Genomic DNA, 57,671 nt, shown 5'->3' on the forward strand with positions numbered 1-57,671 from the left:
CACTCTTTAAACTTATGGATCTTTGGTATCATAAAGCACCTTAACATAACAATACCAGAGGATATGTCTAAAGACTCAATTCAATCTGAACTTAAATACGAAAGTGCACAATTATCTTGACACTACTGATACTAAATATGCCTTGACTATTAAATAAATTTTTGTTATACTTTTTAAAAAGAGTTTTTAAACTATGAGATATAAAGGAGGCAAGGCATGACGGTTAGGCAGACATTATTCAGGGATCAGGTTCTTTCAGACAGGGAAAGGAAGAATCTTGCCATACTTGATGTGATAAGAAAAAGCGGGCCTGTAACCAGAACAGAGATATCAAAGGTAACAAAGCTCAATATTGTTACGGTTTCTAATTATGTGAATAGTTATGTTGATAAAAACCTTGTTGTAGAGAAAGGTTTTGACGTGTCTTCAGGCGGCAGGAAACCCACTTTGGTTGAGCTTAATGCCAAAATGGGTAATGTTATCGGTGTTGATATAGGCCCGGTCAATATGGTAGCAGTTATTACGGACCTTGCCAACGGCGTTATCGGCAAGGTAAAGAGGCCCAGGCCCAGGGGCCCTATGAATGAAGTAATAACAAGTTCTATTGAAATAATTTATGAAATTATGGAGAAAACAAAGATTGATAAAAACAAGGTAAAGGGAGTTGGTTTAGGCATATCAGGTGTAATAGATGCTTTAGCAGGCACTGTAAGGGATACAGATTCGTTAAGGGGCCGGACAACAGGCAGTTACGCCTCTGTAAAGGCCCTTGTGCAGAAAGAGTTTAGCATACCGACATTTGTTGGTAATGACGCTACCGTGGCTGCTTTCGGAGAAAAAAGGCTTGGTTTGGAACAAGAGATAGATGATATGCTTTATGTCTATTCCGATGTAGGATGCGGTATTATCATCAAAGGTGAAATATATTGTGGCGCGGGAGGAAGCGCCGGCGAGATACAGTTAATGGTTGATAATCCCGGATCTCCTTTACAAGGCAAAGACCTGTCTTATTTAAGGCCTTGGGGCGTTGACTTAGGCATAACCCAGGCCGCTAAGTCCATACTTTTAAAGGAGCGGCCCGATTCAAAAATGCTTGAAATTGCCGGCGGAGATATTGAAAATATAACACCCGAAATCGTAATAGAGGCGGCAAAGGCTAAAGATAAAATAGCTATTGAGATAATAGAAAATGCCGGTTTAAACTTAGGTGTGCGCATAGCATATCTTATTAATCTGTTTAATCCCGAAGTTGTGGTTATAGGCGGCGGCATAGAGCAGGCAGGAGAGATATTACTTGGCCCCGTAAGGACGGCTGTAAGGAGCCTTGCTTTTGAAGAGCCGGCAAATACAGTAAAAATCGTGCCGTCAAGGCTTGGTGACAGCGCGGTTGCTCTTGGCGCGGCGGCGCTTGTAATGAGAGAAATATTCGCCCAGATTTGATATTTACAGGTATAGGAAACCGGAGGTTTGCCTGAATTTGGTTTTTTAAAATATATGTGTTTTTGATAAATATTTTTTCCTTTTTAGCCGTATGTATTGACATTAACCGTATCATATGTTAAATTTAACTCATATGATACGGTTTTTGTTAATTATATTAATGTAAAGGGAATTGGAATGAAGCGGTGGGTGGTTTACTTTGTATTTCATTTAGTATTTATTTTTGTAATATATAATAATGTAATGGCCGACGCATCTGATGCCGCCTCACCATACGTATTATCAGACCTTCAATATGAAACCGATGATAATTTTTCACGTATTGTCTTTTCCGCGAATAATGGGATCGGTTTTACTCACTACGAATTACAAGAACCCTATAGGATTGTCGTAGACCTTTTGGGGGTGTCTTTTTGTGAATTACAGGAACATGTTGAATATGATCAGGGTCTTGTCAGGTCAATAGACATAGTAGAAACGCCTTACGCGCAGAAGCCGCAGGGCCTTGATGAATATTTTTACGCGGTGGATTATATTATTATTACCCCGCGTGAAAAACTTCCATATTCCGTGGATTCCTTTGACCATGGCAAGGTTATAGCCGTGGATATTGGAGCAGGTTTGCCTGCCGGTGCAGACATTGCGGTACCGTTAACACAACAAGAGGATGCCCGCATTATAACAGAAAATATGCCGTCAGAAAAAGCCCCGGGTTATGCGCAATTTTTGCCTAAAAGCCCCTTGCCTGTTTCGGCAGATTACGGACAGGAGCCGGAGGTAACCGGTAATTTGCTTGATGTTATCAATGTTGAAGATGCTGACGGTTCTATCCTGATTATTTTGTCAACAATGAATACTGCCTTATTTGAGGTGCAGAAAGTATCCGGGCCTGATTACAGTATAATGGTCACGCCAAAGGCTCCTGTTTTTACGAAGATAGAGGGTTTGCTAAAATTTAATTCAGGCCCCATACGGTCAATCAGGATCATAAAAGATAATTCTATTCCCCTGCCGGAATCGCTTGATAAAAGTTATTATCCTATTAAATATATCGCGTTAAATGTTGACGACGGTTTAGTTCTTTCCGCTTATTCTAATGATGATGATACGGTCTTGATATTGGAGCTGTTCGCGCCGGTTGATGACACGGCGTTATATGAGGCCGGCAGTCAGAGTCAGAGGCCGCAGGATATGGCAGACAAACCGGAAGAGGTTGTTGTTGAACAGCGCCGCACGGAAGCGGATTTTACGCCTGCCGGAACATCCGAAATTGGTGCCGCAGGTAAAACCACGCAAGCACAGCCTGAAGCTGCTGTCCGGACTGAACAAGAACAATTAAAAGATCTCGCGCGCAAAGAATTTCTTACCATGTTCAGAGACGAAATTAGAGAGGAAAGCCTTATAAAACAAAAAAATATAGACGAGCTTAAAAAGGCGGAACTTGAAAGCAGAAAGCGGCAGGCCTATGAAAAGGCGCAGAGTATAGGAAAAGAGGTATTGAAAGAGCTTTTTGTTGACGGAAAAGGCACTCTTAGCCTTGGCCAGTCGCGCCTGATTGCTCTTGAAAACAATTCCCAGGCAAAGACAGCCAAGGAGGAGATAAAGCTTTCTTTGCTTAAAAAAAGAGATGCCTTCAGGGCGCTTTTCCCAAATGTTAAACTCCAGGCATCGCATACTGTAGGGGATGTCTATGGAGATCAGGGGTTTACTGAAGAAGTCTATGGGGTCGGGGCTGAACATCCTTTGTATCAGGGCGGCAGGCTTATGAACGCGTATAAGCAAAGCAAGGTTAATGTAGATCTCGCGCAGGCCAAATACAAAAAAATAGAACATGAAGTTAATTTTAAGGTTGCCGAGGCCTATCTTAATATAGTTTCCGCGATAATGAATCTTAGGCTCCAGCAGCAGCTTTTAAAAGACGCCGAACCCGTATTAAAGCTTGCCCAGAAAAGGCATGACGCCGGCTTAAGCACAGACCTTGAGATGCTTAATGTGCAGACCCGTTATAATCAGATACAATTTCAGATAGCGACTGCCGAAAGGGACCTGGCTCTTGGCAGGTTTAAGCTTCAGCAGGCCATGGGGCTTGATATGTCCGATAAGGCTGTAGATATAGGGGAAGTTGATCTTGAACTACCGTTTAAGGTCATAGATATAGATCTTTATGAATGTCTTGATATTTCAGCAAAGAACTATCCTGATATCCTTGTCAATAAACTTATAGTGGAATCCAATGAATATGGGGAGAAGATTACAAAAGGCAAAGAAGGTTTCAGGGTGGATCTTACCGGATTTTATGGCGCGGCTGATTCTTATTATAACACGGAATCAAAGAACCTTGAGCCTGACTGGAATATAGGAGTCAAGGTGAGCAAGCCGTTCTGGTTCGCGACGCCTTCATATTCCTTTACAAAAGAAAAAACCAGCAGAAAAGTCGGCCAAACGGACAGGACAGGGACAACCGCGAATGCGGGTGAGATATCCATACTTGATAAGGATTCATTGTCGTTAAAATCGGAAATAGAAGAGTCAAGAATATCTAAGCAGAAGTCGGAAAATGATCTTATTGAAACAAGACGGCAATCAGCCTTGTCTGTAAAAGAGGCCTATTATAGTTACCAGGAAGCTGTTTTGCAGGTAAAGAACGCGCTTGAGAAAGTCAATTTTCATGAAGAAGCCGTGAAAGCGGCAAGGGCCCAGGCCGAACTAAATGAAGCCATGCAATCGCAGCTTTTAGACTCTCTAATACAGCTTGCCGACGAAAAATCGGTGTATATTAAAGCGGTATCTGATTATAATCTGGCTGTTGTAAAATTGAATAATGCGATAGGTATCAGTGATTATTTTAAGGCGGAATAATGTTTTCCGCGGTTTTTTAGTTTTGTTTTAATATATCGGTAAAACGGTTATGGGTTTCTTCCCGGTATTTTAAAAAGTATGCAAAATAAGGAGTGCGAAAAATGGGTGTTTTCCGATTGAATTTTGGCAGAAAAAAATCTGCCGAAACCTCCAAGTCCGCAGCTCAAACCGTATCCCGCAAGGCTGTTAACAATACGCCTGAAGATGGCACGGTTCGGGACGGTGATAAACAGACAGAGTCTGCCATGTCCGGACGGATGAAAGACGTTATTAATAATGCCCCCAAAAAAGACAAGCCCGGCTATGCCCGGCATTTCCCAAGATTTCTTATATGGCTTCTTATCGCCATTGTTTTTATAGCCGCCATTTTTTTTATAACCGCGCGGGCGGGTAAATCAGGTTTATCCGTAGCAGGCCTGATTGATAAGGTCAGACAGATTTTACCGTTTTCTAAAAAAGCGCCTGAAGGGCTTCTTATTACACCGGAAGAAGAAGCTGTAGAGGAGCTTGTTACTGTCAGGACATACCGTGTTGTCCGGGGAGATTTTACGGACATGCTTTCAGGCATGGGCACAATTAGAGGCGACAGGGAAATTGAATTGAGGTTTGAATCAAGCGGTATAGTAGAGTCTATGAATTTTTTTGAAGGTGATATGGTCAGGAGAGGAGACATTGTAGCAACGCTTGCCCAAAAGGACGCCTTGTTAAAATTGGAGTATGCCAAGGAGAAGCTCAAGACCCAGGAACTGGCGGAGGAAGGTGTAAAGAAGAAGGTTGAAATTCATCAGCGTCTTTTTGATGACGGGATAATTATAAAGTCCAAGCTGGAAGAGATCCAGCTTGAGTATGAAACTGCCCACGCCCAGTCCCAGATGGCCAAAAAGGAGATAGAGTTTGCCCTCTCCGAGCTTGACAAGACGTATCGGTATTCTCCAATAGACGGCGTTATGGGAACCAGAGACATTGATATAGGAGAATACGTCACGCCCAGCATAAAAATAGGTTCATTATATGACACATCCGTTGTTATCGCGGAGATGGGTATTATTGAAAAGGATATCAACAGGATCGCGTTAGGCCAAAAGGCTAAGGTTGTGGTTGACACATACCCCGGCGTGGAATTTGAAGGTATTATTGAGAATATAGCTCCGATAGTTGAAGGCAAATCAAGAACATTGACAGCCAAGGTCCGAATCAAGAATACTAACCCTAAAGGCACATTGCTTCCGGGTATGTTTGCCAGAATTTGGGTATTTGTCTATGAAAAAAAGAACGCGATAAAACTGCCTTCCGCGTGCCTTTATGATCTTGATAACAATAATGAATTTGACTCCGTGTATGTTGTTTCTTCCGATAATATAGCCAAGGCTGTCCCTGTTTCAATAGGCTATGTGTCAACGGATTATGTTGAGATTGTGGACGGGCTCCGTGAAGGCGAACAGGTAGTGTCTGAATCCATGTCCGAACTTAGCGACAACGCGAAGGTGGATGTTATAGAGATACAAGAACCTATGCTTTGAGCTGACAGCCATCTTGAAATCAGGCTGTAATCCTGACAGGTGTTTTTTAAAGGCCCATGGCTGATTTCTTTGTATTGCTGCAGTGCGTTAAAAATATGGAAAGAACTATAAATGTCATTATCAAGTTTGTCAATGAAAAAGCCGGTAACAGTTATTATGGTTTTTCTGGGCGTAACCTTGTTCGGCCTTATATCGTGGACGAGATTACGGCAAGAGCTTTACCCTCCGATAGTTTACCCGCAGCTTAGCATTATTACATCTTACAAAGACGCCGCCCCTGAAGAGATGGAGATACTTGTGACCAAGCCTATTGAAGAGGCTGTCGGAACAGTAGGAGGCGTTCGCAAGATCAGCTCCATATCAAAAGAAGAGACCTCACTTGTAATAGCGGAATTTAACTGGGGCACGAACATGAGTTTTGCGGCGCTGGGTGTTCGTGAAAAAATAGATCTTATCAAAGAAAGCCTGCCGCGCGGTTCGGAAGACCCTGTCGTAATGAAATTCAATCCTTTTGAAATGCCCCTCATGGTTTTAAATATTACCTCGGAAACCATAAGCCCCGCCGAACTTCGCCGAATAACGGATAAGATTATTAAAAATGAGATTGAGAAGGCGGACGGTGTTGCTGCCGCCAATATAACGGGCGGAAGGATCCCGGAGATTATTATTGAAATTGACCAGGATAAGCTGATGTCAAAAGGGCTTGCCCTGAATAAGGTGGTTGAATTTATAGCCAAGTCAAACTTGAATTATCCGGCAGGGACCATTGAAGAAAGTTTTTATGAATACCTTGTCAGGACTATCGGCGAATTCAAGATGGTTGACGATATTTCCGGGCTTGTAATAGACGTTGACGATAGAAAACGGGAAAGCGAATTTATCGGGTTTGACGCCGGCGCGCGGCAGGCGGAAGACGATAAGCCGGTTTACCGCACACACCTGGTCACCCTCAAAGACATAGCGTCGGTAAAAGAAGTGCTTAAGGAAAAGACGTCAGTTTCAAGATTTAATAATCGCGATAATGTGTCGCTGTCAATACAAAAACAGGCGGACGCGAATACACTCCAGGTCGCGAATAGTATCAAGGAAATATTAAAAAAGATCAAAGACATCATTCCCGAAGGTATTAATATCAGTATGGTTGCCGACCAGTCTCTTGCTGTCAGCAGTAATATAAAAGGTGTCGCGGATGCCGCTTTCCAGGGAGGGTTTCTCGCGTTTTTGGTATTATTGTTTTTTTTGCGCAACATAAAAAGCGCGCTGATAGTGGCTCTCAATATACCTGTTTCTATAATGGTGGTATTCGCTCTCATGTTTCTATGCGGGATAACGATTAATATGATATCTCTTGGCGGCCTGGCGCTTGGAGTGGGTATGCTTGTTGATAACGGCATAGTAGTGATTGAAAATATTTACAGGCATAGGCAGGAAGAGAAAAAAGACATAATAGAGGCAAGCGCTTTTGGGGCATCAGAGGTAAGCGGGGCTATAGCGGGGTCAACATTAACTACCATAGCGGTTTTCCTGCCGATGGTATTTGTGATAGGCGTTGCCGGCCAGATATGCAAAGACTTGGCTTTTACGGTCACCTTCTCATTGTTAGGCTCTATTGCTACCGCTCTTGCGCTTATGCCTGTTTTATGTTCCACAGTTAAGGATATCCCTGTTGTTGATTCTGAAGACGACTCTGATCTTAATCATACTTTTATGACTCCGTTCCAGTCGGGGTTAAAAAAAGCGCTTTGTTTTTTTATAAAAAGAAAGGCTTTTTGCCTTGCGGCCCTTTTGATTGTTTTTTTGTTCTGCTGTATGCTTTTGCCTTTTCTGGATACCGAACTTCTTCCCAAGGTTGATCAGGGCCAGTTTACGATAAAACTCAACTTACCCCCGGGAACCAGGCTGGACCATACCGATACAGTGGCGCGAAAGATAGAGTCATATTTATTTGCCGTGCCGGAAATAGACAGCGTGACAACAAATATAGGCTCTACGAAAGAAAAGAAAGGGACAGCTCTTTTAGAGACCATGGGGCCTCATCAGGCGCAGATTATCGTTAACCTTAAACCAAAAGCGGGTTTTGGAAAGTCGGGCCCTCAATACCGCTTGGATGGCACATCGGTTGTTTTGAGCAAGCTTAAAGACCAGATAGGCCCTAAAGAATTGTCAGGGGCCTCAATTGAATATATATTGCAGGAATCCGTGTTTCAATCAGCGTTTCAAACAGAGGCCCCTATCGTAATTGAGATAAGAGGCAAAGAACTTGGCACAATGCGCAATATTACCGCTATTGTTGAAGAAGAGATTAAAAAAATTTCCGGTATATATAGCGTAAGAAACACTCTTGTCGCCCCGGCACCGGAAATAAAGGTGAATGTTTTTAAGGATAAAGCGGCAACATACAATCTTACTGCCAGTGATATCGCGCTTACGGCTCAAACGGCAATAAAGGGGCATGTAGCGACAAAATTAAAGAGAGAAGGCGAAGAGATAGACATCAGGGTCCGGCTCAAGCCCTCTGACAGGGACAATATGGAAAAGATAAGGCGTTTGCAGTTTCATACTCCATTGGGCGTTGATGTCCCGCTTTCGGAATTAGCTTACCTAAGTATGGGCAAAGGCCCGAGTGAAATAAAACGTCAGGACCAGGAAAGGACTATTATCGTAAGCGCTTCAATATTTAAGAATTCGTTTAAGAATGTGGCGCAGGCTGTTTCAGAGGCCATTTCAAGGGTGCAAATGCCTTCAACAGCTTATTCGGCCAAGCTTGCCGGCGAAAGCGAACAGATAAAAGAATCGTTCAGGAGCCTGCGAATGGCCCTTGTCTTATCTGTCTTGCTCGTATATATGATTATGGCTTCGCAATTTGAATCTTTTTGGCAGCCGTTTGTCATATTATTTACCATACCGCTTTCAATTATCGGTATTATCTTGATGCTTCTTTTTACCAGGACACCTTTAAGTATTATGGTTATTTTAGGCGTGATTATTTGCGGCGGTATTGTCGTAAATAACGGTATCGTGCTTATTGATTATGTTAATATATTGCGAGAGCGCGGAATGAGCGCTTATGATGCTGTTATGGTTTCAAGCAGAAGGCGCCTAAGGCCAATACTGATGACGGCATTGACCACTGTTTTGGGCCTGTTTCCGCTCGCGTTTGCTTTAAATCACGGTTCTGAATTACAGCAACCTATGGCAATAGCTATTATCGGTGGATTGATTGCTTCAACATTTCTTTCGCTTGTTGTTGTTCCGGTTATATATCTTGGTTTTAACGATATTATTACGTCTATTAAAGCTTTTTCTCCGCGGTTAAAAAATGACGACAAGCTCAAGTTTGCGCCTTTGGCAGACGCGGGCGAGCAAGGTCATGACGCTGTTAAAGCTCAAAAACCTCCGCTTGCGCCTGTGATTGAACTTTCATATGATAAATCAGGCTCCGGAGGCGGCATAGCACCCGCGGCAAACGATTTCTCGGCCACGGATGAAAAAAAGGGCCGCATACCCGCGGGAGGGGATACCCCGCCGCTTTTTCCTTTAAAAACTGAAGAAGGCCTTACAGCCTCTCAAGATAACCGTGATATCTGGCAGGGAGGTTTCAATGAAAGGCAGAAGGCTCTTATCGCCTATCTAAAGGAAAACGGCCGCATTTCAAGGAAAGAATATTCAGAAAAATTTAATATATCTATTCCGACCGCTGCCAGGGACCTGAAACATCTTTTAAAGTCAGGCGTTATTGTTTTTAAGGGGCCTGCTGCCATCGGAAGATATTACACGTTAAAATAAGATTATCCATAATAAATCGGCGGCCGAAAAAATATTCAATTTTTTGCGGCCGCGATACAGCCGGCACAAAACCATGGGTCTACCAAATTTTTCAGTTAAAAAACCTATAACGGTATTTATGATCTTTTCATGCGTAATGCTTATGGGCATTATTTCTTTATTGCGCCTTCCCGTTGAGCTTTTACCTAATTATAGTTTCGGCGATATCTCAATATTCGTCAATATACGCGGCGGGATTCCGCCTGAAGAAGTTGAACAGCTTGTTACAAAGCCTACCGAAGACGCCATTAGCTCCGTTTCTTACCTGCGCGGCCTTACATCCATATCCGAAGAAGGGCGTTCTCATGTGGTGATGCGTTTTGAGCCCGGTATAGACATGGATTATGCCCTGCTTGAAGTCAGAGAAAAATTTTCAAGAATAAGATCTAAACTGCCCGCGCAAATTGAAAAACCTGTAATAGCAAAATTTGAACAACAGGACAGGCCTGTTATGATCATAGCGGCCACGGGGCCCGGTTATTCGCCCGAGGCACTGCGAAAAATAATGGACGGTATTGTAAAAGACAGAATATTAAGAGTTGATGGAGTTGCTAATGTGGATATTGCCGGCGGGCGGGAACGGAAGATTCTTGTTGAATTGGATCAGAGAAAATTACAGGCTTATAATATATCCATAGGCCAGGTTATCAGTGTTTTGAATTCAAATAACATAGATTTGTTGTTAGGGGCCTATGATAAAAACAGGCAGAAACATCTTATAAGGATTGCAGGCGGTTTTAAGGCAATATCTGATATAGAAAATATAGGTGTTATATCCACAAAGAGCAGGTCTATTATTAAAGTTAAAGATATAGCTGAAGTAAAAGATTCGTATCTTGAAGCGCAGAGTTATGCCAGGGTCAATATTTTACCCGTTGTTTCGCTGTATATTCAAAAAGAAAGCGGAGCAAATACGGTTGAGGTCACTACCGCTATTGGAAAATCGTTGGAGGAATTAGAAAAAACAGGCGTATTAGACAAAAGAATCCGTCTTATAGAAACCTATAATCAGGCGGCAAGCATAAGGCAGGCCATCAACGGTGTTAAAAACGCCCTTTTTTTAGGGGCATTGTTCGCTATGCTTGTCTTGTGGTTGTTTTTAAGGGACGCGCGTTCTATGCTGATAATAGCCGTGTCAATACCGGTGTCTATTATTACCACTTTTATTTTTATGTATTTTTTAAAAGTTACCCTGAATATAATGACATTAAGCGGGCTTGCTATCGGGGTGGGCATGCTTGTGGATAATTCCATCGTTGTGCTTGAAAATATCCACAGTATGGCAAAAAGAGGTTTATCGCAATTCAAGGCTGTTATAAAAGGGACCCAGGAGATGGCCCTTGCTATATTATCAGGCACGATTACCACCATCGTAGTATTTCTGCCTATTATGTTTATAAGCAAAGATATCAGGATACTCTATATGGGTTTGGCTCTTACCGTGACGCTTTCTCTTGTAGCGTCTCTAATTGTCGCTCTTTCTCTTGTTCCGATGCTTTCCGTGTATCTGCCCGGCATGGATTGGAGCGGGATTTTTAAACACAGAAACCTTTCTTCACAGAAAATCCGGCCTATGGTAAGAAATAGAAAAACTTTTGTGGATATGGTCAAACAATTTTATAAACGTTTGTTGATAAAGAGCCTGCGCTGGAGATACTTTATGGTGTTAGTGGCGGCGGTTTTATTCTGCGCGGCGCTATGCCTGCTTGTGTTTGGTATTGAAAAAGAATTTATCGGGACTGCCGATCAACAGGATTTTACAATCTATGTAGAATTACCCACAGGCGCCAAGCTTAACGTCTCTGACAGTGCGGTTGCGGCGATAGAAAAAATCTTAGAAACCGTCCCGGAGATCAAACAGTTTTCTTCCAGGATAGAGAAATGGTCGTCCAAAATATATGTTAAGCTTACCCCTTTGGGGCAGAGGACACGGTCAACCAACGAGGTGGTAGATGACCTTAGGACGAGGGTTGAGGATGTGGAAAGGAGATACCGTGAGGCGTTTATATATTTTGAAGAAACAGAACAGACGGAGACAAACGAAATCGTAGTTGATATATTTGGTTATGATTATAATACGCTTAATGAGGTCGCCTCTTCAATGCTTACAAGAATGCAGGCGATACCCGGTCTTATGGATCTTAAAATGAGATGGAGAAAAGGCAGGCCCGAATGGAGCCTGAAAGTCAACCGCGCCAAGGCGTCTATATATGGTCTTACGGTTAACGATATCGCTGATTCTATTCATGCCCAGATGAGAGGCTTGCGGGCGACCCTGTATCATGCCGATGCCAAAGAGGTAGAGGTAATAGCCAGATTACAGGAAAAAGACAGGCGTAGCCTTGACCAGTTAAGAAAACTTAGCTTGATTACGCCTGACGGGAATAATGTTTATCTTGAACAGGTTGTGGATTTTGAGCCCGGGATAGGCCCTAGCAAAATATGGCGCAAAAATAAAAACCGCATGATACAGATAAGCGCTAATCGCGGCAAGTATACTTTCGGCACAGCGGCTGATAAGATACAGCAGGCGCTTAAAGGTTTAAAATTTCCTAATGATTATTATTACAGCCTTGGCGAAAATTATTGGAGGATGATAAGAAACCAGAAGGAATTTATGGCGGTCTGGCCGCCAGGTATATTATGGATAGTAATAATATTAATATATTTAGTGCTTGCGGGGCTTTTTGAGTCCTATGCCCAGCCTTTTATTATAATGATTACGGTTCCATTGGCTGCTATAGGTGTGGCCGCCGCTTTATGGGCTACTAAGCAGGCCATGAATATCAGCGTTCTCATGGGAGCTATTATGCTCGGGGGCATTGTAGTTAATAATGCCATCATATTAATTGATTATACTAATAGGTTAGTAAAATCGGGTTTTAGGGCCAAGAGGGCTGTTGTTAAGGCCAGTATAGACAGGTTAAGGCCTATAATGATGACGACATGCACCACTCTTTTGGGGCTTCTCCCAATGGCTATTGATAAAACAGAACAGGCAAGCTTGTGGTGCCCTCTGGCTATAACAGTCATAGGGGGGCTTATTAGCTCTACCATATTGACTCTATTTATTGTTCCCGGGATGTTTATTATATTCCAGGATATATGGCGCCGGTTTTGTAACAGCATTGCGTAGAAAGGATTTTTTATTAATATCTTAAAAAAATGCGCGCATTTTATTTTTTTACTTGACAAAATATTGACTTATGCTATACTTACTATATAAATTAAAAAAGTTTTAAAATATATGAAATAAAGTATGAAAAATACCAACCGCATTTATAGCTTATTACTCTTGACATTTTATCCAAATAGCAATACGGATATTAACAGCAGACATTCGTTTTCTTAACGGGAGTTGATATTTGAAATTTCTCTAAAGCAGGAGGCCCATTCATGTTTTCCACTAAAACTAAAGTAAAATTTATATTCAAATCTATAAGCATTATTGTTGTTCTTTGTTTCTTTACCCAGGATATAGCCTGGGCGGTCAATGGCTCTTCGCTGTGGTCGGTCATAAACGGCAACCGTGTTTTAGACGCCAATGCCCGGGATTTTACCAACCTTGCCAAGATACGCATACCGGATGATTATGGAATCGTAAAAGAGATACATAATACCGGCAGCGGCAAGGTTATAATTAATATACAGGATACTCATGCCAATCTTAACGCGCAGGAATCAATAAGCAAACTGCTGGAGACGCTTGAAAACGAATACAATCTCAAATTAGTGTCTCTGGAAGGCGCTCTTGGGCCTGTGGACACGTCTTTATTCCAATCCCATCCTGATAAACAGCCAAGAAAAGATATTGCCTATTATTTTATGCAGCGCGGCAAAATAAATGCCGCCGAATATTATAAAATCAGCCAGGATTCCGCTATAAACTTGTTTGGGGCCGAAAATGATTCTTTGTATAGGGCCAATGTTAAAAGTTACATAGAATCATTAAACGGCAAAGGCCATGTCCATAAAGCTGTTATGGAACTTAAAAAGGCCGTGTCTAATCTGAAGCAGAGAATCTATTCAAAAACCTTAAAACAACTTGATGGAAAAAAACTTCAATATAGAACAGACGCCATATCGTTTAAAGAATACTGGAAGTATCTGGGAGGCCTTGCCCGTTCTTGCAGGATTAATATAAACGATTATGCTAATGTTAAAGCTATACTTGAAGCATCGGATATTGAGGAAAGGACGGATTTTTCAGCTGCTGAAAAGGAGCGTCAGGCGCTGATAGAGCTTTTGGCAAAGACCCTGCCAAAAGAAGACGCGCAAACACTGCTGGCTGAAAGCATGTCCTTTAAACTGGGCAGGACGGAGCCGGCGGTTTTTCACAATCACCTTCGCCAGCTGGCTGTTACATCAGGTATTGATATGGGCCTTTATCCCAACCTTTCTTTATATACCGATTATATCAGCCGCCACAGTGATGTTGTTATTGACGATCTTTTTGTGGAACTGGACGAGCTTGTGCTCGCGATCCAGGAAAAATATTTTGCTAATGACGATGAAAGGCTTCTTGCCGACCTGTCAAGAAGGCTTGATATTATTGTTGATTTGCTTGATGCCAAGATAGTCAATAGCGACCTTGACTATTATAACTCCCGTAAGGAGGATTTCTACCCCGCGAGTATATATAAAGACATATCGCGTTTGATGTCAAAATATGATATTAATGACAACCTGTCGGAGCCGGTTGAGGCCATAGCGCGGGCCCTGCCTAATGTTGAGACATTTTATGCCATCGCTCATAAGCGAGACTCTGCTATGATTGATAATACCCTAGCAAAGATGGAGTCAGACGGCCGGCAATTAGCTGTTATGGTAACTGGCGGTTTTCATACAAAGGGCATAGCCCGTATATTAAAAGAGCGCGGTATTTCATATATGGTAATACTGCCGAAGTTTTCAAAGGCCCCGCTTGAGCGCCCATATGATGATATTATACTAAATAAGAGAGAGCCGTTTGAGGATATACTGTCAAAAGGAGATTATTACCTCCAGGCCCCAAGTGTGTTTTCAGGATTCCAGCCCGCGGATGAACTAAAAATTGCTTTTCTCACCTTTTGCCTTTTAGCCGCTACCGTGGAACAAGAAGGCCGTTTTGCCGTGAATCTTCTCGGAGACCAGTTTATTATCTATAAAGAAAAAGATACAATTGATATCAAGTGCGTGGATACCGAAGCCGGTAATATTCCGGATAAGACACAAGCAACAGCGTTAAAACTTAAAGAGGTGTTAAATAACTGGAGAAATGAATCAAGGACCAGTGAAATCATAACACTAAATGACCTCCAGCAGTTGATAGAACATATAAGCCGCTCGGTCGATGGCCTTTCCAATATACCCATTAGCGCTCAATGGCAGGCTCTGCAAAATTATAGAAACATATTACAGTCACAGGCGGGACCGCCGCCTACTGTCAAAGGAGCTGCCCAGGCGGTAGAGGTACAACAGTTTAAGAGGCTTATTTCCGATTACCTTAACGAAAAAGACCCGGAGGTTGCTAAGAGCAGGTTAGGTTTCCTGATAGATAAATTTGGCAAACACAGGGTTTTGTATGAGCTAAACGAGAGAAAGAAGGTGCTTGCGCTGGAAAGTCAGGCTTGCAAGGATCCCCTTACAGGCGCCCCTAATAAAAGATATCTTGATATGGAATTGCAAAAATTAGTAGCCAGATCCAAGCGTCTTGGCATGCCTTTTGCGTATGCGATGCTTGATGTGGACCGCTTTAAAAATGTAAATGATAATTATGGCCATCAAGCAGGCGATTTTGTGTTAAAGGAATTGGCCAGGATTATAATGGCCAATAAAAGTTCTGAAGATATATTCGCAAGAACAGGCGGGGAAGAATTTGTTATTTTATGTCCGCAGTTTAGCGCTAACAAAGCCTACAGCCTAACTGCTGAACACTTGCGCAGTATTATTGAAAATCATAAATTTGTATTTAAAGGAGAAACTATTCCTATAACCGTTAGTTTCGGGGTTACCGATTTTAGGCCTGGACATGATTCTGTTGAGGAAATGGTGGGCCGCGCAGACAGGGCTCTTTACCTGGCCAAGCTACAAGGAAGAAACCAATCCGTTGTTATCAGTAGTGGTCAGGTTGTGGCCACCAGTTCTTTTTCTTTGGTGGATGGAAAATCTCACTCTGCCGGAGTATCGCCGCAGTTGACAGCCGAGCAAGAAAAACAAATCAAAGATATTCAGGACAAGCTTAATGAAATAAGATTGAAAATAGATGATGCTCTGGCGGTCATAGATATTGAAATAGTCAAGCTTGACAAGTTGATAACTGATTTTGGTGGCCAGATTGACACCAAGCTGGACGAGATAGAAAAAACACTGGGTCAAAATCGCGAAGACGTTTTGAAAGTGAAGAAAAAGGCAATTGATTCAACTGCTAAAGCGAAGGGCTTGAGGCTTGTTAAACCCCAGTCAGATTTTGATAATAATCTGGCGGATTTAAACAAAGGTACGCGAGAGGTTGAAACACAACTTGAAAAAATTGAGCAGTCAAATAAACTTATAACGAATGAAATAGACTGGAGAAACGATCTTTATGCTATTTTAGACATACAGCTTATCACGAATATTAATATGCCTTTTAGGTTGAGCCTGCTTCGTTATAATGCCGACACGCTAACCCATAGGGCCATTGTGCTAAGCCGTTTGCATCCTGGTGAAGAGATAACCCCGCAATTGTTTGGAAGCTATAACAAGATAGACCAGGAATCAATTAAATGGGCCGAATCACAATCTTCCGTAATATGGACGCCTCACCCCAAAGGGGTTATAGATATCTTTGGCAACAAAAATATTGGTGATAAATACTGGTGGGAACTGGATACAAAATTTCTTGCTGAAAATTTAACTGAAAATCAATTGTACAATCTTGGTTATCAAACAGCAAGGGAAACGTATTTCACCATAAAAGAGTTACAAAGGGTTTTGAAATATATAGAAATAGTAAGGGCAAGAGAAGGCGATGAAAGAGCGGATGAGATAAGAGTTTGGGTTGAAGGAAGAATTCTTTGGCCAAATTCCGAAGAAGCCAGAGAACAGATACAGACATTGCTTGGTAAAGAAACCGGTACACCAATCCCCGGAATAATTGAAGCAGGTCAGGATACGGGTGAGACGGAGATTCAACCTGCAGAGCCCGCGGATCAGGCGCAAGCGCTCGAGGAGCAGGTTAAAGCAGTCTTTCAGGCTTTGTTGGATTCAAACTTTGATATCGTGGATTTTTTAAAACGGGATCCAAGTGGTAATGATATCACGAAGTTCTTGAAAAACGAAATAGAAATTTTAGTGAAACGCGAAATAAACCAGGATGATATTGTATCCAAATTGAAAGTGCAGATACCCGCGGCCATATTTATGGCCAAAGGCTTAATGCATATTATCCCGACAGGTTTTGGCAAAAGTCTTGTTCTAAGGCTTTCAGCTTTGATACTCGCATGCCATGGTTATAATTTAAGAAACAACCGGGGAGTGATTGTAACTACAACATCAGATGATCTTGCCAAAAGAGATGCGGAAAACGCAGGCAGGATATTATCAAACCTTGGTATTAGTGTCGGATTATTAGGCCAAGATAACGAAGGCCAGCGCGTATGGAAGGTTTATGATGCCAAGACGGATACTCTGGTTGAGGCCAAAGGCCCATCGGATATAACTTATGGCACTATAGACAAATTTGTGCATACCCTTGAATTTGAAGAGCTTGCTTTTGGTGACTCGGAAAAGGTTTTGTCACCTGACAACAGGAAGTATTTCTTGCTCCTTGACGAGGCGGATGTGGCTCTCATAGAGCAGGTGAGGACGCCTTTTATATTATCAGGCGAAGAAAAAGAAAATGCCGAAAAAATAAAACAGAGATATATTTACGCCCGCCAGATAGCCCTTAAACTTATTGGTAACAAGCAAATGGATCAAGTCGCCCAGGAAGGTTTGGTAGACATATCGCAAGAGGCTATTAAAAAGATAACTCTTACGAACGCCGGCCGCGAAAATTTAAAAACCTTATTATCTCAAAATGACTATAAGGATATAGGCGATAGCACGCTAATTGAGAGTTCTGATATCAGGTCGTGGACGGCGCTTATTGAACAGGCCTTAAGTGTTGAGTTTACTTACAAAAAAGGCACGCACTATACAATTGACGGCAACAAAATAGTATTGATAGATGAATACAGCGGGCAATTAATGCCCGGCAGAAGGCTTCAGGCAGGATATCATTCCGCTCTTGAGGCAAAACACAAGGGCGATGGAGTTAATATTGAAGCTGAGCACCCGATCATAAATACTATGACACTTAATGAGTTTTTGAAAAAGTCTATTATAGAAGGTTATGCCGGGTGCAGCGGAACCATGGACAAGGATTTCATAGAAAAGGTGTATAACAAAAATATAAGGGAGCCAAAGATTGGCGAAAGTGGAAGGGAAGAACAAATTAACGTATTTGCAACCGAAGCGGAGAAATGGGAGAAGTGTTTTGAGAGTGTAGTTGAAAAGATAGAGATAGGCTTGCCTGTTTTGATAAATGCCAAAGAAGGCATGGCGGAGTTCATTACACAAGGTATACGTGAAGCCTATGACGCAAGAAACAAAGTAGGAGCGTTTGACGCAATAGTGCTCAAGAGGTCTATAAATATAAATGTATTTGACGCGTCTTCTGAAATTGATATTAAAGATATAGAGGAAAAAGCCGGCGAAACAGGCGCTATTACCATTGTTACGAACAGAGGCACAAGAGGCGTTGATATCAAGCATAGCAGGGCCATTGAAAGTAAACTTAATGAGGCATTTGCTATATTGGATGAAAAGGGCGTGCAATCTTATTCAATTTATATACATGAACTGCAGGCAACGGATATGCAGTTTAGAGGCAGAATAGCCAGAGCGCCGGGTTCTCACGGGACATGGATGGCTTTTTGGTCAATTGAGGACAGCATTTTTGAAGAATATAAAAAAATCCCCGCTGTTCAAACAGCTCTTAAGAGCATTAGAGAGGAATTAGAAAAGCGCAAAGAGAGTATTGTTGAGGATAGCTCGCATCAGTCCGAGCAGATAGTAAACCTTATTTCTGCCATCAGGACAGCGATACAAGATGCCCGGATAAGCGGATACAAGGACAGTGAAAGATTTGAGAATGAAATAAATGCCACAAAGCAGAAAATTCTGGCTCTCAGAGATTGTATTTTTAAAGGAGAATACGATAATGAAGGATTGAATAAAGTCCTGCCCGGGATAGCCGAAACAGCGAAGCGTGTGCCCGAAAACGAAAAGGAGGTTTTCCGCAAGGGGATTTTGGCTGTTTTCAACAAGGCTTTGTCGGATTATCTTGATATTGTAAGCGATAAGCGTTTCGCGATAATGCAGGAAATAGAGAACGCGAAAGTAATGGCATCAGCAACACAAGCTGATCCGTTCGGGCCTTTTCTTACGGTTTCAAGAGACGCTTATAATAAGGTTATTGATTATATCAAAAGCACGATATTATCCCCCATGCAACAAGAACCTGGTTCAAAAGAAACGTCAAAAAGGGCTCCGCCCATAAGCAGGTTCAAAAAGGCTTTCGGCCTGCTTTTTGGAAGCGGTATAGTCGCCGCCGGATGGATGGGAATAAGTAAAATTATGCCCTTATTCAATATTACCAGGTTTTTATCCGGGGGCAGTTTTCTGTCCGGGGTATTGCCGTTAAACGCTATTACTGGGATATCAGCTTTTTTACCTGCCGCGGCATGGGTTGCGCTGGCAGCTTTTACTCTTGTATCAGGCCTTACGCTTTACTATACCCGCGTTAAACTGTTTAATCAGGTGTATTTAAAGGATGTAAAAACAAGCATGATCAGGGTATTCAGGGGCGCTTTTACTTCTAAGGATCTACTGAAAGCAGTGTCTTCTATTCCTGTGATGCTTTTGTCCATGTTTGCCAGCGCCGGCCCAATGATAACTATCTTTGCTCTTGTATCGGCCTTTGTCTATCCTTCTTCTGCCGTGGTATTGTTGCCGCTGGCAGCCGGTATAGGGCTGGCATCTGTTCTAACAGGCGTATTAATGACGCTTAATCCTTGGGTTGCAAAAAAGCTCAAGACTGAAAAATTAGAAGCGCCAAGCGATGCCCAGAGAGGCATACGTTCTTTTGCGTTTGGTTTAGGTTATATTGCCGCAGTGCTTGGAGCTTTTGTTTTTGCTCCGAGCATTGAAAGTATCGCCTCGGTTTTATTATCGCTGTCTGTGGGCGCTCTTGTTTCCAAATTATCGCTGGGCAAATTTTATGACCAAAACCTTGAAGGCGCGCGGTCGGCAAAAAGATCAAAATTAATAGGCGGTGCCGCATCAATCGTGGGATTTATACTTTTATCAGGCCTGTCTTTTATGATGTCCTTAAGCCCGGTTGTTTTTTCAGCTGTTTCTTTGATTTTTTCAATTCCGCTGGCAATAATAACGGTTTTATGTATTGTGGGCATACCCTATATGTCTTCACGCTTTGGGCGCATAGAGTCCCGGTCTTCTGATACAAGTTATAAAATGGCAACAGCGCAAGAGATGGCCCAACAGGGATTATCAAATATCAGGGGAATCTTTATAGGCCTTATGGCCGCGGCAGGCATTACCGCGGCTGTTGTTACATTGATATCGTCAGCGCCTTTATGGCTTACACTTGTTTCCGGGGCATCTTTAACGGTAGCTTCGGCAATATCTATTGGATTTTTCATCAAATATGGCAATACGCTAAAGGCGCGCGTTGAGAAAGGCGAGAAATTAAAGGGCATAAAAGCTTTGATAGCGTCATTATTTGTTGATCCGAGTAAATTGGTTCAAAATATTATGAATTGCGCTGTTTTGTCCATAGCAGGCTCTTCGCTTGGCGCCGGTTATGTTTTTGAGTCGGTAAGTATTCCAAAAGATGGTGCAAGTTCTGTTAATGAATTTATTAATAAACTGCGCAGTTTTTATGATAGCATAAATAAAACGACAATACTTTTCGGAACAGGATTTGCCAGGGGGATTATAAGAGAACCCTTGGTGGAAATAGAAACCCCTGCTGCAGACCCGGAGGAGATACAGGCTGCTCTAGATGCAGATGCTGCAAGACTGGCCAAACAAGCAGCAGATGAGGCGGCAGCAGCAAAGGAAAAGCTGGATCAAGACGCATTGATTTTAGAAATGGCTCTCTCTCAAATGGGCTCTACAGGCTTTGAACAAAAAGGAGAACAGATCAAAGAGCCGGTCAAAGAGCCGGTCAAAGAGCCGGTCAAAGAACCGGTCATAGAACCAGTCGTAGAACCAGTCGTAGAGCCGGTCATATATACGGTAATTGACGAAACCCCCAAACAACTAGATGTAATCATTAAAACTACTGGGCAAGCAGAGGAAACTTTTGAAAAAACCTCCCCCAAACAACCATCAAAAACAAGGACCGGAGGTTTGTCAGAACCGGGGACAGAAACACCGTTCATAGAACCAGTCGTAAAACCAGTCACTGAGGAAACAGACGAAGCAGAAGCGGCAAGACTGGCCCAACAAGCAGCAGATGAGGCGGCAAGACTGGCCAAACAAGCAGCAGTAATTGTTGAAACCCCCGAAAAACCAGCAGTAATTGTTGAAACCCCCGAACAACCATCAAAAACAAAGTCCGGAGGTCTGCCAGAACTAGGGACAGAAACACCAGTCGTAGAACCGGTCGTCGTAGAACCAGTCGTCGTAGAACCAGTCGTCGTAGAACCAGTTGTTGAACAAGTCAAGATCCCCCAACTATCAAAAACAAAGCCCGGAGGTTTAGAACTAGAGGAAGAAATTGAACAAGGAAGCGCGCGGACTGTCAGCACTCAAAAGACGCAACCTGCTACACAAACCGCTGTAATTATTCCTGAAAACATGAAGGATGTGCTAACTTTACCGGCTACCACCAGCACGGGGAAAATTACTTCAGAGGCAACGACTACTGGAGTTATTCCTGAAAACACGGGGGATGTGCTAACTTTACCGGCTACCATCAGCACGGGGGAAATTACTTCACCGGCAACGTCTGCTGTAGATACTCCTAAAAGCTCGGAGGATGTGATAACTTCAGCGCCTGCCAGCACGCCTTCGGTTACAACGACGCCGGCCGTTACTTTATCGGCAGAGTCTGACCTTACAGATGCTGAAAAAAAAGAAATTCATGCTGCCGCGTTCACTTATTATTTACGTGGAGACTATGATAGGGCTGAGCGTGAATTTAAAAAGCTTCCTCAAGATGTCACGATACTTACATATCTTGCAAACATTCAAGCGATAAAAGCCGCAAATGGCACCACCTTATCGGCAACAAGTACTACGCAACCCGTTGTAGATACTCCTGCAAGCACGAAGACTGTGTTAACTCCATCGGCTACCAGCACGGGAGATGTGCTAACTTTAACGGCTACCGGCACGGGGGCAATTACTTCACCGGCAACGCCCGCTGCCACGAAACAGGTATCGCAGACCCCAGGACAGATAATAGATACAGTAGAGGCTCTTTATAGTGAAGGTCTTGATTATTATAATAAAAGGAACTATGATTTGGCCTTGGAAAAATTTAATGAAGTACTTAAAATTGTCCCGTCAGGATTCCAAAGCACCGTTTATTATATAGAACAAATCACAAATAAAACACAATTACCTGTTCTTACGGCCGCAACAACATCGTTACCCGGAACTGTAACAACTATTCCCCGGATTGCCGATGCAATCTCAATACCTGCCGCACCCGAAAGCGCTTTGACCGCTATCTCTCAAGGGCACGGTCCGGTTATTTTGCCCGCAAGCTCTGACACTACAATATCGGTGCCGGGCCAATCTAGATTTCTGCCAGGGCTCGGATTGGCGCTAAACGAACATCTTATAGACACTGCTTTAAGAATAAAAAAACAAAGTCTCGGGATTTATTTACAAGGGATGACAGATGACTACGATGGTATTAGGAAAGAAACCATAAAAACTATGGGGTCTTATTTAGAAAAGCTGGGAGGGACGCAGGAGCAACTTAAAACCGAGATATCCCAGTATACGCTTGCAATACAATATAAAACAGCTCTGAACGAGTTTGATGAATTATCTCTTGAGCAAAAAGAGTTGCTGGGCGAAGCAGAACAGATTATTGGTTATATGCATACAAGAAAAGACGCCAGTCTTGTTAAGGCTGTTTATCGTGTAGATATTAATACAAAGAATAGAAACATTAAAAAACTGGAAGAAAAAAAAGGATTATTACAACAGCAGCTGAAAGAATCCAAAACAAACACTAAACGCGCGCAAATTAATAATGATATTTCTGCAATAGATAAGGAGATAGAGCGCCTTAAAGGTGAGATCAAAGATATTGAGGCTAAATTAGGCTCGGATCCTATGCGCTTGGGAGAGAATGCCAATGAGATTGCTCAAGCCGCCGCGGATTGGCGTTATGGACATGTTGACGATGTTATACCCAAGCGGCTGGAAGAGCTACAAGGCACAATAAGTCAGGCGTCAAAATTACCGCAAGATCTTTTAGCCCTTGACCCGGCGAAGCTTCAATCTGAACTTGATTGGCGTTATGGCGCGCTTGGCAGCAATAAAACAGCATTGCCGGGTATAATCGCAGCTATTAAAGCGGATATAATATTCCTTAAGAGCAAAGAGTCGGACTTGGATTTCATAAAAGACCCCGATAGGGCCTTTGCTATATATGGTGATGTTTTATCAAGGATACAGAGATTCTGGTATTCGGTTCCGACCGGCGATGGCTCGGGTGAAGGCAAGACGTGGCAGGAAGCCACGGCTGAAAGGGAACAGTATCTGAAGTTTTTAGAAACTGGCTATGCCCGTATAGGCGACAAGTATATTAATAATAAAAAAGAGCTTGACGGTTATCAGTTAAGGCCTGCTATATTCGTGGACAAGGCTAACAATAATGCCGCTGTTATTGTTACATATGCCAAGGTCGGCGATAAGTGGGAGATGGTGACATATGGAGGCGCAGCTTCCAATGATATTACAGGGTATCTATATGACTTTGATTGGGCTGACCAGGTTGAAAAAGTTTCTTTTATCCCTGCCACAGGCGAAATCACGGCCACATTAGTAAATGCTGTTACCGGCAAAGTTACGCATGGCATCTTTGACAAAGATGGATTTCTTATTGAGAAGCGCCAAGGCATGGATATAGACAATAAACTTACAGACAAGGAAAACGCTTTATGGCTGCCCTCCGAAAGTTTTATCCCGATTGCTACGATTTACGATGTCAATACGGGCACAGCGGACAAAACCTATAGGCTTGAAGCTGATGGGTCACGCGGCAAGCTCTTATACAGCTATAGCGATTATGAATTTAATAAAAATGGAAAAGTCATTTCATATATAAAGACTGGATATGATCCTGATGGTAACATTATATCTGCTGTAAAAATTATAGAGCACGTATCGGACATAACTCCGGTTGCATCAGAACAATCCTCTGCAGCACCAGCTCTGGATTCTGCTGCCGTCACTCCACAGGCAACGTCCGTTGGAGTTACTCCTGCTGCACAGGCTGGCCTTGCAATATTTCAAATAAACAAATTTTATCAGCAGGCGATTAATCTTTATAATGATGCTATGTCTGAATACAAGCCTGGAAAACCGGACAGTGTTAATCGTATAAAACTGGAACAAGCTTTAAATGGATTTTTACAGGTTGGTGAATATGGACAAGCACCCAAAATGGTTAAAAATATTCAAACGATGCTCAACAAGAGCCCTGTTGTAAAAACTCAACCGGAACAAAAATCTGCTGAAAAGCCTGCTCTCCAGTCTACCGGTTTAGATAGGTCTATTTTGTCACAGGCTGATTATGACCGCATAATATTTGAGAATAATCTTATAAATAATGAGTATACGTTAATTACCTACAAAGAATCCGGGGCGAGGGACTTGACGCTTACTTTTGCCAAAAAAGAGGATTATGAAGCAAATAAATTAGCTGAATATATAAGGATAGGCAGAGCGTTTCAGAAAGATCAGACCCCCGAAAATATTATGAAAGCCATGGGAGAAAACATAGCCGCTATACCCGTTCCCATAGGTTATTATTTTCTGGGTTATATGCCCGGATCAAATCAATACGATATAACATATGGTCTTTCCCGGGACTATCAAAACGTGAGAGAAAACGGTTTATCGCCCTTGACGGAAGTCCTGGTGGTAAAAAATTACAGGCTTGACGAGGGTTGGGTCAATTATGAATTTTTTGATATACTCAATGACGGCGTAAACCAAGGGAAAGCGTCAAATGAACAAAACGGCGAGATCAGTTTTAATGTCTACGACGAAGACGGCAAACAGGTGGGGCAGAATACTTATGTTTTTAATTTTGACGCGGAAACAGGGCGCGTTACGACCGGCGAATTAAAACGTTATGCGGACAGCGGAAGGCCGATATTGATAGCTCTTGAATATACCCCGGGCAAAGAAGGAAAATCGCCATCATTTAAAGCCAGGGTTTTTGGTTCGCAACAGGACATGGAAGATGCCCAAGACTTGCTTACAAGCGGCTCCCAGATCGTGCTTGTTTCAAAGGCCGATTCTTTTGTGGTCCATGAGGTCCAAAAGGCCGGCGAAGGATATGTGGCAAGGCTTGACGGTAACGGAGCTCCTGTTGTGTGGATCCATGCGGAATATAATAAAGGCAACCCTGATGTTGAAAGATCAGGTGCTGTTAGCGCAAGCATACAGGACATGCGCCTTATTGCTGATATTCAATCTGTGTCAAAAAAACTCAGATTAAAAGGTCCAGATGGAAATGATATTACCGGTTTAGCCCAAATTACCGATGCTAACAATCTTGAATCTGTCTTGAACAAAGACTTGGGAGAGCCTGTGCAGGTCTCAACAGAACTTCCGGATCATAAATACGTTATTATGGCCTATAACAGCGGCACGAAGCAGGTCCTGCCTTTTTACGGCAAAAGCACGTTTGATGTTTATACGCAGTTTTATAATTCGCCCGAACACGAAAAAGAATTTGAATTGCTCAATCTTTTAAAGATAGGAAACATCATTTATACTGATGATAATTCTTCCTGGCTGGGCGGTTTTGAGCCTCAACGGGGCGGGGTGCGAAGGGCGAAGATTACCATGTTCAATGACAACAAGGGGAATGAATACCCCGTGAAGATAGGCCATGACGCGCAAACAAGAGATGATTTGTATGCCTACGGCGTCCTTGAAATAGATATAAGAGATGATTCTTTTAATCCAACGGGATCATGGGTGTATTATCTTAACAAACAAGGACTTCCAATAGATCGCCTGCCGCATGAAGAGGCTTGTAATTTAAGAAATGTTAGCATAAATTTTAGCGGTAAGAATGAAAACGCGAAGCTTTTGATAAATGATATCGCGTACGGGCAAAATGCCCATGATAAGTTCGGGGCATTTTTACCTTTTGCCGCTGATGTTTATGATGTTTCTGGCGGCGCGCCCCGGCCTGTGGGCATACATATTGATGATAGGGGCAGAAACCGTATTTATTTTGAATTTACATCCCAGGCAACGCAGTCAGCAGACGGCACATGGTCTGTTCCCGCGCTGGCTTTTTGCGATATGTATGACGACCAAAACGTGTATTTAGGTCAATACGCTTTTAATTCTATAGTGAAGTGGACCGAAGGAGAGGACGGAGCCAAGGCATATACATATGAGATAGGAAACGCTCTCTCCTGGGGGGTCGAAGCCCAGTCAGGACCGTACGCGGGCAATAAATTTGTGTATATTTTAGACAGTACCAGGAAAAAAGATGATGGTAGTTATATTATATCTAATGAAATGCTCGGCAAGCTTGGTACCACAGAGCGCGGGTCCCATATTCTTAGCGGTAAAGATTTGGATACTTTAGGCATAGATAAAAACAGCAAAGCCGTGAGCAGGATACTAAGGGCGGCCCAAATATATCAGGCGGGCTTTGAAGCCGGGGACCCAAGCCGTGTTATGCTGTTTGACAGCTCTTATCCGGGAAGGGAAAAAGAAGCGGTCGCTATGTCACAGTACCCTGGCGGTGAATTGGAAATGGTTATTCGCGGCCCGAATAGCAAGGAGATTGCCAGATTTACTTTTGGAGATAGTGACAGCTATGACACCAATAAATTCGGTCTTTACAGAAAAATAGTTGAGGATTTTCAAACAGACCAGTCTGAAAAGATTAAACAGATGGCGTTAAGCGAGGGCATTATTACAATACCTGTTAAATTGGGTAATTATTATATTGGTCACAGATATAATAATGAGACATCATTATATGAGCATGGTATGTTTAAAACGCTTGCAGATCTTGCGAAAGCCGGATATGCAATCTATGATGAAATTACCGCGGCGCAAATATTCAGGCTTGACAGTGACACCCCGGCGAAAATAGAGTTTTTTGCAAACGATGGTTCAAGCCTTGGCAGGGCAATAACAGATCAAAAGCTTAGCTTGTCGGTTTTTGATAAAGGTGGAGAAAAAATAGGCGAAAACGTTTATGAGTTTGTTTTTGACAGGTTGACAGGCAATGTGGTTATAGGCAAATTTTTGTATTTTATTGATACAAAAAAGGCTGAAGAAATGCTTGGTAAAATGCTGGAGGCATTGCGTGAAGACCCTGTCGCGCTTGAAGCATTTAACCTTTTAACAGGCGCGGGCATAAAAGACAGCGGCAAATTAAGCCAGGCGCAACTGGACGTATTGTATACCCTTATATTTAAAAATGATTTGGGAGAATTCCATGAAAATGCCGCGGATACTGAAAAAACGCTTGAAGGCCTAAGACTTGCTTCATCAATGCTTGCAGCTTTAAGGGGTAATCAAGGCGCTTTAGAAGCGTTTAACGCATTGACTAATGCCGGATTTGCTAATGAGGGTTATCTGGCAGACAGCCAATTAGCGGTATTATACGGCATGATATATGATGGTGAGGGCGAAAAACATAAGCATGCAGGAGATCCTAAAACAACAATGGAGGGTATTATATTAGCCAAAAAGGCGCTTGACCAATTGAGGGCCAACCCGTCGGAATTAGCGGCGTTTAACTTAATAGCGGGAGTTAACATCAAGCTTTCCGGGCCGCTAACCGCCGAAGAATTGACCGCTCTATACACACTGGTATATGATTCAGACGGAGATTTTTACAGGGATTCCGCCGGTTATGCATATACCCCTATTGAAAGTATAAAATTTGCCGGGCCCATGCTTAAGGCCCTGCGCCTTGACCTGGAAGCCCTAAAAGCATTTAATCTTTTTACAGGCGTAAATATCCAGCCAACAGGCAAATTAAGCCAGAGTCAGATAAATGCTCTTTATGGGCTTATTTATGGCGCGAATGGAGACTTCCAGCCAAATGCCACAGACCCCATAGCGACCATAGAAGGTTTAAAATTAGCTGTTGCTATGCTGGACAGCCTAAGAAGCAATCCGGAGGCATTGAAGCTGTTTAATCTTTTTACAGGCATTAATATTACTTTACAGGGAGCGTTGAACGGAAAACAAATAGATGCCTTGTATGGGTTGATATATACAAAAGATGCGGATGGTAAAACTATATTAAAAGATAATGCCGATGACCCTGCTTCCGCTATTCAGGATATTATCACCTTCTACAACAATGTAGTCTCATATGTTATAGCCATATCAGCCAATCCCAATGCCATGGCCTTAGCAAACAGCGCTTTTGGTTTAGGCCTTACACCCAATATGACGGCAGGCAATATAACCCAGGCCCAGCTTAAGATATTCTCCAATAGCGACCTTGGCATACTCTATGATGAAGGAGGAGTTTTAAGAGATATTGATACTGTGGTGATGCTTTTTAAAAGGATGGGTGAGATATACGCTAATTGGGATAGCCAGGCGCAGTCTGCCTTGAGGATATTTTCTGGTGTGGACATAGCGCCAGGCCTAGACTCTTTAAACTCTGATCAGATTAAAGCTTTTAACACTTTACTATTTGATAGAAATGGTAATCTTTATCTTACTGATGCTGAATTTGATGCCCAAACAGTAGTAGCTAATTTAAAGAGGGTTATTTACAAAGTAGGAGATACTTATGTTACAGAAAACGGTTTAGCGGCATACAGCCTGAATAGCAATAGCCCGGGGGTAAAACCCCTCCTGCTTGCGCAGGTTACAAAAACCGGTAAACATGATAGGATGTATATAATTGATCCGTCTATACCTAATACTGATAATGTCTATGCCGAGATTCTGGAAGGCGATATTGATCTGGATGCCGGCACTATCAATCTGAAGTTTGTTGTTAATGTAGGGCGTGACAGCGCGGGTAATCGCATATCTTCTGTCACAAACTATGATGGCCGGGAGGTCCAGAGGGGAACACTTGCGGGCTTTATAGACAGTTCCGGCGGTTATATACCGTCAGATGTTTATATAGACGATTTATCTGATATCGCGGCTGTCAGGATGAAAATTACTACATCTTTGTTTGGCCAGCAATGGTATGAGGAATATGATTTTAATGGAAACATTGTCAGAACTATAAAGCCTTATCCTGAAACAGGCCAGGCCGAGGTTGTTAAATACAATGTTAAGGAAAATGGATCATTTCCGGATAGCCGGTCATATTTATATGAATATGATAACAACTTGAACGATATAAAGACTGATAAGCCTGTTATGGATTTGAGGGAATCAAAAATTATCGGCTATACGGATATGAATGACCCTATTGCTTTTGTTCATGATTCAGTTACCGATTCTTATTGGCAGGAAATAATAGACCCTGTTGGCAGGGTAAAAGCGAAAGTAATAGGGGATTATAATGCGGCTGCAGGTATTTTTAGTCCTATTGCCATAGAAATCCCTTCGTATGATGGATATATTGGGGCATCAGCTATCGGCTCCAGCAAGATGTATGAATATTCTAAAGCTAATGGATATAATACCGCCGCGTATGCCGGTTCAAAGGTTCTTATTGAAACAGGCAAAATAGAAATTATAACAATAGACGGCCGCGTTTGTGTAAGAAGCTTTTACTTTAATAATAAGACCAATGTCAGCTGGCAGGAGATAAAAGACGCCAGAGGTAATATTATAGCTAAACTCTACCAGTATCCTGATTCGGGTTCATCCGGTTATCGCGCGTCATTCGTTGAAATTATGCAGTATGAGCCCGGTATAGGTTCAATAGAAGGCATTGCCCAGAGCGGAAAGCTTTATTTATTCACGGGCAGAGAAGACTTGAGAGATTTTAGCATAAGCCAATATGCTGATAAACCTGTCCTGACGGAGAGTTATCTTGTAGATCATTCCGGAAAGGCTATTACTACGGTTGAGGCCCTAAAGATGGACAGCCTTGTTTACCAGTATGAGAACAAGGTCTCAAAATTAGTATGGCAGGAAGAAAGGGACAACCGTGGACGGCTGATAGCAAAGTATACCGGTGTAAGTTCGCGTGATGACCAAGGCAACTTGACAGGTTTTTCAAGAAAGGTTGTTGAGAAGATTACGCCCACAGGCATATTGGGTGTCATGCATATATCCGCTACAAGTAATAGTTATTTATATGAAACCTACCAAGGTGAAAAAGGAAAACATCTTAGTGAATATAGACCCGAATTTGCTTATGTGTCAGCTCAAATTATCAATGATTCCGGCAATGCAGTAGATTCGCTTGCAGGTATTGCGCAAGATAATACAGTTACTTATAGATATGTAAATCACAAAACACATTTAGTGTGGGAAGAGGTGCGAGACGGTTTTGGGCGCATTATAAGACGCTATGACGGTGAAACTTTAGGGGACAAATCAAGCCCATTGACAGAACCCTTTAAACGTGTTCTTGTTACCGATCAATATTATGAAGGTCTCATTGGTGATTTTGGTTTAAGTACCAGCAGTGAAGTTTATTCGCTGGATGAGTCCGGTAAGAAAGTCGGTAATCCGATTGACCAATCAGAACTTTTAAGCAATAAGTTTGAAAAACTTGATTTTGAACAATTGTCCGCAACCGATAGTTTTGGCGCGCTTAAGAGTATTTTTGATGAACAGGGCAGGATATATTATCAAGGCAGCCGTGCTTACAAAAGATCTGATATACGGGGAGAGGGTTTATTAGAATACCGTGAAATAAAAAATAATACGGGATCTATTGAAGAGAGGTTTGAAGGTTACAAGGATCCAAGCGGTAAATTCGTTAGCAATCTAAAAAGATACTTTTTCTACCCGGACAGCGATATCTGGCGTTCATTTAGTATTGCCCAAAAAACAATTCTTACTATATTTGTTGACGGCAAAGAGATTATTTTTTCTGTTGCCAATAGAACAAGTTTTGATGAACAGACAGGGGATATATCTTATAGCTGTAAGAAGGGCAAGGGTATTATTAATTTCCCGCAAATTACATATACCAATCTGGAGCAGAGCCTTGACCTGTTATTTGAAGATGCCAAAGGTTTTGAATATGTGACCTATGCATGGCAAGAAATAAAAAATAATAGAGGATGGCTTGTGCAGACGAGAGAAGGGTTTGGCCTTGATGATAAAAATTTTCCGATGGGCGTTCCCAGATACATTACTTTCTTAAAAGGTTATTCGTTGGATATACCCATTAGTTTAGAGGCTCACATATATAAATATGATGACAATGCCGGTGAGCGTCTTGACGGACAGGTTATCCGGACAAAGCAAACAGAATCAGATTATAGGCACGGTACCAAGGTTGGGTCTCTGCAGGGCCTGCATTTTACAGATAACATAGCTGTATACGATGTTAATGACACCCGTATCAACAGAAAGTCTGTTAATAATAGCGGATACAGAATGGACGGCAGGCTTGCTTGGGAGATTCACGCCGGGAAAATGTTTAGAGATAAGGTTTATTTAACATATTTTAATGAGTTGGAATGCGCTGATTATAGCGCGCGGCTTGTCGGTGTGCTTTCTCCGATTGCGGGTAGCAAGTTAAATATCACAAACCGTCTTGCCGAAATAAAACAAGAACCTTATAAGACACATTATACTATTATGATACCAAGCAAGCCCGGGTCTTATATTGTGTGGGATAAAACGCCTGACCAGGCAAAAAATGTTTGGTTTGCTGTTGACCGGTTTATGGATGGCGATGAAATTGATACGGAAAAGGTTTCATCCAAAGGCTTTACTCGGGCCGTAGAAAACAGGAATATTTTTACAGCCCCATCTGAAGATTCGGCTCTTAACCTCGCGGAACAAGACGGGAAATATTTTTCCGAAGGGGAATTCTTGTATGAAATTAAGAATAAATACACCCCTGTTTTGTGGAGATCCTATCATGAAAACAGCATACGAGAATACATTGGCGTTCAATTCAATAAACACATTAAAAATTCATGGTTATATAATGCTATTGTGGAATCCAATAAACGCGATACATTATCGCCTATCGTTATAACAACGGCAGTATCTTTGGCAGCCATAACATTTTTACTGCCTTTGGCATTGTTTTTGTTTACATACGTTTTGTCGTATGTTCATTTCAAAAAACTCGGCAAAAAGCAAATCGCGGATACCAAAAGTTCCGGTTTGCCGGGCGAGGGGGGAGATATTGCTTCGGGCAGGGCGCCATCCGCACAGGCGCCTGGTCACGCGTCTGCTAAAGTTTCGCCTGGCGCGCCTTCTGTGCCTGATCAAGAAATTAGGGTCAGGGTTGCCGATATAAATCGTCATTTGTATCTTAATAAAGCTTTCACTGATTATTTGATTTCTTTGTACTATAAGACTGATGAAGAACTGTTCGCTTTGTTAGATGCCTATTATCCCGACACTCATAGTGAAAAACCCGCCATGCTTTCAGAGCGTTATAAATACAGTATGGTATTGAATAACAATACGGTTTCGCCTGATAGCAAGCAAAGAGCAAAGTATGATTTTGTTGATAGAGTTTTTACAAAACCTATATCATATTTGATGCTTGCAATCATGATTGACCAGGCTGAAAAATGGGACTGGATGAATAAAGGCGAACTTGATAAAGGTGACAGAATTACAGGCGGCCTTGCAGATAATTTCTGGCCGTTTACGGACAGGGATATGAAACGGCTGTTTGAGTACTTTAAAGCAGACGGAAAAGACCCTATCTTGGAATTAGGCCTGTATAAGTATCTTGGCGCAACAACGCTCCAGCAATGGTATATGGACGCTAATATAAAGGCTCTTAAAGAGAAAGCAGATAAAAATACGACCGAGAAGCAAGCGAAAGCTAATGTTAAGAAAAAGAAAGACCATAAATTGGAAAAAGGAAAGCTGATTGAAGAAGCTATCAAACCCGCTAAAGAGTGGCTTGCTAAAAGATATGAATATGAAGGCCTGCATCAGACTGTATACCCTATGAAGGTTAATAAGATTATCAATCTCGTCTGGCGTGTTTTCGCTTTAGGCGGGACTGCCGGCTTGATTGCTATGGCAATAACTTCATTTTCATCGTTTGGTGTTATTGGCCTTGTTTTTACCGGATTGATCTGGTCGTTTGTCCTTGTTGAAACGCATAAAATGCTTCAATATGCGCAGTTTCATAAGAATTGGCTCCAGGGCCTTCGGACCATGTTTAAGGCCAGGGCTGATTATAAAGGCCCTCTTTCAGAGGCCGAACTAAAAGTAAAAAAGAATTTCTTCAAGGCGTATTTTGGATGGATGGGGACATACGCGGCTGTTATAGTGGGCTTTAGCCTGCTTTATAGTGTTGGCAGTATACCATGGTTTGGTTGGCTTGCCGCTATCCCTATTTTAGTGATTTCTTTGCGGGAATCTTTCAGGAGCTGGTGGTATATTTTTACAGAATCTGCCGCCACGGCAATAAGCCGTAACCAAAGACTGGATAGCCTGAAACGGTATGAAGATATAGGCAAACAAGAGCTTGACAGGATACGCCGCAATGAATATTTGAAGGATGTTTTTAAAGATGTTGTTATAGAAGCAACGCTTTCGGTGGAGTCAGGTTTTCATCTTATATCAAAACAGGAAGAACAGGCACTTATAAAAGTCCTGAACGATCCGAAAGCAAAAAAGTTGCCGGATCTTAAAAGCCCTCATGCTAAACAGGAAATCATCAAATGGTTTAATACGATACTTATGTTTGATGAGGATGAATTTAAGAGAATATATGACCAGACGAAACTTGATGAGCTTAATCCGTCAATATTCAAGGGGACAGGTAAAAAGAGAGTTTTACCCACACGCGATTTTCTTGACGCGGAAGACGGTGAGACAAAGGATGCCAAGGGCGTTATCACAGAATATACACCCGCAGGCATTATAAAATCCGGTTTTTATGTGTTTAAAGAAGAATTCAAAGAGTCGTGGGAAATTTTTCTTAGAGATGATATTTTTAATGGTGTAGCAGTTGATGATGCTTTTCTAGAACGCCTGATGGATCCCAAGACAACCCTTAAACAAACCATAGAAGACATCGCGCAAAAATTAGGCAGAACGCAAAAGGATATAGAAGAATACATAATTTCAAAATGGATAGTATTTCGTGCTGACGGGTATTTAAAGACACTTCTTTTTGCTGAACGCGCGGGAGAAGCGGCATACAGGGTTTTAATAAAGCACAAATTTAAAGACGAAAATGGCCGTGATCCAAGTGAAGCGGAAATAAACGATATTTTGAAAAAACATCTTATGTTTATTCATGTCCATGAAGATATAGATCCGGATATACAGAACTGGGGTGGAAAGAACCCTAGCGAGATTATTAATATATTATGCGATACAAACAGGCCGCAAGGAACCTATACGATAAACGGCTGTTCTTATGCTGATACAGGTAGCGAAAAGAGCTTTAATAGAACATTTACGCCCCAGGATTCAAACAAAATAATTCTTTCAACGAAAGAATTTAAAGGTCATGATTATCTTAAGGATGAGGCAAAAAGATGGGTTGTTAAAACCGATAAGTGGTCAGTAACAGCTCGTTTTATAGAAAAGTTTTTGAAAGACATAGTCAAAGAAGACGCTATGATTGTCAATCTGGATAGGGATCATTTTTTCTATCCATCCGAATTTTTCATGCTCCCGTTTTTAGCGCAAAGATTTACTTCCGAAGATAATCTTGGTTATCTGACCACAAGGCTTGATATGAGGACGGGGTATGTCGCCCCTACCGGCGCCGCGCATCAGGTAGCAGAAGATACATGGAATTTAAGGACATTGCTCGCGGAAGCTCTTTTGGGCGCGTCCTCTTATTACGGCCCGGGATTAGTGCGTTGGAGTGTTATGAGGAGCTGGGGCGCTTATATGTCTAATATAGAGGACACCGCCGCGGCGCACGAAGCTATAATGGATGGCATGCGCGGCGACCATACTACCTGGATTACCTGGGGCAGGCCAAGAGAAATGGTCGGCGCTTCTATCCTTGATTTTCAGAACAGGTTTGGCGGACTTGTTATTGATGAATTTCTTTCAGTGCATTATCAGAAATTATTAAAAAGCGATAAGGCGCATTGGACTGAAAAGCTGACAATATTCCAGAATTTTGATTTTTACTTTAACAAACCATTGATACCGCACTTTAATCTACTGATCTTTTTGTTCTCATTTTTTATTAATTTTACTCCGTTTTCATTTTTTGCCCTGCCGATATTATTTGTAAGCCTTGGGTATCTGTTTTCACAGGCTATAACATCGGGAGGCATAAGATTATTCCATGCCAAACAGCCGTTTTTAAAGGCCTGGGCGTCTTATTCAAAAATGTTCTGGGGCCTTGTGTTTACTTTCGTTCCTTTGATACCCATGCACGGCGAGAAGGCATTAAATGCTTTTAAGGGTACCGCAGGAAGATTCAGCAGCGGTATTAAAGATATTTTCTACCCTGCCGTAAAGTTTAGGGAATTATACAATCTTTACAAGCCGTCCATTCGCTGGGGAGTCGCATTATTAGGGATATTATGCTTGGCGCCGACACATCCCTGGGCTATTGTGACCCAGATATTTTTTCATATATTCCCTATCGCGTTTATTTTTGGGCCTTTTATGAAAAATGCCCCTGCTAACAAGAAGATAGCGGCCTCTGTTTTTGGCGTAAGCGGAGCATTGTTTGCTTTAAACGCCATCTTTGCCTTTATGCCTATGCCTTTTGTAGCGGCAGTGGCTTTAGGTATCATTATTGCCGCAGGGCTGACTGGTAAAGAAAAATATACCAAGGGTATAACGCACGGGTTATTGGCTATAGTATATTATCTGTTAAGAATAGATGATATCTTTTTTGATCGTCCCGGAGCCCGGGGCCCAGATGCAAAAGGTGTAAAAACCAAAGTCAAAGACCGCAAGTATAGCCCCTTAATGACATCATTGCTGATATCAGTATCCCTGCCTTTTTATGTCCTGCGGCTTGATTTATTAGGAGCATTAATAAAAAAACAGGATTCAAAAGCGGAATTAGGGGCTGGTTTGGAATTGGGCCTTGATCTTTCAAGAAAAATATTTAACCCTTTGAATGAGTCTTCCGGAAAATTTGCCGCTCTCATGAACGATTCACTTAAAGCGCTTATGTCTCTGGCACAATCCGACCAAAACTTAGACGCTTATTTGCAAAATTTATTAAGCAAAGAAGATAATATTTCTAAAAATATAAGCATAAGGGTATTAAAGAACTTGCCTGTTAACGCGGCAAGGTATCTAAATGATATGGGTTCTGTTGAAATAGTTTTAAATGAAAGATTTGTGCTTTCTCTTCTTAATGATTATGACTCATACCCTGTTGTAAAATATATACTTGCCGAACGCCTGTTTCATGAATTAGGCCATGATAATAAGACTGGAACAGCGCAGGAAGAAGTTGACGAAGAGGCCGAGCTTATAGCCAGGGACTTAGAACTTCACTCCATCATATCCTCTGATATCCAAAACGAAATCAATAAATATTTTCAAGATAAAAAACCATCTTTTCCTTCAGGTTATTATTTTGTATTTTTAGACAAACTGTCAAAACTTGGCGATGGCCAAAGATCCGCGAGTATAAGAGATTATATAAGGCAGAACGGCCTGGCTATAGGCAGGCTTAGTGATGATGAAATAAATGCGCTATCGGTTGAGGAGCTTGTTCAATTGATAGAGAGTGTTCTTGACATGAGCGGGAAAGAAATAGCGAATAAGTTTTTATTGTATTCGGCCGCGCCTGGTACCGGCAAAGGCGAAGTTATGGACGCTATCTTTACCGAAGGCAAAGGTAAATACGCTCATCTTGTTGATAAGCTGACACTTTATCACACAAGGTCTCCGCGCGTTAAAAAAGGTATATCCGAAAAAGATGGCATTGCCTATCATTTTAGAGGAGAGGACGAGCTAAGACAGCTTGAAAAAGAGGGCAAGATTATTACCGCTCTTGTAAATAACCAGCTTCAAGGTATGGCATTAGAGACTTTTTACGAAGAAATTACAATAAGGAAATCCGATTTAGCTGATAGCAAAAAGGCTGTTGTGCTTAATGATGATATAAAAATAGAGGAAACCGATGAATACATAAAAATCCGCCGAAAAATACGCGGCCTGAATGATATCTTTAAGGGGCCTAAGCTTGCGATACTTGAGGGCGGCTATGGATGGTTTGAGAGTATTAAAAAAGACCCGCGTTATAAAGAACAACATAAAGATGTTTTAACAATATTTATATCTCCTTTTACTGATGAGGAAATAGGTATAAGGGCTCTTAACAATGCCTGGGTTGATTCAAAATTCAAATTGCCGGAAGAAAAGGCGGCTGCTTATAATGAAATTTTTGTTGTAATTAAGGAATTGCAAAACGAAATAAACCTTGTCAATGATGCCAATTTACAGCAAAGGGTGATAAGAGCCGTAGAGGATAACGCGCCTTCGCTTAAGGATTCCGCGGCTTGTCACAATGCTCAAGTAATAGATAGCAATGAATTCTTAAGCAGCTTAAAAATTGATATTAAGTCCCCCGGCGCGATAGATAAGGTCAAAGCCCTCGCGTATGAAGTAAACAGAAGGCTTTCTATGCGGGACGGCGAAATCAAATTCGCTTATTCTATCAAAGACGACCCCGCCGGTTATGACAGGTATCAGAGGGTGCTGGAAGGCATTATGCAGATAGTTAATAAAAATGAATATGACACCGTTTTGACGAACACATGGGGCTATACTGATAATGCGAGAAATCAAAACATAGAGAAACTAACAATGGAATTTTCAAAAAGCTTTTTCTCGCATGTGGTAAAAGGCCTCCGTGATTCAGCCAAGGCCAGTTCAAAGGCTTTTGCAAAACGAGCATATCCTGAGGGGTTATTAGATATGGCAAAAAAATATTTCAATTCAGATATAGAGAAAACCCTTAAGCAATTAAAGGATTGGGCAAAAGCTTATAATGACGCTGTCAAAAACAAAGAGATACTGGATACGGAAGAAATGACAGTGGAAAGACTGCTTAATATAAAAACAGCAGAAGGCCAGACGGATGCTGTAGAATATTTTCATATAATTGATTCTGACGGTAATTATATCGGCATCAAGCCAAGGCCTCTTGCGCATCTTTCTAAAGCAAATGAAGATTGGCACAGGAGCGTATTTGTCATCGTAGTTGATGAACAAGGCAGGATGCTGGTGCAGACTCGTTCTGCCAATAAAGACCATGCCCCTAATGCCAGAGATATTTCTACGGGCGGGCATATGGGCTTATTGGATGATGGGCGAAATCTCGCTGATACGACAAAAGAAGTTGCCCTAAAAGAACTTGGGGAAGAGTTATTTAACATAGGCAATCTTAAGGATTATAGTATTTCTCCTGACAGGCTTTCTATGATAAGCGAGGTAGACGGGCTAAGGCTTTCCGTTCAATATACGACCCCTGTTAAAGGGTGGGATAATGAGCGTGTCACTGTGTTTCTTTATTGCGCATCAAAAATGGATATAGAAAGAATTGACGCGGCAGCAAAAGCGATAAGTGACGAAAAGGCTTCATTTACCGCTTTTGAGGGTGAGGTAGCGGCTATGGAATGGGTTGCAATATCAGATGAATGGAATAAATTTAAAAACATGCCAGATTCTGACAGGCGCGTCAATTATGGGGCCGGTTTTATAAAGTTGTTTACGGATTACGATCGGGATGTATCGGATCCGGATACTGTTTTAGGAAAGATAGCGCGAATGTCTAATGATCTCAAGGCGCTCTATGCCAAGTTTTCAGAGTACGAAAAGAGGCTTGGCGAAAGATCTATAGGCCAATTTGTTGGGAAACCATTTGATCCTAACAGGCATATTTATCGTCCGAAGGTAGGCCCTGATGGCGAGATGCTGCCATTTTCCGGCTTCACAGTAGCTAAGAGGATAACGGAAGGGAAGCTGCGTGAGGCATTAATCGCATTTCAAGAAACAATGAAAGAAGAGCTTAAAGCCGCGGGCATGGGCGATGTAGTGGCATTTCTTGATCCTGCCTCGCTTCATATGACTATAGCGGATATTGATCCCAGCCGGTCATATCCAAAAGGAACAAGTTTTGAACAAGCCGGACAAAGGTTAGGCCAGATAGACAGCGCTTTTAAAGATATAGGCACGCCCGGCGCAGTACAGTCTACGGTCCGTGGCTTAGGCCTTGGGAATACGATCTCGGCGCTTGTAAGATTTACTCCAGAAGATCTGGACAAGGCCCTTTTGCTTGAAGGCGCTGTTCAGAAATCCGCGGATGTGTTCAATAGGCAGTTTACCGGGCATATAAGCTTAGGATATATAGCAAAAGAACCTGAAGATTATGACAAGTTTATCGCGATTCTCCAGAAATACGCAGATTATAATTTTGGCGAACTGTTAATTGATACAATTGCTTTATTGCATTTTTCCGACATGAATCATTATACGCCTTTAAAGGAGAAGAATTTGGATACAGGTGAGATTACAGACCGTTCCGAAGCAAAAGAGTTTTTGGAGTTTTTAAGAAAAGCCCCCGAAACAGCTCAGGATGAGGTTGTAGGTGGAATTTTCGGCATAATGACGGCAATTTTGGAAAACGACCCCCGGGCTGGAGATGTCAAGAAAGCCCCCGAAACAGCAGAAAGGCCCGCTGACGAGCTCGTAGATGAACTGTACCGCAATAAAGAGCCTATGGGTTCTATACGAAATATTGCCGACTTGGAAAAACTGGCATTGGATAATATTAATGATAATATGGTTGTGGAGCCTATAAAAAAGGTTCTTATTGATATTCTTAATGATGAGCAGACGGCCGGAGAGGATTATATTTTTGTTCGCGAAATGGCGGCTTATGCGTTGAGAATATTCGCGGATATCAATATTATACGTTCGCTGATGACCGTTGCTTCGCTTGAAAACGCGATGAACACTGAAACAGCTGGCAATGAGCTGCCGCCAGCCATTGCGGGCCTTGATCTTGCCGGCGTTGCCGATTATTCGGTTGAATATCAGCTTGCCTTATCATTACTGGACTATTCGCCTTCCGGACAGCTGTTTGTTAATAGAGACAAGCAGGCAGTGATAGTTTACTCGGATGCTCTCAAGCAAAGCAGGGCATTGCAGGATATCCTTAGGGCGTCTGTTCAGGACGAGAGAAGGTTCTATTTCGTTAATAAGACATCCCTAAGTTCCGGTGAATTTTTAGCAGGGGTCGGCCTGGATACTTTAAATTTTGATAATATTATTGAAGCCGAGGATATGTCCGCAGGGCAAATAGCCGAAACTGTAATGTCCGAATTGGCTAATCAGCACATAACCCAAGCCCGCGTTTTTGCCGCATTGGATCAGGATTTAATGTCGTGGAAAACAGCTTCTATTGAAACACTCCTCATGCTTCTAAAGGACAAGAGGTTTGAGATAATATCCGATTACAGCCAGCAGCATGCCGAATATATCAGGACGCATGCCCAGGCGTTAACAGCAGCATAATATTTATAGCGTATTCTTCATATCCTGGCTTAAGGCGAGCGGCTATTATGAGAAGGAGCATAAAAATATTTGTTTTATACGCAGGCCTTGCCATTATATCCATGGCAAGCCCCGCTTATTCTTGGCAAAATTTTTTATGCGCCTTAAGGCCTTTATCGCTGGCGCAATCGCAAAGGATTGAATCAGATATAAAGTCCGCCTTCTTGTCAATGCGTATTTCAGATATTGTGTTTATCGCGGATAAAGATGGGACTTTGTCAAAGCCTAATGAGCCTGTCCGCGGTTCCACGGTTAACCTTATAAGTGAAATTTTTAAAATGTACGGCCGTTCGCATATCGTTATCTGCACAGGGGGTATACTGGAAGACAGCGAGAATAATCTTATAAAGCCTTTGGAGGAAATGATAAAGTCTGGTGATTCCAGTTGGTTTGAGCGTTTAACATATTATTTTATGGCTGGACTGGGTAAAATATCTTGGAATAAGCAAGGAATACGAACGATTGAGTATTTTGGAAAACCTTTTTCAGCAGATGACCAGATGTTTATCGTAAGAAATCTGGCTAAATCTCTGGCAGGCAATATAGAGGGCATGCGCCTGCCTGAAAGCATTGATAGGGCCGAAAGCTTTGACGCCTTTAGTAAAATATTTGATGAATTTGTAGCAGAAAATAAAAGCGTTCTCGGCCATATTGAGATTGCCAACGGCATGGGCCGGCAGTTTACCATAGAGTTTAAAAAATCGTCCGAGAAACAGGCATTGCCTGAATTGCAAAATTCTGATTTTACCCGAAAGGTCGCGGAAACTTTTAAAGAACTTCTTGCACAGCGCCCTAACCTCCAGAATCTGCATGTAAGATACGGTGATACATATGTGGATTGCAGTCCGGTGGATAAAAAAGATGCCATAGAATATTTTTTAAGCGAGAAAAATTTTGAAAGCCCTCTTATTGTGGCGGTTGGAGACGGTAGTAATGATTATGGGTTTTTATTTAAAGCCGCAGACGATAGGACGAAGCTATCTTTTTTTGTAGGCAAAGGCCATGAAGGCTTGCCCGATCATGTGACTCTATGGCAGACGCCCGGCCCGGCTGGAACGGAAGAGATACTGTCGTCAATAGTCAAGTCAGTCAAAAGCTCATTTGACATGGAATATAATATAAGAATTTGCGCCTAATAATAAAAAGGAGGCCTATATGCACGGATTAAGGGTATTTAAAAAATCTTTGATATTTGTGTTAATATGCTGTTTTTTTATCAATCAGCAGCTTTTGGCCTGCGAATTTTTTTGCCTAAGGCCCGCGTCTGTTAATAACTCCAACACCCCTCTTGTTTTACAGCAACCGGATGATTTAAACAAATTATCTGTAAAAGAACTTGAGGCCAAACTCCAAAATATTAAGTTGATTAAGCTGAAGGAGCTGAATAAATTGACACCGTCCAGCAAGGAGGAGCTTAAAGATCTCGCTGGCAGGGTAGCTGAAATGGGCGATTACTTGAGTGCGGTTATACAAAAAGAGTTATTGGGAAATGGTAAAAAATATGGCAATATTATGGAAAAATTTATGCTATTTTCAGCAGGTCCCGGAACTGGTAAGGATTATGTTTTTTCTAAAACATTTGGAAGAGAAAAAGAAAAAAATGCAAATAAAAAATGGAAGTATCCACACTATACAGATGGGAGCTTCTTTAAGTTAGTTGAAAAATTGATATTGTATCATTCAAGGCCGTTAAGAACAAAAGAAAATGAAAAAGACGGCTGGGAGTATAATTTTGACACAAGACTTGATCATAATCGTATAAACACATTAGAAAATAAAGGAAAAATTAAAACCGCAACAGTAAACAGGCAGTTACAGGGTATGGCAATAAACGGATTTGATGAGAAAGGCGTGGTAATAGAGAATGTTATCAATCCTGCAGATTTTAAAGCAGGTGATAAGGTAACAAAAACTATTGAATTTTTGGATGGAGAAAATCTCAAACAAGATGTTTTGGTTAAAAGGCAAGGCTTCGAGCAAAACCTGAAAATAACCACAGGTATAAAAGATGATGAAATAGGAGATGGCAAGCCCGGCGTCTTTATTGCGGGTGATATTATTGAAGAGGTTTCTCATAAAGATGTAACAGTTAAAAGGCCTGTAAAAGGCATAATGGATATTATTGATGGGCCCAAACTTGGGGTGGTTGAGGTAGGATATGGCTGGTTTAGGATGCTTACAGGTCCTCAATCTCCGACGAAGGATGTGTTCAAAATTTTTATAGCACCGTTTGACGAAAAAGAGATGCGATACATGACTAATGCAAGGAAATGGATTGAGCGCAGATTTACCAGCTATAATGAAAGAGCTTATGCCCATTTGTATATTTCATATAAGATGCAAGAAGCTAAGAAAGAATTATCAAACTTTAAATTCAAAGAAATAAGAGAATTAAAAAAAGACATAAAAGAACGCCTTAAAAAATTAAATAAAGATGAGGATCTTATTGAAAAAGAGTTGGCTGATATTGCAGGCAAGGTTATGGAGTCTGGTATTAAAAAATTTGGATCAGACAAACAGACATATGCGAATCGTTTATTGGAATACGCAAAGCTTATAGAGAAAGAAGATTTTATAGTGCATCTGAATGAAAGATTGGAAAGCGATTTTGGTGATCCAAATGGAATAACGGACGTTAATCAAATAAGAGAAGCGAGATTGCTTGCTTACGAGATTAACAGAAGGACCCTTGCAAGGGATAGAGCTGTAGGGTTATCAAATGATGACAAACAGCCTGTTGAGTATGATAGATATAATAGATTGCTTGAAGGCATAATCCAGATTATGCATCGTAACGAATATGCCCAAAAAGGCGGTTTTGTTGTAATTAATAGGTGGGTATTTGATCAAAGCAAGCAACAGGAATATGATGATGTTTTAAAAATACAATTTGCCGGAGCGTTTTTCTCAAATTTGATCGGAAAAATACAAGAAAAAATAAAATCTCCTTCAGCAGGCATTGTCCCGGAGCGCGCGCCGGATTATGATGAGCAGTACATTTTAGCCGACGGGCTTCTTCGCTATTTCCCGGAGGGCATAATAAATGTCCCCGCGGAAAATCAAGCCGTGATAGTTTATTCAGATTCGCTCGCGGAAAGCGCGGCATTGCAGGATATAATCAGAAAGTCGTCAGCAGATGGCAGGAAATTTTATCTTGTCAATAAACAGGATTCCGTTTCCGCCGAAGATTTTTTAAGAAGCCTTAATATTGACAGGGATATATTTGAAAGCAATGTTTTTTTGCAAAACTCGCTTTCAGCCGATCAACTGGCGCTTAATATAGCGGCCGTGCTTAATAAAAACGGTATCCGCCAGGGCAGGGTGTTTGCCAGCGCGCAAGACGATCTCATTGCCTGGAGCAGACAGGGCCTTATTGAAGCCCTTGTAATGCTACTAAAGGACAAGAAGTTTGAGATAATATCGGATTACAGCCAGCAGCATACCGAATATATCAGGACGCATGTCGAGGCGCTGAAAGCGGCATAATAAAACCTTAAAGGGCCTTACGCGCCCGGCAGATTATCGCGGTGATATTATGCGGTTTGATATCCTGTATTGATACCGTTTTCTATATCAGAAAATCGGATTATACCGTGCTTTTTACCAACAATCGCTAAAATTATTTATCAAAAACCGGATAGGACACACTAAATAAACATATGGGTGTGAGAAAAGTTTCGCTAAAAATATCCGCCGTTTTTTTAATGGCAATAACGCTGGCCATATGGGCCAGGCCCGCCTTTTCTCTGTCCTGCCTTAGGCCGTCATCCCTGGCCGCGTCTAATGATACGGGTATAGTCCTGGATCTGCGGCCTGCGAATGGAGCGAATTTTAACAGTCAAAAAGCGCTCGCTGATTTTTTACATAAACGCGGGCTTATGCCGCAAGGCGTAAAAAGAAAGACCGCGCGCCTGGCAATCAGGGAAATGGCAAAGGCCCTTGAGACATACAGATTTGCCCAAGGTTTTAAATATCCTCCGTCAGATGAAGAGATCCTGAACTCGCTTGAGGATACCAACCTGTTCGATCCTTATAGAATCAGCCATAAATTACCGGTAACAATGGTTTTCAGGAAAGGCGCTTACAACGGAGATTACAAGAATAATATATCAAGAATTATTTTTACCCTAAGCCACGATTTTTGCGCGTTTGCTTCTATATGCGGGGTTGAAACGGAAGATAATGATATTATTTCTCTTGCCAGCCTGCATTATTGCGAGTTTGGCGACATGCTGTATGATATGAGCGATGGAGTGCTTACTTCATTTCTCAAGTCTTGCGTTAGCCAGGCTGTATTTGAAGATACCACCAATAGCTTATGGGGTGTCGGTTTTAACGGGGCCGCCTGTTGTATTATAAGAAACCCATTGTCTCATAGGGAGAAAAAGGAGATTATCAAGCAATTCGCGGCATCTTTTTCAAACATTGGGATTTTAGGAAAAACATTAATACTTAAGCCCGGTAAAAATACGGACGAAGCAGACATGGCTGTTATACAGGCCCGCGCCAACAGCGTTTATGGTTTTGCCAATAAGTCTTCTGCGGGAAAAGGCAAAGTGTATTTTCCTGTTGCCACATCAAGGGCTTTTGATAAAAACAGTTTCCCCCACACATTATGGAAAATAAGGGCGGCCGGTATAGTAGAGGCCTTAAACGCGGTTTTGCGCTCTAAAGGCATAAAACCTGAAAATGCCACTGTGATATTATGCGGGAAAACGGTTATAGCGCGTGGGGTTTTTGATATATTATTGTCGCAGAAGACAAAGGTAGTGGGGATATATGACGGTGACCATTGTCTGTATAACAAAAAAGGCATTGTGTCCCAGTATGGCAACAAAAAGGATGACAATGTGATATTGGCAGACCTTTTAAGCATGGAGGCCACTGCCCTGGTTTCAACAGACATTTTTTCTCTTATCAGTTCAAAAAATATGCCCAGGCTTTGCGTGGATGTTATTATTGACGGCATATATCCGGCAATAAATCCTGAAACGTCAGATGCTCAAGCATTACCTGGCAAGATCACATATATACCCGCGTGCTTAAGCTGTGGCAGCAGCGCCTATGCCAGCGCCAGCGAGTTTTTTAACAGCAATGCCTCCGGTATGAACATAAAAGACCCGAGGATGCACCTTGAAAGAAGCATATTCAATATTGTCAATTCACTTGTTTTCTTAACAGACCGGGGTATCGTTCAAGGTTCTGTATACAATATATTAACAAAAAAAGCCGAAGAAATACGGAGCTTAAGGAACAGGTTCATAGAAGTTCCTACGGAAGAAGTCATAGAAGAGGCTGAATTTGAAATGCTTTACGGCTTGCCGGAAAGAATAGCCTTTTTGCGCGCTGCCACAAATATTGCCCTGACAAAAGTATTGTTTTCCGGTATCAGCTCCAATGCTCTTATGGATATTATTATGTCCGCTCGCTCCGATATGCTTGAAAAGAGAACGGCTGTTTATATATTAGGTAAAAAACAGGACCTTTCGTCAGTTGCTGAATTAATGCGGATAATATCGGATGAGGATGAGGACATAGACTTGAGGATAAACGCTATAGAGGCTGTCGGAAACATGAGGGCCGGAAGCGCGATAGAGCTCTTGCTTAAAATATGCAAACAAAAGAGTAAAGGTACGGATTTGTCCGGTTGGGCATCCTGGGCCCTTGAAAAGATGGGAGTCGCATTAAACGGGCAGAAAAGCCCGGTTAAAGAAGGAATATCATTCAGCCGCGCGCTGGAAGAATTGCCGAAAAAGGCGGCGGACGCTTGGTTTAATAATATACAAAAAGAGGGCAATAAGCCTGTTATGATCGGTTTTTCGGGGTATTCGGCAAGCGGTAAATCGTACTTCGCGTCTTCTTTTGTCAAAAAATTGAAACTGATTATTGCGTCCCAACGGCGCAGATTAGATAAAGCTCCGGATAAAGCTGTGCATGAGATGCCCGCTATATACCGGCTTGATATGGATGAATACCTTATTCCAAAAAATGAGCGTTTGGCGCGCGCGAAAAGTTTAGGTTATGAGTTGTCAATTTTTATTAAATACGAAATAAAAAGATACTATGAAGACATGAAGGCCTTTGCCGCGGGCAAGCCTATATATGTCCCGCATTTTAATCAGGTAACGCGCCAGCGCCAGCGTTTGGCTCAAAGCCAGATTGACCTGGCAAGGATTGCTTTGGCGCGGGGCGCCGAAAGCCATGAACGCTATATAGACGGCCGAAAACATACTATTGTTTATAGCCCTGCGATCAGCAGTGAAATGGGTATAATGGCTTATATAGACCTTGAGTCAGGGGATATCCTTACGCGTTTAGACCCGGAGAACAATATCCTTATAGTTGAGGGCATATTGGCCCTTACGAGCGAATCTGTCAACAGCTTGTTTTATGAAAGCATTTTTATAAAAGCGCCATGGACATTAAGATACTTGCGGGACATTGAGCGTTATATCGCAACGGGTAAATACGCTTCTTTGACAGTGCAGCAGGTAAAAGAGAAGTTTGAGAGAAAGCGCGCTGCGGAAGAAACGCGTTTTATATCCGCCCAGGAATCTATAAGTTCGCGTGTTGTGGATACCGCGGACAGCCCAACTGGCGCTTATGTTGAAGCCTTTACCGGAGCTTTAGACCTTTACAGGCAATGGCGCTTGGAGATATCCGCGGAAAAGGCAGGGCTATCCGAACAAAAAGAAAAAGTCAAGGGCCTCTTCATGGATATTGTCCGCCGGCATATTATTGATAAAAATGTTTTAGAGAAACTCTGGACAAGGTTCTGCCAGAATACCCTTTTGCTGGAAAGAAGCGCTCTTTTTGACCTTGTTTCGCGCGTGATTGAAGAGCAGAACAGAAAATTATGGCCGTCATTATCAAAAACCGCAAAAAAGACTGTGATAAGTGGTATTCTGGAAAGCCGCGGCCTTGATTGCCAGGATTTTGACATATTATGGTTTTCAGTATCTGTCCCGGATGAAATCAGGAAATACACCAGTACCCTGCCTGCCGGCGCGCCGGAGAATGGACAGATATGCTATTTTGGCCCGGATTCTATAAAGGGCCGGGACATAAAACTTATTATGGCTGATTTTGACCGCACCCTTTCTTCAGACCCATTTGCCATCGGGGATGATATCATCAGAGAGATTGAAAAATTTCTTGCCTCCGGCGGCATATTTGTTGTCAACACAGGAAGGACGACAGACAGGATGCGCACGGTATTTGACAAAAGGATAGCGCCTGAATTAAGAAAAAACATGATCTTCATGGGAGAATTTTCATCAATTATAGCCGGATACGATGAGAACGGCACTTTTTATACTGACTACCAATCCTCATTAAATGATGATTTTCTCCTTAGCAAGGCCTTTACAGATAAGGTCATTGAAGACCTGCGTCTTAGGCTCGGTGTTAAAGCGGCATTGGAAGATGATTATAATCCCGTTGAACATGACGTGAAAATAATAAAGAACGGTAAACAGGCGACCATTACGGTATCATATGAAGATTGCCCGCGGATAAAATGCAAAACAAAGGACATGCGTTTTTTGCTTGAGAATGTTTTAAAGTCTTTTGGAAGGAGCGATTTCCATTTGTATGAAACATCCAGGTGCATTGATATATCCTTTAGGTCAAAGGCTTTTGGGCTTGATTGGGCGCTTGACAGATTCGGCCTGGATCCCGGGCAAATTGTAATCATAGGAGATAGCGCGGGATTATTTAAAAACGACAGGCCTATGTTAACGCATTTACCCCAGGCTTTAAATGTTTATGTAGGGATTGAAGATATCAATTCCCTGCCCAGCGGTATATTATATGGCAAAATGCCTTCAGAGGCAGGGGTTGTAGAAATACTGCGGGCAATTACAGGCGCCGGAAACGAAGTTAAAGGCCCCGGTCGCGTTACAATATTTGATAAGCGCCAGTTCGCGGCCGGCATAATGGCCGCTGCCTGATACTGCGCAGTTATAATCCAGGCGATATTTTGATAAGTAAGGCACCGTCTTAAAACGCGCGCTTGCCGCTCTTTATTATTTTTTCGGTTTTTTTCGTGTATCCATGGTGAAAATCTGACCGGGAAGGAGGGAAAAAGTAAAAGCTGATTTTTCAGGATTTTAGCTTGACGCATATTGCTGATTTTGATAAACTAATAACACTTATCCTTTAAAAGGATCAAAATAACCGCTGTTTCTGCGTTTAATGCATGAGAACTTATATAAAGGAGGAACGGATAATGAATAAGGCATTTTATTGCTTTTCCTGCGTGTTTTTAATGGCTTTGCTTGCGCTTTCGGGTTGCGCGAAACAAGAAGAAATCGTTATTGAAGAGTTTGAGGCGAAGAGCGCCGCCACGGGCAATGAGTTCAAGGTTTTTAATATATATACAGACAAGTCATCCCCGGGCAATCATTATATACCTTCAGGCTGGATGGGAGATTTCGGCGACATAAAATTGAACGACCGCTGGATGGAAAATTCTCATAGCGGGACTACGTGTATCAGGATAGAATATGTGCCGCGCCGTTCGCAAGGCGCCGGCTGGATGGGCATATACTGGCAGAACCCCGCCAATAACTGGGGTTCAAAAAAATCCGGCTTTGACCTGACCGGCGCGAAGCAATTATCGTTTTATGCCCGCGGCGAAAAAGGCGGCGAAATTATATCGGAATTTAAAATAGGCGGTATCAGCGGTGAATTTTCTGATTCAGATTCCGCGGGTATCGGCCCTGCCATGCTTACCCAGGATTGGAAAAAGTATGAGATAGACCTGAAAGGCAAGGACCTCTCGCATATTATAGGCGGTTTTTGTTTTTCGGCGAATTCTGACGACAATCCTGACGGTTTCATAATATATCTTGACGAAATAAAATACGAGTAATAAACAATCCGCATGCTTTTTCCGAGCTGCAACCGGCGCGCCTTTATGGCGTGCCGGCTTTGCCCCGGACGGCGGTGGTTTATTTTTAATATGAGGGATTTATGATAAATAAAAAGTTTAAGCTAAAACCAAAAAAGCAAAATTCCAATAAAAAATTTATCCTATTTGTACTGGCCCTATTTTTTATGCTGTTATTAGGCATTTGCGTTGCTCTGATAGTAAAGTTTTCTTCAAAACCGGGAGTCGCTATACAAAAAAATTCAAAAGGGGATTATGTTTTGACCGTAAATAATAAACCCTATATAGTAAGGGGTGTCTGCTACAATCCAACACCTGTAGGAGAGGGCCCTATATATAATTGGTGGGGCAACCCTGCCAAGCCCTGGATTGCTGATGGAAGTCTTATGAAAGAGGCCGGCATTAATACCGTCCGGTTCTATGAACCCGGAGGCAAGCCCGAGCAGGTAAAGTCGGTGATATCTGATTTTTATGAAAAATACGGTATACGCTCTGTTATGGGCCATGGGCTTGGTTTTTGGGACTATCCTCATGCCAATTATGCCGATATTGATTTCAGGCAGAAAATAAAAAAGCAGGTATACCAAATGGTCCAGGCCTACAAGCGAGAACCCGGAGTCATGGCATGGGTTTTGGGCAATGAGGCCAATTATTCGTTTGACGGGAGCATGAATTCCTGGTCGACACCCGAGTTGGATGCTATTGAGAATGCCAAAGACAGACAGCTTGCCAAGGCCAAAATATACTACACTTTTTTAAACGACCTTGCGCGCATCGTAAAAACAATCGATCCTACAAGGCCTGTGGGTTTCGGTAACGGTGAACTTGGAAGCATAGAGATAGCTAAGGAGTATTGCCCTGATTTTGATTTTGCCGGCATTATTATTTACAGGGGAAAATCTTTCGGAAATCTTTTTCGCCAGCTTAAAGAAAGATATGGCAAGCCTTGCATGATTATAGAATTTGGTTGCGATTCGTACAATGCCCTTAAACAGGAACCCGACGAGGAAAGCCAGGCTTTTTTCCTGAAAACATTGTGGCAGGAAGTGGATTATAATACCTATCGCGGAAAAGGGGAAGGCAACTGCCTGGGAGGGCTTATATTTTCATGGACCGACGAATGGTGGAAAAGCAACCAGGATGACCCCAAAACATGGTCTATCCATAATACAGAGGCGAGTTGGACAAACGCCTCTTATTATTTTGACACAGAAGGCAACCCCAATATGAATGAAGAGTGGTTTGGCATTGTTTCAGTCAGCTCTGAAAAAGAAAACGGCATAGATAAAAGGCTTCCAAAGAGGTCTTACGGTGTTTTAAAAGAACTATGGCTTTTAGAAGATAAGCCGGGCCGTAACTGATATTTGTTTTAAGGCCACGGAAGCCTTCATTTGAGCGGAGAAAAGGCTTGTAGTCTCGGGTACCGGGAATTAATTGAATAATAAGCATGATTCCGAAGGCAAGAGAAAGGATATGAACGTATGAATAAATTTATATCACTTATATTAGCGGCCGGACTGGCCGGTATTGCCGGCTGCGCGCCAAGCGCGGTTGAAACTAAGGGCCCCGAGAAAATACTTGTGTGGCATTGGATGACCGACAGGGAAGAAGCCTTTGACGAATTGGCAAGAAGATACAAATCTCTTACAGGCACCAATGTTCAGTTTGAACTGTATGCTCCGACAGACGCGTATGATGAGAAAATAAAAGGCGCCGCCCAGACTCAGACCTTACCTGATATTTTCGGAGTTCTCGCGGACAAAAGGGTGATCGCGTCGTTTATTAATGCCGGCCATATCTTAAATCTTGGCCCATACATGGCACAGGATAACGGAAAATGGGAGAATACCTTTTACGAAAAAGCGCTGAACGTAAACAGGTTTTTGGATAATAATGAATTTGCCGTTACGCCCGGTATATACGCCGCGCCGATAGATGTTATGAATATCCAGATGGTATATAATAAAGACCTGTTTAAGAAAGCCGGGCTTGACCCTGATAATCCTCCGAAAAACTGGGCTGATTTTCTTGATGCCGGCAATAAACTCAATGCCGCCGGTATACAGGGCATGGTAAGCGGCTGGGGCGAGATATGGATGATAGACTGCCTTGCTTCAAATTATGCTTATAATATAATGGGCGAGGAAAAATTTATAAAGACATTAACAGGCGAAGTTGCTTATACTGATCCTGACTGGATAAAGGTTTTTGGCCTTTTCAGGGATATGAGGGATAATAACCTGCTTGCCAGCGGTATCGTTACCATGGTCAATAAGCATGCTGAACAGATGTTTGCCAATCAGCGCGCGGCCATAGCCTTTAACGGTTCGTGGTGCGTTAACGTGTATCACGGTATGAACCCGGATCTGAATTACGGCGCAATGCTGCCGCCGGCCTATTCTGATAAACATCCTATGATGGTATGGGGCGGGGCCGGAGCCAGCTTTATGGTGAACGCCAGAAGCGCGCACAGGGAAAAAGTGGTTGAGTTTTTGAAATGGCTTACCGCGAAAGACCAGCAGGCATACCTGTCAACCCAGACCAGAAACTTGCCGGCTAATAAAGACAGCCTCGGCGCGATACCCGAAGTGCTTGCGCAGTTTGTTGATGATATGGATTTGGTCAACCATCCCAACAATCTTAATGTATCGGAATTTCCCAGGGTAATTGAGGCAAGGAGCAAGGGAATACAGTCTGTTATCATTGGAGAAAAAACACCTGAAGAGGTTGCGTTAGAGGTGCAAGCGGTTAAGCTGCGCGAACTTCAAAAATCCCAGGGCAAGGATTAAGGCAGGCGCTCTACCCTAATTCTTTCATAGTTGAGTAAAAAAATGCAAATAAAAAAAACAAAAACGATACTATCTAACTATCTTTTTGTCCTGCCGGCTGTTCTTTTGTTTTGCACGTTTCACGTATATCCTTTTATCAATGTATTCCGCTATTCTCTTTTTCAGTGGGACGGTATATCTCCCGCCATGAAATTCATAGGCCTTGCCAATTTCAAGGACATTTTTACCGCCAATTCCCAGTGGTGGTATTCCATGTGGCACGCTTTTTATATCACACTGCTTACTCTGATATTTCAGAATGGTTTGGCATTAATACTGGCGCTTGCCTGTGACAGGGCGATAAAAGGCGCCCAGACCTACAGGATGATATTTTTTCTGCCGCCCGTGCTTTCAGGAATAGTGGTAGGCCTTATTTGGCAGTGGATATACGACGGCAATTACGGGCTTTTGAACTATTGGCTTACGAGGATGGGCATAGGCCATCTTGCCCGCGCCTGGCTGGCTGACCCCAAAACAGCGCTAACATGTGTGGGGGTTGTCCATATGTGGAAAGGTTTTGGGTGGGGTTTTATTATATTGCTGGCCGGATTACAGTCAATACCGCGGGAATTATATGAAGCCGCTAAAGTGGACGGCGCCGGCGCCTGGGACTCCTTTGTAAGGGTCACGGTGCCCCTTATGATACCTGTTTTTGTCCTTGTTGTGATACTTACCATATTAAATACTATGCAGATATACGACCTTATAGTTTCTCTTACGGGCGGCGGCCCCGGATATCACACGGAAGTTCCTATTACAAGGATATTGGCTTCTATGAGAGGCGGTTCCCAGCTTGGTTATGCGTGCGCGCTTGGCGTAGTGTTCGGCTTGATACTTCTGGCTATTTCGTTCGCGCAGATACAGGGTTCAAAGCTTGTGAAGCAGGAGTAATTTTTTTATGCAAAAACCGGCATACTACAAAGCCAAGCAGTTTTTACTAACATATCTGACCCATATTCTGCTTATTATTGTGTCAGCCAGCTGTATACTGCCTTTGCTGTGGATGTTTGCCTCAAGCCTTAAAACCCAGGCAACTGTTTTTACGGACATGAGCCTGTGGCCGGCTAATCCCCACTGGGAAAATTTTTATATTGCCTGGACAAGAGGCGGGTTCGGAAAGTATTTTTTTAACAGCCTTTTCTATACCATTGTTGTCGTAGTAAGCGTGGTTTTTGTCACTTCAATGGCGGCATATGGCATATCAAGGCTTAAGATACCCGGTAAGAATATCATATTTTTTGTGTTTCTGGCCGCCATGATGATACCAATACCCGGAGTTTTCGTCGCTCTTTATGTATTATTGAACAAGCTTGGTTTTTTAAATCCTAATACAGGGTTTTCTTTCCTTGACAATATGATTATGAGGATAGGGTATATGCTGCCTCTGATTAATAGCGGATTATCGCTGGGTATCTATATATTAAAGACATTTTTTGATAAGATGCCCGGGGATTTAGAAGATTCGGGCAGGATAGACGGTTGTTCCAAATTCGGCATATACTGGCACATAGCGCTTCCTTTGGCCAAGCCCGCTATAGCGGTTATTGTTATTTTTAACACTCTGACCGTTTGGAATGAATACCTGCTTGCCATGCTGGTTTTGACCGGAAAGAGCCTGATGCCCCTTACGAGGGCTTTGATGGTATTCAGAGGGACCCATATCACGGAATATCCTCTTCTTATGTCAGGCATGTCCATAACCGTAATTCCTATAATAATAATCTATCTTTTTTTGCAGAAACACATAATAGCAGGCATAACGGCAGGGGCGGTAAAGGGATGATAAATTTTTTTTATTGTTTTGTTCGCGCGTTAAGTCGCAACATTTTTTTAAGAGAGTCCGGCCCGCGCGCAAGTGTATTAACTTTTTTAGTGTGTTTTACCTGCTTTATGCCGCGAGCTTTTGCTTTAGAACTGCCTGAAGAAGCCATGGCATATTACAAGGACAATACTGTTGCTTCAGCCGGCATATCGGATGGAGTTGGCCCCACGGTTAAAAAAGCGGAGATAATAGAGGGCGTTGATATCGGGAGACGAGAGGCCAAAGACTATGATTTTTCCGACAGCTCATTATCGGGCCTTACTATAAAAAGTTGGGAAGCGCTTAACCAAAAAGACGAACAGGCCCTGCTTGCTTATACGGCACGGTGTTTTGACCTCTATACCCAGCAGGCAAAAGACCAGCAGGCCAGGATGACCGATTTTGCTCCTTCGGGTTCTGAAGCCGGGAATGAGGCTTTAAATAATGTGGCTGTCTGCTATTTTATGCTCGGGGAATTTTATAAGCATAAAAAGGATTGGCAAAAATCGGTTGAGAATTATAAAAAGGCGGTTGATAATTTTTATTTCGCCCAATACTGGGACCCGCGCGGCTGGTGGTGGAAACCCTCGCAGATATCTCAAGGCGAAGTTGAAAAGATTAATACCGGATACTATGATAAAGAATAATTATTTTCTAAGAGGCTTGAGGTTTTGCCTATTAGCTTTTTTAATTCCGGCTTGCGGTTTTTTCGTATCAGGTTGCGCTGAAAATATTGTATTTGAAGAAAATCCGGTTTTTAAGCTTTCCGATAAGGGTAGTGAAGAGATAATTAACTATGAAAGATACGGCAGGTTTGACGGCGCGGGAACGTCGGCTTACAGTTATTCCATAATTGATCAGGCCGGACTTTCCAAGGCTGCCGGAGAAGGTATTCATCCCAACTCGTCGGCTGTTCTAAAGGACCCGTTGTATAAAGAGCTTAAACAATCGGGAGCGTTGGACGGCACGCACTGGGATTTTATTAACAAGCCTCAATACGCAAAGAATTTTTATAAATGGGCCGTGGCTGCCGAGGAAAGAGGTGTAAAGCTTTTTTATACCGCCCTTGCCCTTGAAAGGGCCGGTTGTATAAAACAGGCGATTAAAGCCTACTATGCCATTGTTGTCCATTTTCCGAAAACCATAGGCTGGACATACTGGAAAACCCCGTGGTATGTCGGCCAGGCGGCCATAGACAGGATAAATTTCTTGTGCCGGCAATACCCCCAGCTTGGTTTAAGGCTTGAAGGCGCTTATATTATCGTTGATAATTCTTACGATGATAATCCCAAAACGGATGTTTTTTTGGTAGACCCCGGCAGGATAGTGAAGGTCAAATCTTCGCGGGTATATGATTATGCCAGGAGAAAAGATCTGCCGCGGAAGAACATAATAAAATCAACCAACGGCGATTTCGTAAAGCTCGTCCAGTATGAGGACAGGTCGTGGCAGCTTTTAGTTGACGGTAAGCCTTATATCGTAAAAGGGGTTGCTTATGAGCCGAGCAAGATAGGCCAGAGCCCCGACCAGGGCACTCTTGAGGATTGGATGCAGTATGACTACAACAAAAATAATAAGATAGACGGGCCATATGACGCGTGGGTTGATCACAACAGAAACGATATACAGGATCCGGAAGAAAAGCCCGTCGGCGATTTCAGGCTTTTATGGGAAATGGGCTGTAATACCATAAGGGTTTATAACCATGCCTCAAATAAACCCTTGTTAAAGGATCTGTATGAAAACTTTGGCATTATGTCGCTTATGGGGGATTTTTTAGGCGCTTATGCCGTAGGCTCGGGCGCCAGCTGGTACAAGGGGACGGATTATTCAGACCCCGTACAACAGCAGAACATGCTTGATAACCTGAAGAAAATGGTTGAGGAGCATAAACAGGAAAAATATGTGCTTATGTGGGTCCTGGGAAATGAAAATAATTACGGTGTTGCCAATAGCGCCAAGCGCGATCCGGTGTCATATTACAGATTCGCTAATAAGGCCGCTGAATTGATAAAATCCATAGACCCATATCATAGGCCTGTGGTAATAAGCAACGGCGAAGTAAAGTTTATTGATATATTCGCCAAAGAATGCCCTGCCGTGGATGTCTTCGGCCTGAACGCTTACCGCGGGGATTATGGTTTTGGCCATCTCTGGCTGACGGCAAAACGCGAAACAGACAGGCCTGTCTTGATAACGGAATACGGCTGCCCGGCTTACAATGGATATACGGATGCCGAAACGGCAGAGGACCAGCAGGCGCAATATCTTAAAAATTGCTGGATAGACGTTGTTTCCAATTCCAACGGCTGGGGCCAGGGTAACGCTATAGGGGCTGTCTTGTTTGAGTGGTCGGATGAATGGTGGAAGGCCTATGAACCGTATATGCATGATACCAAACCTCTGTGGGCTGGCAATTTTCCCGGAGGATGGATGTATGAGGAATGGCTCGGCATCGCGTCGCAGGGTTCAGGGAAGAACAGCCCGTTTCAGAGAGTCTTAAGAAAGTCGTATTATGAATATAAAAAGTTGTGGAGAGGTTAATAAAAAAGGAGGAGACATGGGTAAAAAAAGATTTTTAGGTTTTATCCTTATGGCGGCCGTGGTTTTTACGACAATGGCGCTGAAGGCGCAGGCGGTTGATTATTTTGAACCGTTTAATATTTATTCGGACAGGAATGCCCGCGGCAATCACTTTGCCCCGTCGGGGTGGATGGGCGATTATAATGACATTTCTTTCACGGATGCCTGGCAGGACAGCCCGCATTCGGGCGCTACGTGCATAAAGATTGTGTATAGGCCCAATGCTTCGCAGGGCGCCAGATGGGCGGGTATGTATTGGCAGAATCCGCCGAATAACTGGGGAGAGAAAAAAGGAGGCTTTGACCTGACAGGCGCCAGAAAACTGACATTTTGGGCCCGCGGCGAAAAAGGCGGCGAGCGCCTGGAGGAAGTCAAGGTAGGCGGAATTAACGGGGCTTATCCTGATTCGGATATTGCATCGGCAGGACCCATCATACTCACGAAAGACTGGCAGCAATACAGCATAGACCTGAAAGGCAAAGATCTTACATATATCAGCGGCGGGTTTGTATGGGCTACCAACCTTGACGTTAACCCGGAAGGGTGCACGTTTTATCTTGATGACATAAGGTATGAGTAAAAACATGCCCGGGATAAATATTTTTTAATTTGTCCCGGGCGTATTTTTTCAAATATAAGCAATGACCCGACATTATAGCGGACGCAGAAAATACATAAGGCTGGATTCATGTTTTCCTGTTGAATTCAGCCTTTCTCTTTGCGCGGATAATCCTGCCCGCCAATACCAGGGCTTTACATGTGATGTGTCCGAAGGAGGGATATGCCTTAAAGCAAAAGGCCTGTCTCCCGAGCAGGAAAAGATTCTATCAGAGAAAGGGTCTGAATTGGATTTAATTATACACATGCCTCTAAGAGGCAAGCCTGTGCCGGCCAGAGCGGAAATCATGTGGACAAGCAAACCGCGCCAAAGCCCGGATAGCGGGCAGGGTATTGATATAGGCCTTCAATATTCTGCCATAGATGACGCTGACAGGGCCAGGGTTATAAATTAT

18 protein-coding genes (1 of these 18 running past the window's edge) are annotated in these 57,671 nt (G+C 42.5%); all 18 read left to right on the forward strand.

The features are described 5' to 3' along the window. Window positions 1-216 precede the first annotated feature (216 nt). The gene (locus tag PHV77_03775) at window positions 217-1,440 is read left to right on the forward strand and encodes an ROK family protein (GenBank protein ID MDD5504416.1); all 1,224 of its coding nucleotides are present in this window, start codon (window positions 217-219) and stop codon (window positions 1,438-1,440) included. 243 nt (window positions 1,441-1,683) lie between these two features. After that, window positions 1,684-4,299: a TolC family protein gene (locus tag PHV77_03780; protein ID MDD5504417.1), complete on the forward strand. Its 2,616-nt coding sequence runs from the start codon at window positions 1,684-1,686 to the stop codon at window positions 4,297-4,299. Window positions 4,300-4,400: 101 nt separating this feature from the next. Beyond that, a complete protein-coding gene (locus PHV77_03785; GenBank protein MDD5504418.1) occupies window positions 4,401-5,819 on the forward strand; it encodes an efflux RND transporter periplasmic adaptor subunit in 1,419 nt (472 codons plus the stop codon). A gap of 111 nt (window positions 5,820-5,930) precedes the next feature. Beyond that, window positions 5,931-9,605, forward strand: a complete 3,675-nt coding sequence (locus PHV77_03790) for an efflux RND transporter permease subunit (protein MDD5504419.1) — start codon at window positions 5,931-5,933, stop codon at window positions 9,603-9,605. 73 nt (window positions 9,606-9,678) lie between these two features. Beyond that, entirely contained in the window at window positions 9,679-12,780 is a 3,102-nt protein-coding gene (locus tag PHV77_03795; GenBank protein ID MDD5504420.1) for an efflux RND transporter permease subunit, read from the forward strand. Window positions 12,781-13,040: 260 nt separating this feature from the next. Further along, window positions 13,041-40,514: a diguanylate cyclase gene (locus PHV77_03800; GenBank protein ID MDD5504421.1), complete on the forward strand. Its 27,474-nt coding sequence runs from the start codon at window positions 13,041-13,043 to the stop codon at window positions 40,512-40,514. 47 nt (window positions 40,515-40,561) lie between these two features. After that, entirely contained in the window at window positions 40,562-41,689 is a 1,128-nt protein-coding gene (locus tag PHV77_03805) for a hypothetical protein (protein MDD5504422.1), read from the forward strand. Window positions 41,690-41,708: 19 nt separating this feature from the next. Continuing rightward, the gene (locus PHV77_03810; GenBank protein MDD5504423.1) at window positions 41,709-44,039 is read left to right on the forward strand and encodes a hypothetical protein; all 2,331 of its coding nucleotides are present in this window, start codon (window positions 41,709-41,711) and stop codon (window positions 44,037-44,039) included. 173 nt (window positions 44,040-44,212) lie between these two features. Next, window positions 44,213-48,505, forward strand: coding sequence for a hypothetical protein (locus tag PHV77_03815; GenBank protein ID MDD5504424.1), 4,293 nt, complete (start codon window positions 44,213-44,215; stop codon window positions 48,503-48,505). A 278-nt stretch (window positions 48,506-48,783) separates the two neighbouring features. Next, complete coding sequence (locus tag PHV77_03820) at window positions 48,784-49,428, forward strand: hypothetical protein (protein MDD5504425.1); 645 nt, start codon at window positions 48,784-48,786, stop codon at window positions 49,426-49,428. Between the two features lie 101 nt (window positions 49,429-49,529). Continuing rightward, complete coding sequence (locus tag PHV77_03825; protein ID MDD5504426.1) at window positions 49,530-50,807, forward strand: glycoside hydrolase family 2 TIM barrel-domain containing protein; 1,278 nt, start codon at window positions 49,530-49,532, stop codon at window positions 50,805-50,807. A 120-nt stretch (window positions 50,808-50,927) separates the two neighbouring features. After that, window positions 50,928-52,235, forward strand: a complete 1,308-nt coding sequence (locus PHV77_03830) for an extracellular solute-binding protein (GenBank protein ID MDD5504427.1) — start codon at window positions 50,928-50,930, stop codon at window positions 52,233-52,235. Between the two features lie 42 nt (window positions 52,236-52,277). Further along, the gene (locus tag PHV77_03835; GenBank protein MDD5504428.1) at window positions 52,278-53,165 is read left to right on the forward strand and encodes a sugar ABC transporter permease; all 888 of its coding nucleotides are present in this window, start codon (window positions 52,278-52,280) and stop codon (window positions 53,163-53,165) included. A gap of 7 nt (window positions 53,166-53,172) precedes the next feature. Beyond that, complete coding sequence (locus tag PHV77_03840; protein MDD5504429.1) at window positions 53,173-54,057, forward strand: carbohydrate ABC transporter permease; 885 nt, start codon at window positions 53,173-53,175, stop codon at window positions 54,055-54,057. A gap of 107 nt (window positions 54,058-54,164) precedes the next feature. After that, a complete protein-coding gene (locus tag PHV77_03845; protein MDD5504430.1) occupies window positions 54,165-54,722 on the forward strand; it encodes a hypothetical protein in 558 nt (185 codons plus the stop codon). Further along, on the forward strand, window positions 54,709-56,619 hold the full coding sequence (locus tag PHV77_03850; GenBank protein ID MDD5504431.1) for a glycoside hydrolase family 2 TIM barrel-domain containing protein: 1,911 nt from the start codon (window positions 54,709-54,711) through the stop codon (window positions 56,617-56,619). Before PHV77_03845 ends, PHV77_03850 begins: the two co-directional genes overlap by 14 nt. A gap of 16 nt (window positions 56,620-56,635) precedes the next feature. Continuing rightward, window positions 56,636-57,238 carry a hypothetical protein gene (locus tag PHV77_03855; protein ID MDD5504432.1) on the forward strand — a complete coding sequence of 201 codons (603 nt, stop codon included), beginning with the start codon at window positions 56,636-56,638 and terminating at the stop codon, window positions 57,236-57,238. Window positions 57,239-57,299: 61 nt separating this feature from the next. Then, window positions 57,300-57,671, forward strand: the start of a protein-coding gene (locus tag PHV77_03860) for a PilZ domain-containing protein (GenBank protein MDD5504433.1). The gene runs 1,758 nt beyond the window's last position; only the first 372 of its 2,130 coding nucleotides appear in the window; the start codon lies at window positions 57,300-57,302; its stop codon lies beyond the right edge, outside the window.

Source organism: Candidatus Omnitrophota bacterium, from assembly GCA_028716165.1.
GTDB lineage: Bacteria > Omnitrophota > Gorgyraeia > JABMRG01 > JABMRG01 > JAQUQI01.

What these genes read in the sequence shown, in the direction of transcription:
- PHV77_03775 (MDD5504416.1), top strand. Translation starts at nt 217, where the DNA reads ATGACGGTTAGGCAGACATTATTCAGGGATCAGGTTCTTTCAGACAGG.
- PHV77_03780 (MDD5504417.1), top strand. Translation starts at nt 1,684, where the DNA reads ATGGCCGACGCATCTGATGCCGCCTCACCATACGTATTATCAGACCTT.
- PHV77_03785 (MDD5504418.1), top strand. Translation starts at nt 4,401, where the DNA reads ATGGGTGTTTTCCGATTGAATTTTGGCAGAAAAAAATCTGCCGAAACC.
- PHV77_03790 (MDD5504419.1), top strand. Translation starts at nt 5,931, where the DNA reads ATGTCATTATCAAGTTTGTCAATGAAAAAGCCGGTAACAGTTATTATG.
- PHV77_03795 (MDD5504420.1), top strand. Translation starts at nt 9,679, where the DNA reads ATGGGTCTACCAAATTTTTCAGTTAAAAAACCTATAACGGTATTTATG.
- PHV77_03800 (MDD5504421.1), top strand. Translation starts at nt 13,041, where the DNA reads ATGTTTTCCACTAAAACTAAAGTAAAATTTATATTCAAATCTATAAGC.
- PHV77_03805 (MDD5504422.1), top strand. Translation starts at nt 40,562, where the DNA reads ATGAGAAGGAGCATAAAAATATTTGTTTTATACGCAGGCCTTGCCATT.
- PHV77_03810 (MDD5504423.1), top strand. Translation starts at nt 41,709, where the DNA reads ATGCACGGATTAAGGGTATTTAAAAAATCTTTGATATTTGTGTTAATA.
- PHV77_03815 (MDD5504424.1), top strand. Translation starts at nt 44,213, where the DNA reads ATGGGTGTGAGAAAAGTTTCGCTAAAAATATCCGCCGTTTTTTTAATG.
- PHV77_03820 (MDD5504425.1), top strand. Translation starts at nt 48,784, where the DNA reads ATGAATAAGGCATTTTATTGCTTTTCCTGCGTGTTTTTAATGGCTTTG.
- PHV77_03825 (MDD5504426.1), top strand. Translation starts at nt 49,530, where the DNA reads ATGATAAATAAAAAGTTTAAGCTAAAACCAAAAAAGCAAAATTCCAAT.
- PHV77_03830 (MDD5504427.1), top strand. Translation starts at nt 50,928, where the DNA reads ATGAATAAATTTATATCACTTATATTAGCGGCCGGACTGGCCGGTATT.
- PHV77_03835 (MDD5504428.1), top strand. Translation starts at nt 52,278, where the DNA reads ATGCAAATAAAAAAAACAAAAACGATACTATCTAACTATCTTTTTGTC.
- PHV77_03840 (MDD5504429.1), top strand. Translation starts at nt 53,173, where the DNA reads ATGCAAAAACCGGCATACTACAAAGCCAAGCAGTTTTTACTAACATAT.
- PHV77_03845 (MDD5504430.1), top strand. Translation starts at nt 54,165, where the DNA reads ATGCCGCGAGCTTTTGCTTTAGAACTGCCTGAAGAAGCCATGGCATAT.
- PHV77_03850 (MDD5504431.1), top strand. Translation starts at nt 54,709, where the DNA reads ATGATAAAGAATAATTATTTTCTAAGAGGCTTGAGGTTTTGCCTATTA.
- PHV77_03855 (MDD5504432.1), top strand. Translation starts at nt 56,636, where the DNA reads ATGGGTAAAAAAAGATTTTTAGGTTTTATCCTTATGGCGGCCGTGGTT.